Genomic DNA, 57,671 nt, shown 5'->3' on the forward strand with positions numbered 1-57,671 from the left:
AGATGGAATTGCCAAAGGAAATACTGAAATGTCATGGCGAGCTTCAGCTGTTGCTTCTGTTGAGCCTTGCGAAAAAATCATCTGCAAGCCGAACAGAAAAAGGATAACCCCGCCAGCAATTTGAAAAGAAAGCAGACTAATCCCCATAGCAGCAAGCAAAACCTGACCAATTACAATAGCCCCAATTAGAATTAACGCTGCATAAACAATAGTTTTATATGCGGTTTTCCTTCTATCTTTTATAGAAAGGTTTGCCGTTAAGCCAACGAACAGAGCCATTGTTCCGATAGGATCAATAGTGGCCCAAATAATTAAGAAATCGTGCAGAGCTTTATCTATCATCTAAATTCTACTTTTAGTTCGTTTGAATGCATTGTTATCTGGTTTTAACTGGAATTGAATTTTCTTTGCACCATTCAATAACAGCGTCTTTCATTGCTTTATTTTCATATTGATACCATTTATCAGTACATTCTAAACTATGTAGAAGCGATTTAAACCTAGAGTAAGCACCACGCTGACTAAAAATAGAATACACTTTATTAAATTCATCGGGAATTTCTTCAGCAGCAAATTCTAAAGCGACTCTTTTTCCTAAATCTAAATCTCGCTTTGATGGGATTGATATATATTTATTATCATCGATATCTTCAGGTAACTCTTCATCTACCACATCACCTGCATAATAGATTACACCTGTTTCTGAATTAATATAGGCGTGATTATCAAACGAATAATCTGAGGAAACAAACTCTATTGCAAATTCAATATCATTTAAATCAACATGCATATCAATACCTAAAGCCACTTAAACATAAAGCCCTAGAGGCTAGCCTCATATCGTGGATTAACGTAAAAAACCGACCCCTAATTAGTTTGTTAAGTAACTAATGTTGTAGCAATCTTCATTAACCATAGCACAATTTTTATGGGTTCATATACACAAAAAATGGTTACACAACTTACTGTTTTAAATGACGAACGTGTAACTAAACTGGAGCTATTAGGTAAAAAGACACAAGCAAAATGAATATAAAAAAATAGCTTAATAATCCATGCATATCAGCGTGATAACCGAAAAAATTATTTGCTTTATTAACTGAATTTACTCATTTATGAAATAAATAAAAATAATGATGCAGAAAACAGCAACTTTTATTGCGTTACGTGAAGTGATATATCAAAACAACGCTTTGCTCACTGGATAAATGCGAGCGCAGCGGATAGTTTTGAACACGTTGCCATGTAAATGTTAGTATTGTAACTTAATGGTAGGAGTCTCAAGGAAACATCTTTAAGACAATTTTTGTAAGGCTTCTATAATATCGTCAGGCTCTGAACGTGTTCTATAATCAACATCAACATAGCGCCATATAACCTCACCATCACGGCTTAATACAAATGTGGCAGGAATAGGTAAGATACTACCGTTGCCATTATTGATTGTTTCAAGATTAAGCTTGCGATCTACCCGCATGTGCTCGACAAGAAATTCAGGTACTTCCCATGCAATTCCATATTGCGAAGCTATTTTTGCATCTTGATCGGACAAAATAACAAACTCCATGTCGCTAATTTCATCTCGGGTCATTGAACCGTCAGGCACCTGAGGGCTGATAGCAACTAATGTAGCACCCAATGCCTGTATATCTTTTAAGCGAGCTTGCAAGGCTCTAAGTTGTAAGTTGCAGTACGGACACCAACTACCACGATAAAATGTCAGCACAACTGGCCCTTTGGTTAGTAAGGCATCCAACGATATCGATTTACCTTCTGGATCAGATAGCTCGAAACTAGGCGCTTTCTGGCCAACTTTAATGGCATCACCGCCTTGCTGAAAAGCTTTTGCCTGCTTAATAATATCATCGACCCCACTCATAAAATCAGGATTAGCCTGTCGTCCCGCTGCAATTTTAGCATCGGTTTGTTCTTTTAAACTTTTCATATTTACTCTCTAATGTATTAAGGAATTAAGTATTCTGAAGTCGTAAACATAATGACTTATATCACTTTAACCCCACTCTATGCCAAGTAGAGTATGTAAATGATAACGATATAGCAAGCATGATAATTACAGGTAAAGCATTAGATGAATCTACTGAATATTTACCTGAAAAATAAGTAACAAAACCAAGAATAAAGTATGCAAATATATACTTCTTCTTAATTTTATTAGGGTGTTTGCACGATGGGCATACCACATGAAACAAATGACAATGTTTAATGTTTTTAACTGAATCCCAATAGCTGATGCCTTCACAACATTCTGAGCATTTAATACTTTTCATCATACTTCATTATCCCTTTTATTGACTTATAGTTCGACCAAATCACTTGCAAACAATTTCTAACATTGGATCATTAATTCAATTCTTTAATAAAAATGGATACGTTGAAAAACTAGCGCTTTCATTATCACGCCGTAATACATTAGTTGATGGCGCTGTCTTTAACAATGTAGAGCAAGCCTTTATTAAGCTGACTTCTGCACTAACAAGTAACGTACATAAAACATTAAGCCATGAAGATTATCTTGCCAAGTTATTTAATCATTCTTAGTAAATAACCTCTAGCTATTAAAAAACATATCCACTTAACGTAAATATATTGTAAAGGCCGTTGATAGCTATTCCTTAAGAATATACCATAATATGTAATCATTCATATGATGTTTACATCAAGGTGACAAGATGCGCAATAAACCAGCTAAATACAACAAGCTTTTATCGTTAATATCCACGGCAACTACTGCAGTAGTGTTAACGGGCTGCCAAGTCTCGCCGTCTCAGCAAGAAAATCCAGCAAGTATAATTAAGCAAACACCTAGTTCATTATTTACTGAATCAAGGGGGGGATTACCCACTGAAAACAGAGGTAGAAGAAAATGGGATGGTGCCATTGTTGGTGATTTAGATGGGAATGGCTTTCAAGATTTAATTTTAACCGAACACGCCTACAAAGTACGTATTTTTTGGAATGAAGGCAGCCACTTCAGTGGCCCTCAAGATCTGATATCAGGTGATATGCACGGCATTTCTATTGCAGATTTAGATCAAAATGGGTTAATTGATATTTTAATTGCCCAAGGTGGTGGTAATGGCGCTAACCCTAAAAAACCACTTCATTACGAAGTCACTAAAGACAGAAAATTCATTGGCGGCGAAGAGCTTAAGCATTTTGAAAAAGGTCGCGGTCGCTCAGTTAAAGTCTTAGATGCAAATAACGATGGTACTTTGGAATTATTCTTAACCGGTTTTCCAACGCCAGAGCAATTTAAAAAAGGTGCTAATCATTTTTATTTAAACGATGGTAAAGGTGATTTTACCTTTAATCGTCATCTTCCATTTGGCAGTAGACTCAGTTACCGCTCAACAATAACCGATTTTAATAACGACGGTGATCCTGACATTATTGTTTTTGGTGGTGACAATATGGTGGCGATTCAAGGCGGTAAAGAGTATCAATTTAGTGATCAAACACCAGCGGTATTTGGTCAACTTAAAAATACTCATGATGTCAGTTCGATTTCTCAAGTTGACTTTGATCGCGATGGCGACCTCGACTTAATTTTAAGTCGCGCAGAGCATCAATTTGAACATGAAACTTATTTTGATGAAGAAAATAAACGCTTTGCTTTTTTTGCGAGATTTCAGCCACTGCAAGTTGAAGACTTAACAGTAGAAGGTGACTTTTACTTAGAAAACTTACAAATGGCATTTCCTAATTTTGACGTTTTCGTTGGCAAAAACAAACGTAAACTAGAAATCGACCTGAAAGGTAAAAAGTCCTCGTTTGATTGGGATCAAGAAAGTGACAATAACTTGACCTTAACTAAAGTTGACGCTGACGGTTTCCCTACTGGTGTTTGCCCTGACGGGTTAAAAATGAAGGACTTACCTAAACAGTCTAAATTAGGTTTATACATAGGCCATATAGGTAATAATGTCTGGCGTATTTGCAGCCAAACTAAATCACCAACGGCTGGGGTTATTCACCATGTTCAATCTAAACACCAAAGTGTTAAAGATGAACCACTTCCCGCGATGTTACTTGAAAATCAAAACGGAACCTTCGTCGATGTAACCGCTAAAATGGGCTTAAATATCAACGAACAAACTACCAGTGCTGTTGCAGCTGACTTTGACAAAGATGGTTGGGATGATTTGTTATTAGTACGTTATGGCAATATGGCCAAAGAAAACGAACAAATTTTATACCTTAACAATCAAGGTAAATCGTTTGTTCGCCAAGATACACACGGCGTATTTTCGAAAGATTTAGGTGCAACAGGCAGTGGCGCAGAGATTATTGATTATGACCGCGATGGCGACTTTGATCTTGTCATGGCCAATGAACGTGGCAGATGGCATTTATATACCAATAACAGTGAAGCGTTAAACTCAAATAATTTTATTGGCGTACAAGTGAGCAATTCACCATCAGGTAAAGCAACAGCATTTGGGGCGAGTGTTACAGTGTCAGCCTGTTCGATGACAACCACGAAATCCGTAGGTGATACTTCATCATCATTTGCTGTTACTCATAATAACGATTTATTGGTGGGTTTAGGTCAATGCGACAAAGTTGATAAAATTACCGTAAAATGGACAAACGGTGAAACACTTAACCTAACTGCTAAAGCCGTTAATCAATACCTTTCAACCAAATAGTATAACTATAGTTAAGTTATAATTTTTTTGTTCTACAAGTAGATTTTGACAAGGTAAAATTGTTTTAACCACTTCAATTAGAATTTATAAAATAATTGAAGTGGTTGAAAATGAAAATAGGCTAAAGTTTTCTTAATCATCTATAGTAAAAATTAACATTCCCTATACTATAATGTATTACTACTGATAATTTAAAGGATACTATCTAGGTGTATTATAAAGGCGGTATTACGAATTTTATCAACCTATTATTTTTGCTGTTACCTGTAAAAATAATAGCTGCAGTTCCTGTCAATAATCCCGCTAATACTTCGGCTCCAGCCATTACTAATGAAATATCAACTGTGCTTTCTGCACCCCGAAACCTAGAAAAAGTTGAAGTTATTATTTCTTCACCAACAAATATAGCAAGTGCTTACAAAAGAATGGTTGATAATAAAAGATGTGATCAAGTAACTCATGAAGATTTAAACCAACAATATAGAGGTGCAATTGAAATTTTGATCGTTTGCAAAGCTCTTTATACTGCTGGTGTAGAACCCGTTATAACCATTATCCCTGCTCCGAATTATACTAGAGCACTTAAAATGGCAGAAAGTGGCATGTCACACCTTTGCGCCGAAACTGTCTGGTTAGAAGATATCAATCAAGAAAAATTTTATTATACCGATGCTATTATCCGTGAAGGTGAATTTGAAAAAGGTTTATATGCTCCCATCATCCATCGTTTATTTAGCCAAGCAGATGCCTCCGAACATATAGAAGAATATATTGGTACAACTGTCAAAAATTGGCACAAAGACAGTGACGTATTACAACAAATAACCAATAAAATTTTTTACTCATACCGCTATTCTTCAATATACCAACTGCTTAAGGCGGGCAGAGTAGATTTTACCCTATTAGCTTTTCCGAGCTCTGATAACTTAGAAATAATTGCTAGAAACGGCATAAAGCTCCGGCCTATCGATAATGTAAAAGTACAATTACCCGGCACAAGGCATTTCATCATTGCTAAAGTAAGACCCGGCGCTGAAAAAATATATCAACTATTGAATATTGGTATCAAAAAATTAAGGGAAAAAGATGAAATAAAACGTCTTTTCTACGCTACCGGTGTTTTCAATGAAAAAACAAAAAGCTGGAAAGTTATTAACAAGTTAGTTGATGATAATTAAATTTAACGCAGCAATAAGGAAAAGCAGTAGCTAGAAAGCAAGTTGTTATCCAGAGTTCAGGTTATATAAGACTTTATTATTTGAGCTCTTTATTATTGAAGGTTGAGTTTTTAAAAACAAGATATCTGGACAATATTCTCAATATAAATCAAAACACTATATAAAAATAAAATCGAAATGTTCTCTATGATATTTTCTAATAAAAAAAGGGTTATGCTAATAATCAATATCTTGATTATTAGCATAACCCCTCAGCACTAGAAATTAACTAAAACCGTACTAACACATATTGGTTGTTAGTCTGTCCTAATTAATCAATTTTAAAGTCTTGATGAAAACGTGGCATTGAATGTTCACGCCAATCAAAACCTTCTTTATGAATGTGGAACCATAGTGGCTCTGTGTGCCCCCAAGCCCAAATATCCATAGCGGCAACCATTTCTCTTACAACATTAGGATGCTTGCTGCTAATGTCATTTTTTTCACCAATATCTTTTTCAATATCGTAAAGCTTCCAACCATTTTTAGTATCGTGCACTATTTTAAAGTTATCTCTACGAGCAGAAGCTTGTGAAAAGCCTAAACGATGGCGCATGGTGTATAACATTTCACCTTGACGTGGGTTAGAACCAGCAATAATGTTTGGCCAGATGTTTTTACCATCTAATACCTTGTTAGTTGGCACTTTAGCGCCAGCTAAACTCACTAACGTTGGGTAAAAATCAAGTGCCGACACAGGATATTCAAAGGTTTTACCCGCGGCAATTTTAGCTGGCCAATGTAAGAACATCGGTGAACGATATCCACCTTCGTAAACATCACCTTTGTGGCCTTTTAACGGCGCATTGCTAGCACCTAAGCTAGGCTTACCACCATTATCACTTAAGAAAACAATTAGGGTATTTTCATATTGACCAGTACGTTTTAAAGTTTCAACGACACGCTTTACGCCACGATCAAGTGCATAGACCATACCTGCATAAACTTTACGTTTTTTGTCTTTTATGTTTGGAAACATTGCCATATCTTCTTCTTTTGCTTCCATTGGTGAATGCGGAGCATTGTAAGCAAGATATAAGAAAAAAGGTTGTTGTTTGTTTTCGCCTGCTTTTTCAATAAAGTTCGACGCTTCACGTGATAAACCGTCGGTTATATATTCTTTTTCATCAACTTCTTTACCGTTATGCTCTAATGGACGTAAGTAATGAAAAATAGCATGGTTTAAACCTTTTTTACGTTGTGCTTCATAAGCAGGTTTAAACTGCTCAGGAAAATAATTATGACCGCCATTTAAAAAACCATAAAACTCATCAAACCCACGATTATTTGGGTGAAATTGTTGCTCTTCCCCTAAATGCCACTTGCCAATAGCACCAGTGTAATAACCTGACTCTTGTAATACTTTACTAAAGTAAGTTTCTGAGGTTGGAATACCTAAACCACCAGAGCGATCACTGGTTGGTAAATTAAATTGCGAACCAATATTATGTGGGTAGCGGCCCGTTAATAAACCAGCACGACTTGGACCACAAAATGGGTGAGCAGCATAAGCTGAAGTAAATACAGTACCATTTTTGGCTAAGTCATCTAAAGCGGGTGTCACTATATCTTTAGCGCCGTTAAAGCCAACATCACCGTGACCTAAGTCATCCGCTAAAATGAATAAAATATTCGGTCGTGCTGATGTGTTTTGCTTATTTTCTTCAGCTACTGTTGCCGTTGTACAACCACTAAACGCCAATAATGACACCAGTGGTAACAGGTTAATACGTTTTAAAAGCTTCATTATTATTCTCTTTAATTACCAATATTAAATTCAAGGTTGCTAAAGGTATCAGTGCCCTTAACAACCAATTAATTTATGGATTTACCAAAATAGAAACACGTTTTAAGGTGAGGTATTCTTCAATACTGTATTGTGAACAATCTTTACCAACACCACTTTGTTTTAAGCCGCCATGAGGCAAATGCACACCATAATGTACTTCGTTGATACAAACACTACCGGCTTGAATTTTATCAGCCGCTTGTAAACCACGGTTTAAATTGGTGGTATAAACGTAAGCAGATAAGCCATATTCATGATCATTAGCTAAGGCAATAATATCGTCTTTATCTGAAAACGGTATTACCGCTAAAACTGGACCAAAGATTTCATTTTTCACTAAATCCATGGTTAAGTTAGCATTAGCCACAATTGTTGGCTCAAGGAAATATCCGACAGGTTTGTCACTTGGGATTTTTCCACCTAGAATAACTTCCGCCCCCTCAGCTACAGCTTTATCAACTGCCGCCATCACACGCGTACGTTCTTTTAAATTGATTAATGGTCCCATTAAGCGACCTTCAGCATGACCAACCCCTAACACTAAACCTTCAGCATGAGCTTTCGCTTCTGCTAAGAACTCAGCATAAACCGATTCATGAACAAAACAACGGTTTGGTGAAACACAAACTTGGCCACTATTAGCAAACTTAAGGTTAATAATATCGTGTGCTGCTTTTTTCACTTCAGCGTCGTCATAAACAATAACCGGTGCATTACCACCAAGTTCAACAGAAAAATGCTTAACGTTTGTACAAGCGGTTCGCATTGCACCAACACCAGCTTGTGTTGAACCTATCATGGTAAATAACGAGGTTTTATCACTGGTTAATAATGGATCGGTAACATCATAATTATCACTGGTGATAACATTAATAACGCCCGCAGGAATACCGGCTTCAATCGCCAGTGCGGCACAACGTAAGCTGGCTAATGGTGTTACTTGAGCAGGCTTTAAAATAACAGTACAGCCGGCCGCTAAACTTGGTCCTAATTTATAACCTAAATTTAATAATGGGAAGTTCCATGCTAAATATCCTACCACTACACCTAATGGCTGACGTGAAATATAGTTAAGGAAACGACCATCAGGATCTGAAATCACCGGTTGGTCTAAACGTTTCGCTTCTTCAATAAAAAAGCGTAAACAGTTAGTTAACATATCAAAGTCGTATTCAGCGTTATCTGCTGGTTTACCTGTTTCAGCAATTAAAATGTCAATAATTTCAGCTTTATGCTGCTCTAATAGATCTGCATAGGCATAAATTAATGTTGAACGCTCGTTTAACGACATTGACGACCAAGTGGTGAATGCTTCTTTAGCACCGTTTAGCACGTTTTCAATATGGTACGGTTCAGCATCAGGTACTTGAGCAATCACTTCTTCTGTTGCAGGGTTAACAACATCAAAGCTGGTTTTAGCGCTAACTAATTCACCATTAATTAGCATTTTATATGGGTTGTTGTTCATTTTGTTTCTGTTCCGTGTATATCAAACGTTTTTAAGATGGTTTTATCAATCTTAACCCCTAAGCCTGGTGTTGTAGGTACCACGGCACCACCACCATCAACTTTTACCATGACTTCATATAACTCATCACGTAATGGGTTTTCAGTACGATCATACTCTAATAAAAGCTTTTGCTCTTCAGCACGACCAGGTTCAGTATAACCTGTAGCTAAAAAGTGAGTCGCTGCCGCTAAATTTAACTGCGTGCCCCAAACATGTGGGATCATATTAATGCCGTTTGCTGATGCTAAAGTACGAATTTTTAACGCTTCACTTGGGCCACCACAATATGCTAGATCCGCCTGTAACATTTGAATGCCACCGGCTTCGATCAATTTTTGATAACCCCAGCGGGTTTGTTCACATTCACCCGTTGCAATCGCTAAGTTAACTTTTTCATGTAGCTGTCTAAACAGTTTAGGATGTTCTGGAGATAATGGTTCTTCAAACCAAGTATAACCATTGTCGTCTAAAACTTTGCCAATGCGGATTGCCTCTGGTAAATCAAAAGCATGGTTAGAATCAGCCATTAATTGGGTATTAGGTAAAGCTTCGCGCAAGGCAACAATGAACTTTTCATCAAAGTCGATGTTTTTACCGACTTTGATTTTCATTGCTTTGTAGCCTTCTTTCGCAAAACCAACACCTTCTTCAACTAATAAAGGTAATAATTCCTCTTCAGGTAAGTCTTGGTAATACATTCCTGTTGCATAACAAGGTACGATATCTCGTAAACGACCGCCCATTAAATCACTAACACTTAAACCAAGGGCATGTCCTTTAAGATCCCATAACGCCATATCAATACCCGACATAGCTGCCATCATCACACCACCACGAGCAAAATCTAATGATGAACGCCACATTTTATGCCAAATAGCATCAGTGGATAGCGCCGGCTCTCCAAGAATACGCGGTGCATAGAACTTTTCTACGGCCCCTTGAATAACATCTGCCGGGCCATAACATTCACCCCAGCCAGAAACACCAGTATCAGTAATTATTTCAATCACTAAAACATTGCGTTGATCATAAGACCATTGAGAGAAGCCAAAAGGTTTATCTAAATGGCAGCGTAAATGATGAGTACGAATACATGCTATTTTCATGTTAAATTCACTTTAGGTTGTCTAATACTAGGCTTTTACGTGAGCAATATGCTCTAACTGTAAAAGCGCCTTGTTAACTAATACAGCTTAGAGGTATGCTTTCATATGGTGTCTAAAAACCTTCAACGATGGGTCTTCAACACGAATCAATTCTTCCTCTAATAGTTTGACTAGTTTGGTTAATTCTTTTTTGTATGCTTTATTATTAATTTGATTGGTAATTTCAACCGGATCATTTTTTAGATCATAAAGCTCATCCCGTGAATCCCCAGGATTCCAAACAAATTTCATTTCAGGGGTACGAATAGCACGAATACCAAACCACGAACCGTTGTACCATTCATAAGCATATAAAGCTTTGTCGACTTTACCGGCATCGGCTTTATCGCCCTGCTCCATTAAAGGAATTAACGAACGTCCATCAACATCGCCGTCTGGCGCTAAGTCCATAATTTCAGCAATAGTTGGTGTAATATCTAACATCGACACTTGGCGAGTTATGGTTTTAGGAGATTGATCAGGTGAACGAATGATTAATGGCATACGCATTAATTCGTCATAGGCATAAGGACCTTTATCATAAAGACCGTGTTCGCCTAACATGCTGCCTTGATCACCTAACAATACAATGGTTAAGTCATCGTAGATGCCTTCGTCTTTAGCCGTTTGAATGATATCACCAACAATATGATCAACCATGGCAATAGCACCATAATAATAGGCACGCGCTTTACGCCAATCTGAATCAGACATATGACCGACATCGTGCCACGGCCACCAAATGCCATCTTGTGCTAAAGGTTTGTTAACACGTTTAGATAAATGATTGGCTGGTAACGTTAAGGTATCAGGATCAAACATGCTGGCATAAGGCTCAGGCACGCGGTAAGCAGGATGTGGTTGGTTAAAGCTGATCACACCAAAAAATGGACGTTCATCTTTAGCCGCTTGTTTAAGCATTTGCTTACCATAAACTAATTTTTTATAAGCTTCGGTATCTTCATAAGTGCCAGGTAAAGTTTGAAAGTACTCATGTTTTTCATTATTTTTGTCTAACTTACCTTCGTAATAACCTTTAACTTGTGAAACCTTTGCATAAGGTGTCCATTGGCGAGAAAAACGTTCACGGGCCTCATGACCTTGCCCCAAATCAATTTCAGCACCACGCAATTTAGTACCCTGAGCACCTAAATGCCATTTACCAACATGGCCTACTAAATAACCGGCTTCTGAGGCACGTCTTAATAACCCACCTTCAGAAAGGTCAAGTTCTGAATAACGTGAATGATATAATTCTACGTTATCATCTAAACCATTTTTATGACCCCAACGACCGGTATATAAAGCAGCACGCGAAGGTGAACACAGCCCTGTTGTAGTCATAGCATTATCAAAACGCGTACCTTCTTTCGCTAAAGCATCAATAGCTGGCGTGTTAACTGGCCCGCCACGATAAGAGAAGGTATCAAAACGCATGTCATCAAAAAATATCACTAACACATTAGACTTTTTATCTTTTGCTATAGCTGTTTTTTGTTCAATTTTTTCATTTGCGTCACAGCTAGCTAAAGTTAAAAGACTTGCTGCGGTAAACAAATAGGTTGCTACGCGGTTAAACATAGTTGAGCTCCAAAAATACGGTGAGATAAGTAAACACCGTTTAATTCACAGATAAATAAAAGCACCATTGCCTGCTTTATTAACGTTTATCACTGACTTGGTAAATTTTATAGTCGAAATAAAATTCACCAAACTCGAATCTAGTACCTATATAAACATATGATGTTTATATTTTCAATACTTTTATTCATTAGAGCCCTATAAATTACAAGAACAGGGCTTGCTTTATTCAAAAAAAGAAAACATCATACTTATATAAACATATTATAGTTGTAGCTGAATTAATATCGAATTTCGTTAAACAGAATGTTGATAAGCTACGTTTAAAAAACACCATAGCTAAGCCGATATAAGTAGAAATAATAGCCGCTTTGCTTTAATTGCGAGTGAATACAAACAAATGAAAAAAAATTTAATCTTATTGTTAAGAAAGCCTTACTTAGCCTTAATAGTGTTACTTGCTATGCAATCAGGAAAAACATTTGCGGCACAAATAAGCACAGAAAAAATTAACACGTTAGTCACGTTAGTTAATCAAGCGAAAATAAAAAATATTGATGTTACCCGTGAAGAAATGACCTTAACCATGGCTGAGTTATTTTCAGCCTGGGCAGAGTGGGATGAAAATAACCAAACCATCAATAGCGAGTTTTATTTAAAACATCCAGTATATAAAACCAGTGCCGCAGAACATGCTGCTAACCTACCTGACTATCAGCGTAGCTCGGTTAATACAATTTTAGATCAAGCGATAGAAGAACTCATACAAGTAAACAACGGCACCATCATCAGAAAGCCTGTTCCTAATGTGGCTTTTGATAAAGTTGTTGTTGGTGACAGAAGCTTTTTGTTAAATAATTCTCCGGTATTCTTAAATACCTACACTTGGAAACCAGATGATCCACAAACTAATCCCTACTTTGGTAATTTAAACAGTCAGTTCATCAGCCCAAATTTTATTAAAAATGCCTCGGGAGATGTTAACCAAAGTCAATATAACAATATTAATAACGATCACGATGAACGCATTGGCCAAGTATTTGTTTCTCATTCTGGCATACCTGATTGGACAAACACTGCCTATAGTAATTTTACCGATGGCAGTAGATTATTCAGTAAATATGATATTGATCACCCAAACGCCCGTACTTTATTCGCAAACTTGTTTGAAAAATTCATTCCTATTCTCAAAGACAAAAGATCGTCCGAGTTAGGTTACATGTTATTTAACGAACCAAGCTTTTTTACTCAAGCAGGGGTCTGGAATACAGGTGAAGTATCAAACTATACCAAAGAAAAGTTCAAAGTTTGGTTAACAAAAAAACATAGTAGCATTAGTCAATTAAACCTCTTATGGCGTAGCAACTATAATACTTTTGATGATATTGATATATCCATTCCTATGTCAGGAGATTTACAAGGCTCAGCCATTTGGTTCGATTGGATGCGCTTCAATCAATTACGCGTTACTGATTGGTTTAGTTTTTTAACTTCAGAAATTAAAAAACATGACCCAGAAGGGAAAACACATATCAAATTAATGCCTTGGCTATGGAATGGCAACAAACGTGATCACGGTATCGATTTTGAAGCACTATTAAGCTTAACCGACATCATAGGTTTTGATGCAAATTCTGAATACCGCAATTTAAGAAAAACAGAAAGTTACCAAGCCGAATATAGTTTTGATTGGCAAAGCCCAATTATTTCATTTGATTTTTTTTCGTCAGTTCAGCCACAACAATTGTTGTGGGATTCAGAAAATCACTTTTTTACTAAAGTAGCATTTCAAGAAAAAGACATTGACCCGGCCTACGTAAACGCAATTTATTGGTTAGCTGCAACCCATGGTTTATCAGGTACATCAACTTGGGTTTGGGGCAGAAATACTGACGGTTCAATAATTAGTAGTCGGGGCACTAATTCTGAATATATCACTGATATAACCCATCAACCGATAGGTTTTCATACCTTAACCAGAACCATTATGGATATTAATGCCAACATGGCTGATACCGTAAAGTTACAACAACTTAAAAAACCGATTCGACTTTTTTATTCAGAAGTAAGTGCTATTAACCAAAATAATTATATGGAGAGTATTCGACAAGCACATAAAAAATTATTTTTTGAAGGACTACCTTTAGGTTTTGCAACTGAAAATATCATCAACAAACAAGCTAATAGCTGGCCCGTTGTCGTTATTAAAAACACACCTCAAGTTACCAGCAATGAATTACTCGCTATTCAGCAATATATAGATAACAAAGGCACGGTATTAATTGATAATACCAGTTTACTATTTGACGAATACAACAACCCACACCCAAGCTCACAGATCCCAGCTGGAGAGCAAGTTATTTATTATCAATCAGATGACGAACTAAAAGAAAAAATACTCGCGTTAACTTCAATTAAAGCATTATTACCCGAAGTTAACGTTATTGAAGCCAATAACGACAAAAAAGTGGCATGGCGCATTGCACAAAAAACTGACAACACTTATGTATTATCAATGATAAATACAGGTAAGCAGCCGATTGAATTAAAAATAGCCGCCAAACAAAACAACAAACGTTTATTTTTAACTAATTTACTCAATGGGCAAAATATTGATACTGATTTAAGCTTAGCAGCTAAGCAGCACTTACTTGTTGAAGTAGAAGTTATCAGTGAAGACATTGAAGAAGAGACCGTTACAACTATACCGCCGTTAACTCCACCGGTTAACACGCCTGACAAGGACAATAATACAAACGAGACAAGTAACGAAGCCAGCACGCCACAGTCAACTGAAAAGCAAACTGGTAATATTAGCGGTGGTTCAATTAGCTTTATACATTTATTCATATTAGGCTTAGCAATAAGCTTAATTCAATTATCACGTGCTTTAAAAAAGGGTGTTTAATCTATGGTAAATTATCAAATAAACCCTAAAAATAAACCTTCAATGATTTACGTAGGTCAGGAACGTTCTCCTGTTTTGATCATTGACGATTTTTTATTAAACACCCAACCAGTTGTTGATTTTGCTTGCCAACAAGCGTTTGTCGTAGGTCAAGAACATAACAACTCATATCCTGGCATAAGAAGCGCCATTGGTGACGATTATGGAATGACCGTACTAAAAGCGATTGCCCCTTATTTTTATAACACCCTAAAAATACCACCGAATTTAACCTTAACACCCTATAACGGCTGCTATTCTTTAATAACACAAGCAGAAAGCACCTTAGAGTTAAGGCAATGTATTCCTCATTTTGACAACGACAATATCTATAGCTTTGCTGCACTGCATTATTTAAATAAAGGCGATTTTGGTGGCACCGCATTTTACCGTCATAAACCCACCGGCTTTGAAAATATAACAAATAGTAGAAAAGAAGAATTTTTTAATTCAGCGCAGCAATATATTGAAAAAAATGGTCATACAGAACATAAATATTTTACTGAATCAACGGGACATTTTGAATTACTTGAGGTGATCGATTACAAACCAAATCGCTTTATTATTTATCCGTCAACCTTGTTGCACTCAGCTTATTTAAAACAACCGGACAATAATATTGACGATAATCCAGCAACAGGTCGATTAACCGCTAACTTTTTCATTGAATTTAAATAGCTGAGTTTAATTAAATTTAAAAATTAAATAAGTAAATTTTGGGTGAAATAAGGGGGTAATTAAGATACAACAAAGTCGCTTGGTGTTAACAATATTATATGAATTAGTTAGTATTCGATCTTACAAACCCCAAGACCCTGTAACACATTTTGTGTAACTGCTCTTATGCAATGACTAACGGTTTACCGACAAAATGGTTCACTTAATCAAGCAAAAACACTTCTTGATATTTATTTTCTATTTCTTTGACTTCAACATCAGTTAGTGCAGAGAACTCTCTAGTTGTAGCCCTTTTCGATAACCTACCATTACTCTGACGCAAAAAGTTAAGTAGTAAACTTAAGCTTTTTTGTGGCATATCAAACCGATTATTTACATAGTTCCAAATTTCATCGTACCTTTCAAGATAAAGAACTTCCTCAGGAAGAACAGTGTCTACCGTATCTTTTACGCACTCAAATAAAAACTCCACTTGGCGTGTCATATCTCCAAATCGATACAAGTCAGCCGTTTCATTTGTTACATGAACATTGTTATCTTCAGTCGGTTGCCATTCAACATACTTCAAACGTGGTTGTGTAAACTGCTCTAACACGGCTTTGTACTCTTCTATTTTTTCTAGAATGACTGCTGATACGGGGAAAATAACTCCTTTAGGCGTGAAGCCACTCTCAGCTAATACGTGATGAATTAAGTAGCGATGAATTCGTCCATTACCATCTTCTAACGGATGAATAATCACAAACGAAAAGGCAATGATTGCAGCAGCTAAAACAGGATGAAATCCTGAGTCTTTCATTAATTCATACCCATTTAGATAAGCAGCGAGTAGCTCATCAAGATCTTCTGGCTTGGCTGATATATGTTCAGGTATTGGTATATTGGTCACACGATCATGCTCACCAACAAAACCGCCAACACAACGAATTCCCGGCAGGATAAATCGACCATCAGGAATGACTACTTCTTGTAAACGTTCTATCTCCTTTACGGTTAATGGCTGCATGCCTGCTTGACCGATAATTTTCCCCCATCGCTCTATACGATTATGAGGAGGCGCTTCTCCTTCAATAGTATATGAAGCCTTGGAGTCTGAAAGCAGTAAAAAAGCAGCAGCTCTTGCAAGTAAGTCACTGTGAACAGCCCCTATATTTTGAGCCGCTTTTTCGTCTAAGTTTTCTCCAATATATTGAACAAGCTTCTCTGTTTTCTTAATTAAAGGACAGAACCCATTAACACCCGGTAAGTTGTTATTTATTCGTTGGCGTGAAACCTTGGTTTTGGCGCAGCCAAATTGTAGTTTTTCATTTAGCGCGTCAACATAATTACCAGTAGTAGCATCCACAATGGGTAGTACTTGCGCAGTGAGCCATTCATAGAAAAACCAAATTCTGCGGCTATACGCGCCTGTTATTTCATTTTCAACAGAAGCAGTAATATCTTCGATTGCCAAAGCGCCAAATAAACTTTTCATAATAGCTAAATCAACACCTTCGTATTTCAACGCAAATGTTAATTGTGCAAACCAATGGGATTCAGGCTGATAACGGCTTCCCCATATTAACCACCTTCCTTTGCTTCGTTTAGCGTTTATAGCTGGAACTATGGCGCATATCGCATTAGGAGCAGGAACGCTTAGTTGGAATTCATTGATAAGCCAAGCATATCCAACCAGCTCAGCTTCAGGCTCTGGATAGATTTCTTCATCAAAGAACTTTGCGCGTTTAGCTAATACCATATTACCCACCTAAAAATGATGATTTACCATGAAAAACGATTATCGACCATGAAAAATGATTATATAGCTCACTACTTCATGAATTATAATTAAAAACTATATTATGACTGAAAATTTAAATCAACTGCGTGAAAAACAATTAGGAAGTGTGAAATATAATTATATTTGATGGCCTGGTATGAATTATGGTTATTTATTGGTAAATACCATAGTAATCTATTACTAATTAAAGTTTCACCATTGGCTTGAAAAAGCCAATGTACCGCCAAAAACAGCCTTAGGAGCAGCCTAGCAGGTAACAAGCGGACGTTATTCTTAACCAGTTATGCCAAAAGTCAAAATAACAGAGCTTTAAACAACCTGAGAAAAGGCAGCACTAACTGTACAAGTAATGTTCAAATATATTATTTCTTTGGATATCAAAAAATTACTCGCTATTTAACAGATCGAATTAGGTAAATTATTTGCTGAATAATTTACCTTTTTATTCAAGAGGATTGATTACTTAATTATCTCAAAATGCTTACCAAACTTTTTCGGTAAAATAGATTCTGTGCCGTCAACTTCGGTTAAATATACCACCCAAGCGTATTTTCCTGCTTCAAAGTTATCAAGCATATCGTTAAAAGGAATATTAATATCCTGTGGTTTGCTGATGGTGTATTTTATGGCACCAAACTCTTCCCAATTAACACTGCTTAATAATTTAATGTGTAAATCACGTGGCTCTGTTACATCAAATTTAATCGCTAAAAGCTGTTCTTTATTGTCCGTGATTTGTTTAGGCCAATTAACTGATTTAATGCGGTCTTGTTTACCAAACTTTACTTTTTTAACATATTTAGGCTCGGCAATAATGGTCACATCTTGAGATACCGTTTGACCAATACGATCATTCCAGTTTTTACCTCTAGGCGCTAAATAAGCATTCCAACGATATTTACCCGGCTTGATATTTTCTAACGGAAAGTCAAAATGATACTTGCCTGACTTTCTTATACGCTTCATGGTGTTCTTAACCGGTTGTCTGGTTTCTAAATTTTGTAACGCCACGTATAAGTCACGGGTTTTATCAACGTTAAGCTCAATATGAATAACTGGCATTTCTTCCAAGCCAATAATTTCTTGGCTGGAGAGTGAAAGAATTTCATCACTTTCAGCTTTAACCAACGTTGACGTTACAACCGTAAAAAATAATACAAGTTTAACTAAACTTAATAATTGTAGTTGTTTGAATGACATAATTTATCCCCTCAGTAGTTATTGTTTATATTAATGATGTTTTATCTTTAGCTTTCACTAATAATCTAGAACGTAAACCTGCAATTAACAGTAATAATGTAAATGAAACACTGCCACCTGAACTTGAACTATTACCTGCTTCTGGCTCTGGATTAGGCTTAGGTGTTGGTTCTGGTTCCGGCGTTGGCTCAGGTGTTGGCACTGGCTCAGGCGTTGGCACTGGTTCAGGTGCTTGGCTGACACTGTCACCAATACCCAATAAAACAACATCATAAGGTTGTAAGCGCATTTGTGCGGTTTCAGTTACTGAACTTATTAAATTAACAATATCGTTTGGTACACCATCAGCAAGCGCTAGGTTAATAATTCGCTCATCTTTACTAATATTCATCAAGCTGACAACATTTCGCATTTGTTCGTTATCAAAATACTGGTTCACTAAAACGCCATAAGCTTCATTGTTATTGGTATCTTTAATTTCAACCGATACGGCACTATTAACCAAGGTATTAGGGTGTTTACTAGTTAACGCCGTTTTAAAATGATTGGCCATATCAATAACAGCATCATCCCCAGTTCCTAAAGCAATGGTTGCAAACGGTGTAAAGGGTAAACGCTGATTTTGTGCACGAGTAGCTCCCAATTCGGTTTTGCCAAAACTTGCCGACGGCTCAACTAAAACTACACGCCCGCCTTGAGCAACAAAATCGGCTAAATCACTTAAGTCAGCTTGTGACACAAACGCCGTTGGTGACAAAATTACCGTTTGTGTGCTTTTATCAACATTGGTTAATTCGGTTGGTGTTGTAAAACCTACAGACACATTGAGCAATTTTAAAGCTTCATATACATCAGCCATGTCAGCGGTGTATGTATTGTCTTGAATCGCTGAATCTTTACTGTAATAGATTAAAAAATTACGGTGCTGTGGTACTAACGAAGTTACCGCTTTGCCATGAGCATTAATTTCTTTAATTACACGACCATAAGCATCTAACTGAATTGGCTGGGTAACCGTAGTACCAACAAAATCAGCACGGGTATCAATATGACCATTTTCATCACGGTTCCATACCCAAGCAGTGATTGCATCAACCCCATGCAGTGTCGCTAGCCACAAAGCGGCCCGAACATAGTCAGGTGACATATGAAAATCACGCCACCTAGCACCTGACAAACCATGCCATTCAGAGTCGTAAATTGGCTTGTCGGGGGCAATAGATTTCATAAAATCGAGCATGATCGATTGCGCTCGCCATTCTATGGTGTAATGTTTGCGCCATTCTTGCTCTAACCTAAAATCCCATTCAGCATCTTTTGAGGTGGTTTGTGCATCCGATCCCGGGACATCAACCAATTTTGTAATAAACTCAAAATCAATCCCTTCGTCTTGGTATTGGGCATGAATAGAGCGCTCGCCTAGAACTTTAATGTGAGTTTTAGCATTAGGATCTTTAGCATGTACCCCATCATGCAAAAACTTAAACCAGCTATTAACCCGTTCCATATTAAATATATGCCAGTCATACCAAACCGGCCCACCTTGGTAGCTCATAGCTAACGGTATCGTATAAGTGTATTTAACCGCTTCAAAATTATCAAAGCTGGTGCCGTAAGTGCTATTTAATGAAGCTATTGAGCCGTACTTTTCTGCTAACCAAATACCATATTTGTCCATGGTATAAGAAGAAACGCCTTCCGTGGCTCTTGGATCGTTAGCAACACCACCTTCTCGTATAGCAAAGGTCGGTTCATTGGCTATCATATGAATACGTGCGGTTTCAGGTGCCGAAGTTGCACTAACTGGCACAAATTCATCAAATACACTGGTTAGCCATGGGCGGACACTGGGGTTATCAATATCATAATTCGTGAATACTCGATAACCGGTTTCATAAGCAGCAGGTACATCGGTTCTAGACCAATGATTATTAGGCACAATATGACCTAAGAAAAAATAAAACGGTGTTCTACCGGCTGAAATTTGCTCTTTAGTTTCGCGTTCAAAACGATTTAATTGGCCACTAATAGCGCTGGTAGGTGAGCTTAAAAATTGTGCTGAATAATATTGTTCACCACTGTAGCCAAATGCTTCCATCACATCGGCGTCCATCGGCTGCCAAAAAAATTTATTCGAGATAAATGGCTGACCATCTATTTCAAAGTTTTCACCATTAAGGCTAACTTGCCCTGTTTTAAAATTAGGTGGCGTTTGCAAAACAATGTCACCATTCATCTGAGCTTCTAGCTCTGCTATTGCAGCATCGGCAACTTCTAAACAATCAGCTAATTCATCAAACGGTAAACCCTCTGCGCCAACGGGGTCAAAACGGGTAAAATATTTAGCATCGTACATTGCCTGCACCGCAGTAGGGTTCGCTCTATCCCACGGTGCAAAAGTATCTTTAAACAATTTAATGGTTACTTGTGATACTTGCGCGTAATCAGTTGTGATGCCAGCAAGTTTAGCGGCGGCGACTTTTTCATCGAGTTGTTGGCTTTTCGCACTCACTTCAACCAGTAGCTGGGCAAAGGTGTCATCATCAAGAGCACCGTTATAAACCCCGGCTAAACTTGGCATATTTAGCGATGTCATTAATGAGAGGCTGAGCAGTTTTTTTATATTTTTATTCATCGGTTAACCCTTTGTCTTAACGCCACTTTTATATTACTAGCGCCACGAACTACCCTTTCTATTTAAGTAATTTTGCAAATATGTATTGCGACCACCGACAAAAAAGATAATACTTAACTAAACATATCATGTTTACATGTTAACCAGAATAAAATGAAAAATCTATACTTTTTGATTACGAAGTAATATCAACATTTTTTGATAAGTTAACCGTTAAAAGCATTTGCAATTGTTGGTTAATTATTCATTTTCAAAACATAAAGATAGATGTCTGCTTTATTCAATTGAAAGAAATATGAGGTGAAGTAACCGTGAATATATTGAATAATCTCAAAATCAGAACCCGTATATTAATGCTTGTTTTACTACCAACCATTGTTGTAGTCGGCTTCTCAGTAGTAAAATTACAAGCGCTATCCGCACACGAGCAAAGATTAAAAGCATTAACTGTTGCTATGAACTTAGCTAAAGAGGCCGGCGACTTATTAAAAAATATTCAATCAGAACGCGATTACACCTACGGATTTTTGCGCGGCATGCCAACCGGCAGCGAAGGTAAAAAATATCAACCTCGGTTACTTAAACAAAGAAAAATAGTTGATCAAGCTATTGTAGACTTCACCCAACATATTAATGAACATAAAACCGCCATATATGCCATTGAAGGTATTGACGATAACATTGACGGTATTATTAAAAGCTTCCCTAAAATTGAATACACCCGAGGTTATGTTGATAAATATCAACTCCAAGACGACAGTAAAAAATGGGTAGTGAATAACTATGGCGGCCTTAATCGCCAAGCATTATCAATTATTAATGGCGTTATTCGTGCGGCTGCAAGTGATGAAGAACTGAGCATGCTGATGGGTTCTTATGCCGCTTTAATGTTATTAGACTCTATTTATTCATTCGAATTGAGTACAAAGTTAAGAACATTTAGCCAAAAGGAAATTGATTATACTTCTCATGGTAATAACAAAGCTGATTTTCGTCAGGTGCAAGATGCTCTATCACGGTTCCAGTCTTATGCTAGCCCCGCCCTAGCAAATAAATTAAATACTGAGCACTTGAATACCGAAACACAACAACAAATCGCAAAAATGCGCCATAAATTATTAAACTTAGGCGGAAAAAGCTATAACCTATCAGCCGAAGATTGGTTTGAACTTGCCAATAATAACATCGCTTCTTTACGTGGTGTGATTAGTTATGTTGAAAACGAAATTGAAGAAAAGAATCAAGCCGCTCTCTCAAGTGCGAAAATTGCTGTTTATAACAATATATTATTACTTGTTATTTTGGCATTAATCATTTGTTGCGTGTCATATTTAATTATTCGTTCAATTAATAGCCCGTTAAAAGTTTTGGTTAATGAGCTAAAACTAGTGGCGCAAAGTAAAGACCTTAGTCATAAACTAAAAGTTACAGGTAAAGATGAGTTAGCCGAGGTCACTGCGGCTTTTAATACCCTACAAGATAGCTTCAACCTAACCCTAGTGGGGGTTCAAAATGAAGTACATGCAATGAACGATTTAACCTCGTCGGTAGCAAAGGCAATGCAAGAAAACCAAGGGTTAGCAAATAACCAGCATGAATCCACAGATTCGGTATCGGTTGCTATTAACCAAATGACATCAACCATACAAGAAGTAGCTAAGCTTTCACAAAACACTGCTGATGCTATTTCACAAGCTCATACTAGTTCCGTTGAAAGTGCGACTAACGCAAATGCCAGTAAAGGCATTATGGAAGAATTAATAGCTGAGCTGGCTAAAACACAAGAACAAGTGCTACAACTTAACAATGAAACAGAAGTTATTGGTAATGTCTTGAACGTTATACAGGGTATTGCTGAACAAACCAACTTGCTCGCATTAAATGCCGCAATTGAAGCGGCTCGAGCCGGTGAACAAGGTAGAGGTTTCGCTGTAGTTGCCGATGAAGTTAGAAGTTTAGCCAGCCGCACGCAAGACTCCACTAAACAAATTCAGCAACAAATTGAAACCTTACAAACAGGTGCTCGCAATACCGCCACAGGTACTGAACTCTTGCGTGCTCAAGGCTTAAAAGCCGTTGACGTGGTAATGGAAAGTGTCAACGCATTTAATGACATTAAAGAAGAGTTTGAGCATATTCTTGCTATGTCCACTCAAATAGCTACTGCTGCAGAAGAGCAAACCTGTGTCGCGGAGGAAATTAATCAACGAATCCATGTCATAAAAGATGATACAACTGAAATGACTAATCAAACCCATGCCACTGTGAATGCATGTGAGCAACTAAAATCATCAGCTGGCCGATTAGATGATTTTGTTGGCGAATTTAAAGTACAACTTAACAAGCAAAGTTAAGCTAAGTATATGAATTTGGCAAGGTAAGCAACGCAGGGTTATCGGAGCAACTTATATGATGAAGCTAATCAGTATTTTTATAATAGTCATTTCTTTTAGCTTTCCCAGTCATTCTAGAGAGATCATTTATCCTGGAAAAAATAATAACGGCTACATTGCTAATTTAATCAGGTTAGCATTATCGTATTCAAAAAATACCGAATATACCGTTTCCCCTTTAGGTTATTATCTTCCCAGAGATCGCGAATATAAATTTCTAGAAAGAAAAACGACCATTGATATCATTGCTGATGGGGCAACCATCGAGCGTGAAAATTCATATTTACCCATACGTTTTCCAATATTAAAAGGCTTGAACGGTTGGCGTGTTCCTTTAGTCCATATAGATAATAAGAATTTATTTGCCAATTTAACTTCCGAAAAAGAGCTAAAAAATTTACTCGCGGTACAATTTCACAGTTGGTCAGACAGCGAGATCTTGAGAAGCAATGGTTTTAATGTTTACCTGAGCGGTGACCAAAAAGGTTTATACCGTATGCTAGCTCGAAAACGTGTTGATTATTTCCCTCGCTCGTTACTGGAAGTAAAGAAAGAATTAAAATTTATCAATAATAAAAACATTGTGGCTGATCCAAACATCTTTATCCATTATCCGACGGCTTTTTATTTTTATGTCAATAAAACCGATTATCAACTCGCTAAAGATATTAACTATGGACTAGAAATGGCATTATTAGACGGTAGTTTTGACAAACTATTTGAAAAATATTTTGGAGAAGCGGTCAAAGAAATTGAAAACAGCTCAAGGCGGATATTTGAATTATCCAACCCCTTGCTTTCAGATAAGGTTCCACTCCAGCGTAAAGAGTTATGGTTGGACGTATATCATAACAAAGAAAACTGCCAAGGTTTATGCAGGTAACTTTGAGATTTCCTGCGATTACTCAATTATATATTTTCTAGGGTGTTCGCAGCTCTTTTGGTGTAATTCTTTTTACGCTGTAATAACGCCAAATTAACTTTTAAGTAAGGTTGAAGATTCAGGTTTAGATTTAATAAATAACCTAACATTATTTTAGCCAACATATTATTTGTTTCTTGACAAGCCACTATGCATCTCTAGTTTGTTCGTTTTATTGGAAATTTGTAGACTGAACCGATTTAATTGAGCAAGCATTAAAAAATAGATGATGCAAATAAGGAATTTGAAAACGGCCTGAATCGATTTATGATTGAGTTCGAAGACCGTTTGAAAATGTTATTTAAACTGGCCAGTTACACAAAATGTGCTACAGAGGCCAAAAAAAACAGACATACAAATAACCAAAATTAGTCCTTTATTATTATCGGACTGATATCTTTAGTTAAATAAATTTCTTTACCGTTCGATGAATTAAAAGACGCAGACAAAGCATAATAATGCCCTTTGGCTAACTCATCAGAAGGTTTAATATTATCAAGCTCAAGCGCTACCGCTAATTCACCACCATACCTTTTATTTTCCGCCAGTACGGCAGCATCGTTAGTTTTAGTTACTAAACGTACAAAACCGTCAGCATTTTTTTCAACTAACGCTATTGTAATACCTTGGCTTTTACCTTCTACAAGATGATAATCACTACCAGCATGGTATTTAATATTAACCATTAATGATTGTTGATTATGATGAGCCGTTGATAGCAACTTATCAGCATTATCTAACCAAATAGCAGGTAACGCTTGCCATGTTTTAACATAATCAATTTGCATGGTAGCATCTTCCGGAAAGCCCACTTTAGTAACATTATCAGGATTAGGATCGGCACGCTGACATTTTGCATTATATTTTATGAATTGACGGCGCAATCCCATTGATAATATAAGGTGCATAGGGCGATGCCAAAACAAATTAGCCTTTTCACCAACTAATTTTCCGTCAACATACCAAGATATTTTGTCTTTACGATTTTCTACCGCATAAGTATGAAAGTCTTCTGATGGGTCAAACGGCGCTTCATACCGCAATAATTGTTCAGCTGGGAATGGTTTAGGACGACGCCAAATTTTCTTGCCATTTTTACCAATTAAACGTGCATGTAAGTTATGATCCATTACATTAATTGGATCGGCATCATCGGCCTTAGGCCCATGCCAGTCAGCTTGTTGTAATTCAACAATGTCAATTTCACTATAATCTACCGAACCTTCAACCTTACTGTCTGAATACGGGTGGCCATCACTATATAACCAAAACGCAGGGCTTAAACCAGGAAATACTTTAACACCTTTAATGCGCGCTTCATAAAAACCGTAAACACTTTCGGCGTGTGTTCTGACCGCACCAGATTTATAAAATAATTCACGGTCTACTCTTTTACCGCCTTGGCAAACATCTGGGAATTTACGAGTGTGAGTTTCTTGGGTTACTTGAATATTTAACTTACCGTCTTTAACAAAGCTATTATCTTGCTCGAATGTCCAAGCACCAACAATTAAACTTTTTGGCGCATTTTGCCAAATAGCCGTATTTAACTTATCACCACTAAAGTCATCAGAACGATTGCCCTTAAGCTGCCAGCGTTCATTGCCGGCCTCAAAGCCTGTTGGCCTAACCACCTCAGCAATACTGTAAGTTGATAAAATCAAAGGGAATAGTGTGATTAATTTTAAGGCACGCATAGTTTTTCCTTTATTGGTATTACATATTTAGCAATAGCTACTATAAATAAAAAAGCCACCTTATTGGTGGCTTTTAATACAATAACTACGGGTTATTTTTCAATAATTGAATATTCATCAATTAAAATTTCATCGCCTGCAGAGAGTCCATCAAAGATCCACTCAGGAACCATAGAAGAGTCAGCTTCAGCGTTGCCATTTTTATGTACCCAAGTATCAGGTATTGTAAATGAATCATTTGGTATAGCGCCGTCTGTCCATTGTACATCCATAAACTCAATGTAAACCCATTCGCCGTTTGCATCACCAGGAATAGTACCTTTAAAGTTTGGTCCAATAGCGCGTTTAGGTCCTCTATCCGGGCCGTCAACAACTACCCAAGGTAAAAGATGATGGGTAACCGTTACATCATCGGTATTAGTAGGGTCAGCTTTAATCACTTTAGCCCACATAGATACCTTAATAGTTTTATTATGACTTTCAGGGAATTGAGCATAGTTTACTGCAAACCAACTAGTCGCAGTAGGACCTGCTTGCCAATCAAAGAAATTAACCCCTGCTACGCCACTGCTGTTTGCTGTATTATCCGGTACAGGAAGTGGGGTCGAATTACGAACAAACGATATAGCACCACTACCATTAATACCTGCTGTCGCTTTACGGCTAGATGAACCATAGTCTGTACCAATTGGAGCATAAGGTTTTTGATCGGAATCAAAGGTATTATCAAATGACGATGTTGCAACTGAATTACAAGCAGCATTTGGTTGAACAGTTAATTCAATTGATTTATCAGCTGTGTCAGCAGAGTCATTTGAACCCGTATCACCCGTTAAATAGCCAACCGTTACTGTAGTTGTTGGTAAGTTATCAAGATCCGCTGGGTTTTCTGTACCAGTACTAAACATACCTGTCGCACCAAAACCACGCATGTGCTCTGAGGCATAAGCAACATCTGGGTTAGATGACATCCAATCATAGGTATAACTACCTGTTAAATCACCAGCTGCGTTTGACGGTTCAACAACAACACCAGTCATAGTACACGCAGGTACTTCTTTCATACCTACTGGTGAACCAAGTTCATCATTAGGCTGATTAGTAATGGCTAAGGTAAAACCAGAAGTAACAGTAATGTTAGCCGTTGTAGACATACCAGTACCGGTATGAGTAATAGTAACCTCTGTGGTGCCTTGACTAACACCTGTCACTTCACCAGTATTGGCATTTACTGTCGCAATATTGGTATCAGCAACGCTGTAAGTTAATGATAAATCACTGCATGCATAACTAGGGTTAGTTTGTGCAACTAACTGAGCAGTACCGCCCGCAGGAAGTTCAATATCAGCTGCAACAACCTCAGTTACCACATCAGGCGCTGCATTAATCGTTAACGATAATGTTCTACGTGCAGGTTCTTCACCTGGCGCTAAAACAAAACCAGCGTCAACAACATAAGAAATGTTATACGTTACTGATGATGGGTTATCCACTAAACCATCAGGTCCAGGAATAATGCCTGCATTTTGTCCAGTAGTGCGGCCACTGTTTTCATCAGACATATCACATTCATGCAAACTACTACGCCATGCGTTGTTATGTACAGATGGTGCTGGATAATCAAAAGCGTCTGTGTTTACCACTAATTTTTTACTATCAGCAGTTAATGAAAACGGTGAAATCGTTTGATTAACAACACCAACCGACGGCGATTCATAAGTGTAGAACTTAGCAGGTACAGTTTCCTCTGGCGATGGAAATACCATTTCAGATACAAACACAGTTAGATCAGAGCCTGATAAGGCAACATCACCGACCATAGCACCAGCTAATAAATCTACTTCAACTGAACCATTACCTTCTGTTAATGATACTTGCAGATTTTCAGTAGCGAAGCTGACTTGCTCTTCGCTTGAAAAATTATAATCTTTACCTTTGTCTGCCGTATCACAAGCGGTTAATACACTTGATAAAGTTGCAGCAATTAATGTCGTTTTTAGTAAGTGGGTTTTCATCTTACTTCTCCAAATTTTATTTTTATATTTTGGTTATCTTATTTAGATAACCAAAATTGATATGGGTTTAGGTTATGTATTCAATCGTTACTAAAAGTTAACGCGAACACCAAAACGGAACTGGCGACCTGTACGATACAATGCTGTAGTTCTCTCACGACTGATTGAATCATCATCAAGCACATTACCTTCATCAATTAAGATGTCTGTACAATCGCTACACCCTCGAGTTTCTTTTGCAGTAAAAAACAAACGACGTGTTTCATCTGTTAAGTTAGTTGCTTGGAAAGTAAACATGACGTTTTTATTATATTGATAACTAGAGCTGATATCGAAACGGCCCGAGGCATCTTGCCAAGTAGTACCACCAATTAAACCATCATCAACCAATTGCTCATCAGTCCAACGGTGTGCTAAACGCACCATAAAGCCGTCTTTTTCCCAGAACAACGTACTGTTAGCTGAATGCATTGGTGTAAACGGTTGTGGTAAAGGTTGCGTAAATAACCCTGACGTACCAATTGCTTCAGCATCAGATTCAGACTTTTGATACGTGTAGTTAATGCTTGCACCTAAACCTGACCAATTACCAGGCAAGAAGTCGTAGTTTTGCGTATAAGCAAGCTCTAAACCTTTAATCGATGAACCTGCACCATTTTTAATAACTTCAATATTCACCGTGTCACAGGCAATCACAAATTCGCGGAAGAATCCCGCTGATTGACGATGAGGCATACAACCATCAGCATCACCTACTTGACGATCAGCATCATAATCTAACAATAAATCGGCTGAATCTAAGTCATACTCTGTGCGCACATCTTTGTAGTGATATGGCGTGGTAACGGTACGCTCAAAGTTTTTCATGTCTTTAAAGAATAACGCTGCAGAAAGCAAACCTGATTCACTAAAGTACCATTCATATGAAAGATCAATATTATTCGATTCAAGCGGCTGTAAGTTTGTATTACCGGCAGAACCAACAGAAGGACCCCATTGAATTTCGCGAATTTGCGTACGTGGATTTAATGAATCAAACTGAGGACGCGTCATGGTTTTTGATACAGCAAAACGGCCAATCATTTCATCATTAATAGCATAATTAAGGTTTAAACTAGGTAACCAAACCTCTGCACCACCCGTGTTTGTAACAACAGCCTCACGAACGCTAGATCTGAAATCATCACGCGCTAGTACACCATTAGCAAATGAAGTTGAACGGTCAATAAATGGCCAGAATTCACCACTTGTTGAGAAATCACGGTTCTGGCGTTGCGACGTTGAGTATAAAACACCATCAGCACCTAATACCTCAGATGGTAATGGTACTTGTGTAATGCCATCAGCTGTTGGAGCGCCCCAAACTAAACGGTTAACATGTGGGCCGAATGTGCCATCAGGACCTTCAATGATCCAGTTGCCATCAGCATCTACAGGAATTGTTGCATCTTCAGTATAGTTATAAGCATGCGAAACCTGCCACGCATAACAACCTCTTAAGTCAGCATCATTTGCAGGAACGTTTTGACGATTCTGCGTATCAGTGCCAAAATCATTACCAGCAATCGCTTGTGGACAAGGATCTTGTCCTTCTATCGTAGCAAGGCCACGGGTAACTAATAAATCGTAAGGGTCAACTACTTGTGGGAAGCGAATAAAGTTAATACCACCGACACCAGTAGCAACTGATTCATCTTTAACATAGCGAGTACCGATATTACCGGTTAAGCGGCCATCCATAAATTCAAAATTAACTTTAAAATAAGCAGCTTTTGTTTCAGTTTCCATTTCACGGCTACCAGTTGCTGCTTCGCGGAAACCAACAGTACCTGGGGCACGGTTAGTGATCGCTTGTAACGTTTTTTCACCGTCTAGCATTGGCCAGCCTTGGAAAAATTCATTACTTCTATCGTCAACAACACCATCGCCAAAATCATCAAATGGGAATGCATTGCCCGACATCATGTCGTTTAGATTGATAGAGCCAAAACCGGCTAATTGGAAATCTTGATTACCATTATTTTCATCAACTAATGAAGCAGCCGTAGTAGCAATGTGGTTTTGTATATTAACTTCTTTGGTACGTTTATAATATTTAGCACCAAACTCCAAGCCAGTAATATTATAAAACTCAACAGCCCAATTAAAATCTAAAAATAACGATTTGTTTGTATCTGATTGCTTGTTATCTCGAAGGGTTAACGAACCTAAATGGTTACCGTTTAAATCAAGCGGATTGAAGCGGCTAGTCGCGTTATTAATTGTACCATCAAGCGCATCAATTTCGGCAAAAGTAGTGCCAGAAAATAGCGAACATTGTGATGAATCACCCTGTGAGCAATCAAAACCAACCGGTTCAATAGTTACATTAGGATTAGTTTCGTCTAAACCTTCAATAATTTCTCTTGTCGTTCCACCCCATGTATTGGTAGATAACGCAATAAAACGACCTGCTTCATTAGCATCTGGGGTCTCATCAGTAGTTTTAGAATAACCCACTAATAAATTAGCCGTTAAATCATCAGTAATATTATGTTCAATAGTTATCGTTGCAACGTTAGTTTCAACTTCACGATCACCAGCATAACGTTGTAAAGAACCGGTATGTGAGCGACTTAGTGATTTTTGTAACGTATTGGTTGTTAAATCAACTGCATTCCATTCTGTCGGATCAGTTTCATGAAGAAGTGGGACATCAGGGCCATAGTTAAAGGCGATTGTATGGCTGTCTTGACTGACTTTTTGGCTACTGTGAGTTAAATCTAATTGAATGTCTAAATCATCAGTTGGTTGAAATTGAATACCAGTTGAAACTGACACACGCTCTCTGTGTGTTAAATTACTACCTAGTTGATGCCCTTCACGAACCAATACATTTAAATCACCATCATGAGCAATTTGTGTATCTGGATCCCAATCGGCTAAATCAGCGGTTGTTTGACCTTCTCCTAAAATCCGAATAGCTTTACCAGTCGCAGCATCAATTGCGCGACGACCACTTGGATCATCTGTCATAGCATCAGCAATAGGCTGAGCAAACTCATAAAAACTTGAGTTCATTCGGTCACTACGGTTAACAGATGTATCTTTAGAGGCAGTAAAGATAAAACCTAGGCTGTCATCTAGAAATTTTTCAGAAATGCTACCCGATAAACGATAAGAATCTTTACCGGCATAGTCATCAAAACGCTGTTCTAGAGAAAATACACGTCGATTGTCATTTAGATTAAGTGGTCTAACCGTACGTAATACAATATTTGCACCTAATGAGCCTTCATCTTGATCGGCAGCTGCCGTTTTTAATACATCAATTGAAGATAAAATGTCAGATGAAAAGGTACTTAAATCAACACTGTTATCAGCCGTAGTGCCATCTGTTGATCCGTCACCATTTAAACCACCAGTTAAGGCAACACCGTTCATTGAGATTTGGTTCATGCTTGAGTTAGTACCACGTACGGATATACGAGCACCTTCGCCATTACCTTCTTGAACAGTTACACCCGTTACACGAGATAATGCATCTGCGATGTTTTGGTCGGTTGATTTACCAACATCTTCTGCATGAATTGAATCTGATACACCATCGGCAAAACGCTTAGCGTTCATCGCTTTACGTAAGCTACCTTTAAAGCCTGTTACTTCGATGACTTCAATAGCTGGTTCATCCGCTTTTTTTTCTTCTTCAGCTATGGCAATGTTACCTGACATAGATGCCAGTATTGCTGCTGATACTGCTGTTAATTTAAAGTTGTATCTCATGTGTTCCCCACTTTCTTTGTTTTAAAGGCTGGCAGTAAAACTTAACCTGATAACCTTCGTACTAGCTTATTAATACGTTGAGTGAATTGTGCTTACATCTTCTGTTATCTGGGTAACTTACCCTTCCCCTTTAAGCATTAACCATAATAACTTTGGTCAAATACCCCAGATAACTTCGAACCTTTTATTTTTCTAAATTTTGCCAGTGGTAACGATCTTGACGTTCAATATCGTAATTTTCGAACTTACGTTGTAGTAACCATCTTGGTCTTTCTAACGTTGATTCCCAGGCAAATAATTTTTTAAACATGCTTTTAACTTTTTCAGGATGCTGCGCAGCTAAATCGTTTAACTCTTTAACATCGTCAGGCACGTAATAAAGCTGTGCTGGTCTGTCTGGATAACGAATAAGTTTCCAGTCGCCTTGACGAATAGTGGCGCGTGTATCTTTTTTCCAATATAAGAACTCATGTGGGCGGCCTTCATTGGTTCCATTTAAATAAGGTAATAAATCAACACCATCAATATCTGTTAATTTTTCAGCGTTCCCACCTGCTGCTGCATAAAAAGTTGGTAATAAATCTAATAAACTGATCGGGTAGGTATACTTTGCGTTGGCTTGTACTTTATTAGGCCACTTCATTAAAAATGGAACACGAATACCACCTTCTAAATGATTTGATTTAGTACCACTTAATGGTGAGTTGCTTGACGCATTTTTATCTGAAGGACCGCCGTTGTCATTGGTATAAACAACGATGGTATTGTCATCAATACCTAATTCGGCAAGCTTATCCATGATTTTCCCTGACGCTCGATCTAATGCTAACGTCATTGCAGCTAAGGTTTTTAACTTACCTTCTAAATTTGGAAACTGAGCAAGATCTTCTGGACGTGCTTCCATTGGTGTGTGTACAGCATTAAATGAAACAAAGGTAAAAAACGGTTTGTTTTGCTTAGCTTTTTTCTCAATAAACTGTATGGCTTCATCAGCAAGCAAATCAGTATAATAAGATTGTGGCTCTTCCATATTGCCAAAACCACGTTCATTTAAATCAAGTTTGCTGGCTGGAATATCAGAGTATTGAAAGTAGCTTCTAGCACCGCCTCTAAAACCATAGAATTCATCAAAGCCACGCTTAGTTGGATGAAATTTATCAGCCCCACCTAAATGCCACTTGCCATAAAAAGCCGTCGCATAACCTTGATCTTGTAAATATTGCCCCATGGTTTTTTCTTCAACCGGCACACCCATATCATTGCCATCGTTAGCTGAGTTTGCGCTCATATAGCCTGGAACATTGTTTTCTTCAAAACCAAAACGTTGTTGGTATTTGCCGGTAATTAAACCCGCGCGTGATGGGCCACATGTAGGGTCTGAAACATAGGCTTGGGTAAATAACGTTGCTTCTTTGGCTAACTTATCTAAGTTAGGGGTTTTCATTATTTTGCTACCATGAAAACCAAAGTCGGCATAACCAGCATCATCTGAAAATAAAAACACAATGTTAGGTTTAACTTGTTGGGCTGATGCAGATTGTTCTTCAGAATGAACTGAAAAACTAATCAATGTAGATAAACAAACTAACTTAATATAAGTGCGAAAATTCATATTTTACTTCTCTATATAGCCATGGCTAAGCCAGTGGTTCATTCAAATTTATAAAGCTTGGAGCGATCTCATTTTGCTGAATATAACTTTAGTAGAAATTGATAAAACATCTACAACCTTAATTAAGATTCTAACAATATGAACATCATATGTTTGTATTCATAATTTAAACATGTGATGTTTTAATAATCAAGACTTTTTACAAACTTATTTAATTGAAATAAAAAAGACTAAAATTTAATAACTTAGGAGGGTTTATTGATAAATAGCCCGATAACTTTTAGCTGTTTTTGATATAAAATACAGGTAGGTAATTACTTAAAAGCATAAATGGAAGCATAGAACGATTAGTTAACTTAATAATTGATTTACCCAATTAAAGAAATTTTGATACTAATACCAATACGTATAAGAAAGTGATCGCTTAGCGATAATTTAAAAGCTTAGAGGCAAGGCATTGATTGAAGAAAATGGTTATTCTCGGTAACGGCTTCTGCGTTACCCTGATGTCCCCATCCATGCGGGAACCTTGTAAAAATCAATAACGCCGCATATAAATCAATGATGATTCTTTATGATGATTGCCCGGACCACGGATAAAAAGAGTTAAAAAAAAGGATAAATAGCTCAGCTATTTATCCTTTTTTATTATCATTTCTTTAACGATAGAAAGATGTATTAAATTTATTTAATCATTTATAAAGGCTTATAATTTTTCGCTTTTAATCGACGAGTTACATCACTTAATAATTTTTCTGTCATACTTTCAGCCAGATCACCATTTCTCGAAGCAATGGCTTCATAAAGCTCTCTATGAAAAGGTACAGAGGTGTCATTTTCTCTTGGGTCTTGATTAGTAATACGAATACTGACTAATAAAGCAGAATATATCACCCCTTCCATCGCCGTTAAAAATTCATTATTAGCGGCTCGTAATACCGACTTATGAAATAAAGCATCAGCAATAACAAACTTTTCAACATTGCCTTTTTCTTCTTCCATTGCAATGCAAGCAGCTTCAATGGCTTTTAGGTCTTCATCACTTGCACGTTCAGCTGCCCAGCGAGACGCTTTAGGCTCAAAACATAAACGAATATCCATTAATTTATGTAAAAACTCAGGGTTTGGCGGCGCAGTAATATGCCAAGCTAGAACATCATCATCTAATAATATCCAGCAACTGCGTGGTCTCACTTTAGTACCAATACCACGACGAACATCTAATAAACCTTTACTAACCAAAATTTTAACGGCATCACGAATAACAACACGGCTGACCTTGTAACGTTCAGCTAAGGCATTTTCATCATCAATTAAAGTGTCAGGCTCAAAAGCACCAGCAACAATTCTTCGCCCTAATTCACGCGCAATTTGCACAGACAGACTGTGTCCCATCGTCGATGAGGATTTTAAATCATAATAAACTAATTCGCTCATACTCTATTCTTTCTACTAATCAGGTCAAAAAAGGTTGTGAATATATAAACATAGGACGTTTATATATTCAATGTTTTTATACTTAAATACTAAAAATTATACCATTTAACTAAGCGATTAAGCTACTTTAATTTAAACCAAACAACTGATATATCTATAAAATCAAGCCAAGACAAATTGTAAACAATCATCAATATAAATAGTGAGTTAAACTACCTTTTATACTCTACTATTTTTTACTTTTTAAATAACTTTCTTAAAGTTATAAAACTAACCATTAAAACGGCAATTAAATTTAAAGACAAACTACCGCCACCGGAAGATGTACTAGTTTCAACTTCTTGTTTATTAACATCATTAACCGTTAATTGAGTCGTCGCCGTGTGATTATTATCCGTTGTTATTGCACTTATGGTAGTTGTACCTTTAGCCAGCGCGCTGATCGTTCCGTTATTAGTTACTGTGGCTACGGTTTCATTTAACGAAGACCAGGTAATTGCTTTATCCGATGCATTTTCAGGTAATATGACAGCATCTAGTTTGCGTGTTTCTCCCACCGTTAATACAACAGATGATGGTAAAGAAATCCCTAGGACAGAGATTTCTGATGACGCTGCGTTAACATTAATGTCAACAGTGTCTCTGAGCAACCCATCTGATGTTTCTACGGTAACAACGGCATTGCCTGCGCTAATCGCGGTGATCACACCTTCAGAATTAACTGTAACAATGGAAGGGTTAGATGACACCCAAGTCACTGATTTATCACTCGCGTCAAGTGGTAATATTTCAACATTTAGCGAGATCGAATCATTAATATTAAGGCTGATTGAAGTTTCTGGTAAATTAACACTGCTAACTGCCTTATTCGGTAATAAACTTCCAACCCGGTAAAGCTGCATTTCATCAATCAAAAAAGCTTCGTTCTGCGTTTTAGTAAAATATACTGTCGCGGTTGTGGTGTTACTTCCCGTTGTAAACTGTAAACTTTGCTCCTGCCAACTTGATTTAAAAAATCTAACATCTGTTGCCGAGCCGCCATAGTTTTTAACACCCAGCAGACCATTACGCCATATTCCTGCAGCTTGATTTGTTCCTGTCGAATTAGCAAATGTTGAAAGAATGTAGGTTGTATTAGGCTCAACCGTTACATTTTGCTCAATAGTGACCGAGCCAATTAACGATGCCGCAGAATCGCCATCATGTACCGAACTATTGGTATTAGTAGCACTGCCTGTGCCACTCGAATGCCAATCATTCATGCCATTTTCAAAACTAGGGTTTGATATCAAATTAGGTCGTTCAAGGCAGGTTCCACTTGAAGGCGTATTGCGCTGGTACACTCTGGCATAATCAATAACAAAATCGATACCTTTCGAGCCATTAAACTGAGCTGAGCTTAGATTACTCGCGGGTACTTCCCATGAAAAAATTTCCATATCAATCCACGGACGCTGTGCCCCCGTTGCCACCCATGCATCACCCATTTCAGCGCGAGTAACGCAATTAATTAAAGCGCCGTCAATATATATAGCAACATAATCTTTATCCCATTCAAAACCATAAGTATGAAAATCCTCGGCAACATTAAAATCTAAAATATGGGAATTATCCCAAATACGTTGACCATAAGTTGGCGATTTAACACCATCAGTTACCCGCCAATCATGAAATGAAGTATGAAATCGTTTAGCTGACCATTTGTTATTTGGGTTATAGCCAAAACTTTCAAAGGCATCGGTTTCGCCTTGATTACCGGTTGTCCAATATGAACTTGAGATAGGCCCTGGCGCCGCTTTAGAGCGCATTTCCATATAACCATATAAGAAATAATTTTTTCCTAAAAGCGCGGCAGTTGTTACTGGGGCAACTTCACCATACTTTAAGTTACCGGTAGGATTACCTCCCTGATATTCGTCAGCAAAAGGGTAATCAGGTTGCCAACGCGCCGTCATATATAAGTAACCATCTCTAACAGCAACGTTATCTGGGTTAAATTGCGAGGGGGCACGTCCTTTCCATTGGCCATTCCATTGACCATTTTCGCCTTGGTTCCACCATACGTTTCTATCGAAGTCGTTACCATTAAACTCATCTGAAACGTCAGTATTAATTGTCCAGCCAGCACGGTTTTCAGGATCAGATAATGGTGGTGGAATATCAGCGGCATGAGTTGCATTAAAAACAACAGCCATTAAACCGCTGAATATTAATTTGGGATTTATCATTTCAATTACTTCCCAAACATAACATCAGCATTGGTATTAATGGTTTTAACTTCTGTTTCACCATTACTCCAAGTAACCTTAACTGTTGCTTGTTTGTTGCAACGACCTAAACCAAAACTTAATTTATTATCAAAACTTTGAGAATAAGCAGCACCACTAGCACCGCCAACACGCTTAACTTGAGAAAGTTTACAAGCATCAACTTTTACCATAGCCCCAACAGCACTGGCATCACCTTTTACTGAATTATTAACAATAACCCGTAAAAAGCCGTTATTGTTACTTTCATTTTGAAATAAATGCCATTTACCGCGTTCGTTACCAATTACAATGTCAGCAAAGCCATCAAGATTGTAATCAACGGTTTCAACGCCCATACCAATAGCACCTAGCTCTGTTGAAACAACCCCATGTGTGCTAGCTTGAGTAAATGATTTACCGTCTTGATTCAGATAAATTACCGAGACATTTTCACTAACTAAATTTCCGCGTTTTACGATCACTAAATCTTGAAAACCGTCATTATTAAAATCAGCTACCGATACGCCCATAGAATGTTCCGTATTTTGTGGTATAAATTTATTTGTCACATCAACAAATTTACCATCACGATTTTCAAGTAATACGTTATCTAAACCAGGATCGTTAAAACTTTCTGGCGCTGATTTAATGCCATGTGCAACTCCCGTTGATGGTGAAAAAATATCACCCGCAATACGCCAATAATTATTGCCAACATAGCCCACATAGGTGCCTTTTTCTTTTGAATTTAATATTGAATCATCAGGAAAACCTAACGCATCACTACTAACAAAAGTAACATCTCGACCAGAATGTATTTCACCTTCATATTGATAAGGGTAACTTGACTCACCAACAAACAGCCCTTGATGCGGCCATTGAGATTGTAAGTTTTCAAGTTTTAACACTTCTCCCGCTGCTAACTTATCAAAGTTAAACTTGCCTCGTTTAGTGTAATAACCAAAGACTTGATCTTCAGCATTATAAAAGGTTTGTCCTGCTTTAAATTCAGTACCTCGGGTCAAGAAAATATCAAAATCACCATCGTTATCGAAATCAAACTCTACGGCTGAGGTAACTTCGTTAATTTTATTTTTAAGCAATTTATCTGTTACATCAGTAAAAGTTAACTTACCGTCACCTTGATACAGTTTTACACTGCCATGACCGTAAATAAGTAAGTCAGTAATATTATCGCCGTTAAAATCGGTGGTTAATGTTTTTTGGCCATCTTGACGAACTGCCGGTAACATACTTGCGATTTCAAGCTGTCCGTTACCCGTGTTGGCATAAATATAGTTTTCACTTTCTCCGTTTTTTTCGTTTGAAGGAAATGCAAAATTTACAAGGTCAAGATCGCCATCATTGTCTAAGTCATTCAGTTTTAAGGTACGACCACGCATTAGCGCTAAAGGTGTTTTAAACTCCTCATCAATCGCAGTAAAGCTACGTTTTTTTACCCGATAAGCCTTGGTATTACGCGCATTACCACCAGAACCACCGCCACGAGATAAAAACACTTCTAAATTACCGTCTTTATCAAAATCACCAACGGCAATACCATGAATATCTCCCATTAAAATATCATAAGGTTTGGCATATTTACCTTGGTTATTCCACATTACGCTGACGCTATAACCATGATCATTCAATAGTAAATCGGGGTAACCATCTTGATCTAGATCGGCAATGGTTGGTGCATCCCATTTACGACGATTTTTATTTTCTCGGGCAAAACCCGAGGCCACTTCACTAAAATTTACTTGAGCAGTAATTTCGCTACTTGTCTCTACCGCAGTTACACTTTGACAAGCGCTTAAATAAAATAAGGAGCAGATCACACCGCTAATATTTAGTGATACTTTCTTTTTATTTATAAACATAATTTTTCCTATTTTAACTGTTAGTGAGTGACTTGCTCTAATGACCTGCCAGTAAAATCACGATTACCAATTCGGCTATTTTTTAAGTTGAAATCACACAACAATAAACATATGATGTATCGTGACATCTTACATTAAGAATTTAGATTAATGCAATGTAATAATCTAAAACTCGGCTTTAATGTACCGTCAACTAAACAGTAACCTGTAGTCCAAGTGCATGTTTAATCATTAAATTATGTATAAATTTAATGATTCAATCAGGAAGATAAAATAGTAAAAGTTAGCTCAGGTTTAAGAATTACTCAGTAATGTATTATTAATAAGCGCGGTACTAAATGTACTGTTTAATACGTTTTTACTTTCGTAACTATAAAAGACAATAAACATATGAAAAATTTATTATCGAAAACATCCAATAAATCGCTTTCCAAGCTACTTTGCTTGGTAACCCTGATAACCGCTAGCCAAGTATCAGGTTGTAATGATCACGAAGCTATAAATACGACAGCAGTAGAACAACAAAAAACTAGCTTATCGGTTGCACCATTGAGCGACACAAGTAACCAAGCAGGTTGGATATTAAACACTGAAGTTAGTGACGAATTTGACGCAGCGGCACTAGATGAAGATAGGTGGTTTATCGTCGGTAAACTTGATGAAAATGGCCATCCTATTTACAAAGACCCCGATCACCCAGAACGTGAAGTTTGGATTGGCCGCGCACCAGCACAATTTTCAGGACGTAACGTTCGTTTAGAAGACGGTATGCTAAAAATTTCTACACGTTGGGAACCAGATTTTCCTTTCACAACAGAACAAGGCTTAGATAACGTCAACTACAAATACGAAAACTTCACTACTGCCGCTATTATTAATCGCCATTTATTCCGTTATGGCTATATTGAAGTACGCGCAAAAGCGGCTGACGCAGAAGTATCAAGTGCTTTATGGTTTACCCGTCACGAAGTAAAAAATGGCCAACGTAATGATACTGAGTTAGAACTTGATATTTTTGAGCACTTTGGTAGCCATCGTATGGAAGGCCAAGCACACCGCGATAGAGACCTATGGTGGACAGTTCATGACTGGGATCCAAAATATGGTCATGAAAATGGTAATAACGTAACCTACACAGAAACTAAAGATTTAGGTTTTAGAGTCGCTGCTGATTTTCATACCTACGGTTTTGAGTGGACTGAAACAGGCATGCGTTACTATGTTGATGGCAAATTAGTGTCCGATGTATCTGTTGCTGAAGTTGAAGCATTTGCTAAGAAAAAAGGCCGTGACAAAGGCTATGTTATTGATAAAGCCATGCACCTTTGGTTAGATTCAGAATCTTTTCCTTGGCGCGGTTATCCCGATTCAAAAGAAGATTTAGAAGCGAACAGCCCAGAAGGTGAAAAAGATGATGGTATTGTCGATTTTGAAGTTGAGTACTTAAGAGTCTGGCAAAAACCTGAACACATGAACTATGCAGTTGATCACTAAATTTTCAGTGTTATTTACGACTAATTTAAGTCAATTAGCTAGCGCTGTTTAACTTTGTTTGTATGTTGTTGAACTTTATACAAATTTTAACTGGCTAATGAACGCATTATTTTATTATCCCACGGTGCTTCTTTGGAAGCAGGCAAGCACCTTGATGACAAAGTATTTAAATTCACAGTTAGAAAATATGCTTACCATAGCATGCTTTCGTATTTTTCCGCCTATGCGAATATTAAACAGCGTCTATTGGAAAATAGCTGCCAAAATTAACTTTTTTGCCACAAATAAGTGCTTTACATATTTGTGTAAAAAACCATTATCATCGGAGATTTTTATGATTAAAAAATTATCTTATGCCGCGCTATTAGGTACATTACCTTTTGGCTTTAGTGCATGTACATCGCCAGAGGTTGAAGAGCCTACGATCCAAACCGAATTTACAACATCTTCTATTGTACCAGTTACCGGTGAAGTTGTTACGCCACTCGAAAAAGAAGCGCTAACAAAAATCTTCCAACTTGAAGCTAAAATGGCTGTAGCACGTGCAAAAGACTTAGATGTTACACGTGAAGAGACTGTTGTATGGTTTGCTAAAGAATTTTTAAAGTACGCCGATTGGGATGAAGCTAACCCAAAAGCAGTTAACTACATGTTTGAGCAATACGGCCCGTTTAAAGCAAAAAAAGATGAGCTAGCTGCTGGCCTTCCTGATTTTCAACGCACTAAAGTTATTCAAATACTTGATACTGGTTTAGCTGAATTAGACCAAGTACTTAGTGGTGAAATTGTTCGTCGCCCAGTGAATAAAGTTGATTGGCAAAATACTGTCGCTGGCGACAATATGTTTGTTAGTAACGGCAAGCCTATTTTCTTATACGACTATTTCTCAAAATCAGTGGGTACACCACTTTCTGAAAAAGAAGTCTACAACGACCACTTAGGCGCAATTTTCCACGGCGGTGAAGACTTATACGAAGTTGATCATGACCGTGCCATTAACTCTTTCCTACTGAACGAAGACGGTACTTGGAATGAGAAACTAATGGAGAAAATCACGCAAATTTCTGATGAAAACATCGGCTTTTTAATTTACTGGAACATGGGTATTCCAAAGTGGATTGAAGATAAAGAGCCAGAAGTGCGAAAAGGCCGTTCGTTATTTACCGGTTACGATATCGATAACCCATTAGTGCGTGAAACGTGGGGCAAAATCGCCAAGCATACCGGTGAAATGACCAAAGATAAAAAAGTCTCTCGTATGGGATACATTTTATCAAACGAACCACACTGGTACTCTGAAAAAAATGGCGACAAAATGCATTGGAGCCACCAATTCCAAGAAATGAACGGCATCTCTTCATATACCCTTAAAAATTTACAAACTTGGTTAGACAAACGCTACCAAGGTGATATTGCCGCCTTAAATAAAAACTGGGGTACTCAATTTACAAGCTTTGAGAAGGTAAGCATTGAGATCCCAATTGATATTGCAACACGTGGCACACCAATGTGGTATGACTGGAACCGTTACCACATGGATCGCACCATCAACTGGTTTACTTTCCTACAAGGTGAATTGCGTAAAGGTAACCCTGAAGCGCATACGTCATTAAAAATTATGCCTAACATGTTCAGTGAAAATAGCCGATCGCATGGTATTGATGTTGAATCATTAACTGAATTAACCTCAATGATTGGTGATGACGCACAAACGCGTGAAAAACGTAAACTCAACTTTACTCAAGATGAACCATGGCAATCTCATTACGGTTGGTACTGGGAAGAACTTGCAACATCTTATGATTTCATGGAATCGGTTGCACCAAACAAGATCCACTTTAACTCTGAGTCTCACTTTTTATCAGCGTCTTGGTGGCGTGACATGGACACGTCAGTTGACTACGTAAACAGTGTTTACTGGTTATCAACGCTTCAAGGTATGGATGCTAACTTAGCGTGGTTCTGGGCGCGTGATCCTGATGGCTCACCTGAAGATCGTTTAGAAGGTGAAATGAACTTCTTTGACCCAGCCTTAGCAGGTTCATTTGCGGGTTCTAACAACCAACAGCCACATATTTCAAATGCTTACACGCAAGTTATGTACAACATGAACAGCTTCTCTGAAGAAATTATTGCATTGCGTGAGCAACGTCGCCCTATCCGTTTATTTTATTCAGAAACATCGGCAATTAATAAGCCACGTCATCAAACTGAACAATTTGATATGTACGAGCAATTATTCTTTGATGGTTTCCCTATGGGTTACGCCACAGAAAAAATCATTAAAAAGCAAGATAACAACTCATGGGATGCTATTGTGGTATACAAAACTGAGTTTGTTACTGCTGCTGAGCTAGCGTCTTTACAAGCATACTTAGACCAAGGCGGTACGGTAATTGTTGATAGCGAAAAAAGCTTAAGCAAAAATGAATACGGCCAGGCACATGCTAAAGCGCTGACCGAAAGCAAAGGCAAATTAATTGCACTCAACGGCAAAGCTGATGTTAAAGAAATTCGTAAAGTTGCGCTAGAAGCGGCGAAAACAGGTTTACCCGACTTAGATCTTACAGAAGACAATGGTTCGGCACACAAAGGTGTTAACTGGCGTGTCGTCAAGCAAGAAAACGGCAAATACCTTGTCCACTTAAATAACCTTGGCAAGCATACCGCTAAATTGAACTTAGCATTAAAAGACGGTGGCAAAGTTAGCCTCGTTAATATGATGACAAGTCAGGCCCTAGCCAGTGACTTTGAGTTAATTTCAAAAGGCGTATTATTGTTAGAAGTTAGCGCGGATTAGTCAATTCGTAAATAATCAAGATAGCCCAGTAAACCTTTAAGGTACTGGGCTTTTTATTTTTTATAAAGTGTCTTACTTAGTTAAATACGTTAAATAAGCTTGGAACTTTATCTAAATATACCTGTATTTACCGCCATTAACTCCAAGTAATAAAACAATAAAAACAATGACTAAAGTAAAGTTTAGGTAAATAGTTTAAAATTTTTTCACTTTAAACTATACATAACATCAATTTAAACATATTATGTTTACTATAAGGTAGTGTAATGACTGTATTCATTTAACCTGAGTTTTAGCTCAGTAATGATTTTAATATCAACGAAAACAATAATTGATAATAAACAGCTAAATACATAAGCCTATACTATTTAAAGTTCTAGAATTAAATACACAAATTAATTTTGGCCTTTGCTTTGAAAAGCGTAATTAACGGCCTAAGAAGATAACAAAGAGGTAAAATCATGAGTACAAACCATGTACAAGATAAAGCAATTTTGGCTAATTCTGAAAGCCCACATGTAAAGTTACGCGCGATAAACTTTGGTGATTGTCAATGGACTACCGGTTTTTGGGCTGATAAAACCAAAAAAGCCATTGATGTAATGATCCCGTACATGGGTGACGTTTTATGTGGTGACGTTGGTCATGCCTTAAATAACTTTAAAATAGCCGCCGGCTTAAAAGAAGGTAAACACCAAGGGATGTATTGGCATGACGGTGACTTCTACAAGTTTATGGAAGCGAAAATATACGCTTACGGCTTATCAAAAAACGAATCACTATTAAAAGAGCTTGATGAATACATCGAGATCATTGGTAAAGCACAAGAGCCTGATGGTTATTTACAGACTCAAATTCAGTTAGATCCAGAAGCTGATCGCTACGAAAACCGTAAGTATCACGAAATGTACAACACAGGTCATTTATTAATTACTGCTTGTGCGCATTACCGTATGACCGGTCAACGTAATTTTCTAGATATTGCAATTAAACACGCTGAATTGCTATATACAATTTTCTTCCCTGATACTAAGCACTACCGTCGTTTTGGTTTTAACCAAACACAAATTATGGGCTTAGTTGAACTTTACCGTACAATTGGTGAAGCTAAATACTTAAAACTAGCGCAAAAGTTTATTGACCGCCGTGGTACTTATGACATCGTGCACGACTCAACCACTGTTGGTTACCCGATTGGTGATATGGTACAAGAACGTACCCCATTACGTGAAGCAACTGATCCTGTTGGCCATGCTGTACTTGCTTTATATTATTATGCTGGTGCTGCAGACGTGTATGCTGAAACCGGTGAAAAAGCATTAATAACCGCTTTAGAGCGTTTATGGGAAAGCGTAACGCAGAAGAAAATGTACGCAACTGGTGCTGTTGGTCAAACTCACTATGGTGCTTCAGCTAACCGCGATATGATCGAAGAAGGCTTTATCGACGATTACATGATGCCTAACCTAACCGCATACAATGAAACTTGCGCAAACTTATGTAACGCTATGTTTAGTTTTAGAATGTTAGGTATTAATGGTGAAGCTAAATATGCTGATATCATTGAATTGGTTATGCACAATAGTGGGTTATCAGGCATTAGTATTGAAGGTAAAGATTATTTTTATGCTAACCCATTAAGAATGCTTCACAATACACGTGACTATGACGCACATGCTGACGTAACTGAAACGCCTAATCGTGAAGGATATTTAGCGTGTTTTTGTTGTCCTCCTAACCTTGTTCGTACTATTTCTAACCTTTCAGGTTGGGCATACAGCTTAGCTGACAACGGCGTTCATGTTAATTTATATGGTAGTAATAACTTAGCCACCACAATGCGTGATGGCTCAGCAATTAAACTAAGCCAAGACACTGAATACCCATGGAAAGGTTTAGTAAAATTAACCGTTGAAGAATGTAAAGCTGATGCTTTTGATATTGCTTTACGTGTACCAGGTTGGGCAACAGGTGCCACCATCACGATTAATGGTGAAGATGCTGGTGTTGATGCAGAACCTGCAACATACGCTATTCTTAACCGCGAATGGAAAGCCGGTGATGTGATCATTATCGATATTCCAATGGAAGCGACCTTTATTGAAGGTAATCCACGTATTGAAGAAGTACGTAACCAAGTTGCTATTAAACGTGGTCCTGTTGTGTACTGTGTTGAAACACCTGACTTACCGCAAGGCTCAAGTGTTTTAGATGTGTACGTTAAAGGTGATTCAGCTTTAGAAGTAGACTACCGCCCTGAATTTTTAGGTGGCACTACCATTATTAAAGCGGATGCTTTATTACGCCCGGTTAAAACAGATAAAATGTATAACGCAGTTAAAAAACCAGATTGGCAAGAATATAAGGCTGATTTAGTTCCTTATTATGCTTGGAGTAACCGTGGTTTAGCTGAAATGACGGTATTTATGCCCGTTGTTTGGTAATTAACCCTTGTTATCTTGATAAAAAACCGCTTAACCGCGGTTTTTTTATACCCTTTATCTGGTTCATTAACGGAGTATAGGGTTTATACCAATAGAATAAATTGATACCCACAACAGGGTGGTAGTCAATGTTCAATAACAAGACAAAATTGTTTAGGTTTAGTGACTAAATTTAACGATATTAGTGAGCTTTGAGCAAGCTCCCAAGTGCTAGTATCAAATAAAAAGTACAGTGGACACAGTCTAATTCTTTTAACTACCTCAGTTAATTAATACCAAGTTTATACGGAATGGTATTAATATGTTAACTTTTACTTATAACTAGGGTCTGTTGATCTTTGTTTATATTTTCAGCAATAGGCTATTTTAAGTGATAGCAAAGCATAATGAACGTTGTTTGCTTATTCCAAATGCGTGAATTCCAAATGAGTGAAATTCTAATGCAGCTAGCGCAGAAAATAGCCATTGCCCTGTGGGCTGAGGCTAAAATCGCTTTACTCGGCGTTAAAAATTATTGGTTTAGATGACTAAACGACATAATTTCAGCCTTGATTAAAGCGATTTTATCTCTCAGCTGAATTATTAAACAAAGATAAACAGACCCTAGGAAAAACGGCCAAAAAAAGCGGTGATCATAAAATATGACCACCACTTAAGGGGAAAAATGATCTTTCAGATCACTGAAAATTCATTAACAAGCCGCTAACGCTTTGACAAACGCTTTTGCGTTACTGCGAACGTCGTCGTCTGACATGTTGGCTTTATACAAAGAAGAACCTAAACCAAAGCCTTGTGCTCCGGCATCAGTATATGGCTTCATACTTTCAACTGTTGGGTTAATGCCGCCAACAGGGAAACACAAAGTTGCTGGTGGTAAAACTGACTTTAATGCTTTGAAGCCATCTAAACCTAACGCAGTTACTGGAAATATTTTAATGCCCGTTGCGCCTGCAGCTAATGCATTAAACGCTTCAGTTGGTGTTACTACGCCAGGAAAGGTAGCACAGCCCGCGGCAACCGATAATTTAATAACGTCTTGATTCATATTTGGAGTCACAACTAAATTAGCGCCCGTATCAATTACAGCTTGGGCTTCTTCAAGATTAGTTACTGTACCTGCACCAATGTAATAATTTTCACCAAAGCGCTCCACTAAGCGCTTGATGCTAACTAAAGCATCAGGACTATTTAAAGGCACTTCAATCATAGTGAAGCCTTCTTCAATTAAAATCTCGGCAATGCGAATTACATCATCAGGTAAGACACCACGAATAATTGCAATTAAAGGAAATTGCTCAGCTAAATTAAATGTTTTATTGTTCATTGCTTAAACCTGTAATTAAATTTTCCATTCCAGCGAGAAAACATTCATCGCCATTAAGATAGTTTGCTTTAATGCCTAAACTTTCACAGGCAACCTGATAACGTGCACACAATTTTTGACCACCTATTAAGGTAACTTCATCTGCTTTTGCCGCTGATTTAAGTTCATTACCAATTAATAGCCCAGACAAATAATCAAAAACCTCTGATTCAGCAATGTTGTTAAATAAACGGTGGGTGCGAGCACTAAACAGTGTACTGGTTAACTTATCGGTTTGACCCGCTTTAACCCCTTTTATAAAACCGGTATTGCTGTTAATTTGCTCAGGTAAACCTCGCCCTAAAATGGTATGTTGTGAAATAACCGAAAAAAGTTCGCCAGTCATAAATGATGAAAACTCAGTTAATTGCCCATTTTTAATCACGGCGTGTTTACTATGGGTACCAGGTAAAATGGCATGAAGATTATTATTTTCAATTTTTTGCAGCGCACCAAAAATTTGTACTTCTTCACCACGCATAACGTCGTAACAATCAAATTCTGCTTTATGACTTACGCCAGGTATAATAGTCGCTTTAGCTCCCCATGGCAGTTCAAAACAATGCACATGTTTAGCTAACGTTTTGCTGGTGACCTTGTCAGCAATATTGGTTGCAACATAATCAACATTCACCCAACCTTGTTGCGAACCAACCATGCCAGCCATATAAATGGGTAAACTTTCATATCCTTCTGCCCAACCACTAAGCACTTGTTGTAACTCTTTGGCAAACTCACCTTCTTTCACTTGTAACAAGCCTAACGCTAAGGTTTTTTCTTTTACCACTTGGCCGTGTTCATTCATAGCAAAAGCACGAAAGTTAGAGGTGCCCCAATCAATAATCAGGTGGCTTAAACTTGTATTTTCTGTCTTCATAATACTCTCTTGTGAAACAATCGTGTGATTAAGCTTTTACTAAGTCTTTTTCAATGTCTTCAATGGTTTTACCTTTGGTTTCAGGCAAAATAAAATACATGATGACTAAGCCGACTAAACCAATAAAGGCGTACATTAAAAAGACATTAGCCGCGCCAAAATTACTCAAACTCCAAGGGAATAATTCACTGATCGCCCAAGATGACAAAGTTTGTACTAAGGCAGCAAAAGGTAAAGCAACACTGCGAACGTTATTTGGGAATATTTCCGAGAATACCACCCATAAAATAGGGCCTATCGACATGTTAAAAGCAGCTAACATGGCAAATATACCAAATAGGATCAGTAACGGTTTAATACCTTGAATGGTTTGGTTAATAATAGCGCCTGTAACAAGGGGTAAATCTTTTTTATTAAATAAATTGGCGAGTTCAGCTTTTAAAGCAACATCATTGTCAAAAGTTTGCCCTACTAAGCCACCAAGTTGTGTTAGGTCAACCTGTTCGTTACTTAATTGTGCTTGAATTTTCTCAATAGCAACTTGGTCAAAAACATAAGTTGTATCTTTAAAGCCTAACCAACTTGCGCTGTGTGCTGCTACCACTAAGATCAAACCCGCAATAGTTAAAAAACGTCTTCCAAGTTTTTCCACGGTAAAAATAGCAATAAATACCGCCGATAAATTAACAATCCCCATGATCACGGTTTGCATAAATGAATCTTGTGTACTCATGCCCACTTGTTCAAACACCATCGGAGCGAACGACAATATAGCGTTCATTCCCGTACCACCTTGAACAATGGCATAAACAATGGCGACCCAAAGAACAAAGCGCATTCTTTTATGAAATAAGTTTTTTAACTGAGTTAAAGTGTCCGTTTTGGTTTCATGATGAAAACTTTCTTTTACGTCAGTAATAAAGCTTTCAATTTCAGCAACCGGCATAATTTTTTCAAGAATTTTTTTGGCTTCAATATCACGACCTTTTTTAAGTAACCAACGCGGTGACTCAGGTACTGAAAGCAATAACACTCCCCAAACAAAGTTAGCAATCAGTTCGGCACCTAGCATATACCGCCAAACATTTTCACTGTTTAAAAAGGTGATATCATCAAGATACTTGATTAAGAAGTAGTTAACTACCGACGCGAGTAAAATGCCTAAGGCAATCATCAGTTGATTAACTGAAACAAATTTACCCCGTAGTTTGGCAGGGGCAATTTCACCTATATACATAGCTGAAACTGTAATTGAAGCAAATGCTGCTCCGCCAATAAAGCGCCCTACAACTAACATTTCATAGTTAACGGCAAAAGCGGATAATAAAGAAGAGGCAGAGTAAGCCAATGCAATTGCAATTAGAATACGCTTACGACCAAAACGCTCACATAAGGTACCAATAAAAAATAAGGCACAAACAACACCTAAAAAGCCAATACCAACTACACGGCCAATTTGGCCATCAGTCAGCTCAAATAACGAACTAATATAGCGAATTGCGCCTGAAATATTCATTAAATCTAAACCAAACACAAAACCACCAAAGGCGGCGATCAGTGAAAATTTAGTGACATTTGAATTATTCGTTGCCATGGTTTTTCCCTATTTTCTAATGCTGTTATTAAAAACAGTCATAGGATTAATTAAAAAAATTGCAGTGCTAAAAACTTTCATTCTTTCACTGCAAAAAGGAGATTCTTATTGTACCTTTAGGCTAGTTGCCATGATTAATGTTTACTTTTAGCTTTACTTCGTTTGTCTTAATCAACTAATTCTTTTGTCTTACGAAAAAAGCAAAATATTAATAACAACAATATAAACATATGATGTTTATAAATCAATAACTATTTATTAACCACATAGGTAAAATAGCGCATAACTAGGCTACAAGCCTGATATCACTTGAAAATAAACAGTAAATTGGGTTTGAAGGTAAATATAGTAACGAAAGATGTTCTCTAGCTAATAACGTTAGCTATCAGCTAGAGATTTTAAGCTTTAAACCGTTTGTGGTTTAAATGGCATATTACGATAACGCTTACCTGAAGCGGCGTAGATAGCATTACTCAACGCTGGAGCAAATGGTCCAACACCTGGTTCACCTAAGCCAGTCGCAGGCTCATCGGAATCAATAGCATGTACTCGAACATTTGGCATATCGTTAATCCTTAACACAGGGTAATCATGAAAATTTGAATTAACAACCGCCCCTTCTCTAAAGGTAATTTCAGTATATAGAGCTAAGCCCATCCCCATCACCACGGCTCCTTCCATTTGTGCTTTAGCGCCATCAAGGTTTAACACTTGGCCACAATCAATTGCCGCATCCACATTTAATACTTTAATTTCATCGCCAGTAACTTTTACGTGTACTGCCATTGCCACAAATGAATCAAAACTATAGTGTACCGCGATCCCTATTCCCTCGCCCTCGGGCAATGTTTTACCATAACCAGATTTTTCAGCTGCTATAGCAAGAACTGCTTTTGAACGTTGGCATATTTTTTTATGTTTAGGGTTTTTATTCGCATCATACAACTGATTAAGCATTTCAAACGTAGATTTACCTGCTTTAATCGCTAGTTCATCAGCAAAAACACCGTAAGAAAAACCTAAGAATACAGCATAAACCGCACGATACCAGCCAATACGAGTATGTGCTGGTGCTTCACCACTTTCACTTCTAAAGTTTTTAATAAAAAACGGGTGCGGATTAACATCTTTAAATGCCGATTTAGGTGCACTTGTTAAATTTGGATTAAATAAGGTATTGATTGATGGAAAAGCAAGCCGGTGCAACCAACCTGTAACATTACCTTTATCATCTAATGAGGCTTCGATATGCTGGGCACTAATCGAATGATAAAAGCCAGTACGCATGTCTTCTTCACGTGTCCAAATAAGCTGTACTGGTGCTTTGATAGTATTTGAGATCACCGCAGCTTCATGAACATAATCACATTTAAATTTGCGGCCAAAAGCACCACCAGAAATCATCACATGTACGGTAATGTCTTTTGGTTTTCGTCCTAAATAATTTGCTAAAACACGTTGAATATCGGCAGGGCTTTGTGTTGACGCCCACACTTCACAGCTGGTGTCTGTAACCGAAACAACACTCGCATTGGGTTCCATGGGTGCATGACACAAATGACCACCGGTATATGTAGCTTTTACTGTTTTTTCAGCTGTTTCAAAAGCTTTATTAAGATCGCCACGTTGGGCAATAACTTTAGCTGGTTTTTCAACATTAGCGATCAGCGTTTTAAGGTACTCTTTGGTATCGTAATCGCCATGTGGACCTTTATCCCACTCAACCTTTAATAGTTTTACCGCTTGTTGTGCTGTCCAGTTATTATCAGCAACAACCGCAACGCCACCATTCGAGCTAAAAGGCATTTTTATCGGCTTGATCTCAACAACATCAATAACTCCCTTCATCGCAAGTGCCGCTGATTTATCTAACGATTTTAATTTTCCACCATAAACAGGGCAATGAATAATAGTCGCATATTTCATACCCGGTATTTTAGTATCAACACCGTATTTCCTTTCACCTTTAACTACCATACTTAAATCATGGCGCGCTAACTCAGTACCAATATATTTAAATTGATCTTTTGTTTTAAGCTGGGGTTTTTCTGGCACCGGCATAGTTGCCGCTGTAGCAGCTAACTCACCATAAAGTAATTGTTTATTTGAGGGTTTATGATAAACAACATGGTTTTCGGCATAACATTCATTAATCGGCACTTGCCAAATTGAAGCCGCAGCAGCAACTAACATTTCTTTTGCAGCAGCGCCAGCTTCACGCATAGGCGTTAACATAACTTGCGCACTTTTTGAGCCACCAGTACCTTGCGGGCCATATTTATCAGCATCGCCATCGGCTTGTTTTACCGTAACTTTTGTCCAGTCAGCTTCCATTTCATCAGCAATTGCTGCAGTTAATGCGGTACTAATACCTTGCCCCATTTCACAGCGGCCACAATAAAGTAATAAATCACCATTAGCTGATAAATGTATAAAAGCATTAGGGTTGAATTTTTCTTTGTTAGCATCACCAGCAAAGCTCGGAATATTAACACCCAATGCTAAACCACCAGCGGCAGCTGCCATCACTTTAATAAAGCTACGACGAGAAAAACCTGAAAGGTCAGCTTCAGGTGTAGCCGTATCAGGGGACTTTGTTAAAGCATTTAAAACATGATGATCCATTTTATTTCACTTCCGTTGCTAATTCATAGGCTGCTGATTTAATGGCTTTTTTAATACGCTGATAAGTACCGCAGCGACAAATATTACCTGACATAGCGGTGTCAATTTCTTCTTCTGACGGCGTTTTATTGGTTGCTAAAAAACCAGCAGCATTCATAATTTGTCCTGCCTGACAATAGCCGCATTGAGGCACTTTATTCTCTACCCATGCTTTTTGTAATGGGTGATCACCATTCTCAGATAAGCCCTCAATTGTGGTAACCTTTTTATCAACTACGGCAGCCATTGGCATAATGCATGAGCGCATTGCGACACCATCAACCAAAACAGTACAAGCACCACACAAGCCACTACCACAACCAAATTTGGTACCGGTAAACGCTAAGTGGTCTCTTAAAAACCATAACAGGGGCATATTTTCGTCAACATCGATAGGATAATTAACATCGTTAATGGCGATCATTTTTTTCATAGTTCATCACATTGATTTATTGAGTTGTTGTTATTCTAAGCATTTTTAAAGTCAACTTTCAACATACTTCTTACCTACATAAACATATTACCTTTAATTGTTACTGTCATTAAAACATTTGTTGGTGGTTAATCATGGTAATACGCCGTTATAAATACAAAAGAGCCACTATTGTTCAAATAGTGGCTCTTTTATTTTGTTACATTAAAATTAAATAGACTAACAGCTAAATTGCATACCTATTTTTTCTGCCAAACTCTGACATATTCAATTTCAAAATCAACAACTCCATCATCTTTTTTACCTTCTGGGCTGTTTAATTCTAAATCTTCTTTACTATCTGGCACACCATGCCAAGGGAAGGTTTCTTGATCTAACCAAATACTAATAGGCTTAGTCGCAACATAACCATCATAATCAGCAGGCACATCGCGGTTTTCTCTTGCCCAAGCGGTAACTTGCTCTGCACTTACCTCAGAGAATAACTTACCATCAACATAATATTTTACGCCACTTTCATCCCATTCAAAGCCATAAACATGAAAGTCGTCTGCAACCCTAAAACCAAGATCTTTACGCTCAGTGTAGGTTGGCTTACCACGCAATACTTTATTCCAGTCACGAATAGACCACCATAATTCGCGATCTAACTTAGCTTTTCCTTCGGCTCTATGAGAACCAAACTGTTCATAGAAATCAATTTCTAACATCGGGCCCATCGCCCAAAAAGCACTTGAAACCTCAGCATCGGCTGCTTTACTTTTTATTTCTAAATAGCCGTATTTAAAGTCTCTACGTCCAATAATACAAGCCGTGGTAATGTTTTCATATTTTAAAGCATCACCAAATACGGGTTTATGGATTTTTTCTTCAAATGGGAAGTCTGGCTCCCAACGCGTTTCTAATTTCAGTTTACCATCTTCCAAACGATAGTTTCGTCCGGAGAACTGTGATGGTGCTCTGCCCTTCCATACTTTTTTATTTGGTTTATCTGGGTGTTTATAAACAGGTTTACCATTTTCAAATTTACCGACGATGTACCACTTATCTTCGTCCATCGTAGGCGCTTCAAACTCATCACTAACATCCTCATTTAATACCCAACCACTGGTATTATTAGGATCTGATAATGGTGCAACTTTCAATGGTTGTGGCACAGCAGTAACATTTTCTTCGTTGTTTGATGCTACTTGGCTATTTTCAGTAAGACCACAAGACGAAAGCCCTACAAGCAAAGCAATGGTACTTATCGTAGTAATAACTGAACCAGACTGAGCGAAAATCTGTTTTTTACTTAACATAAACATAAAACCTTATTAAACATAGTATGTATACACTATACAATAACCCTAGTATTTACAATTTAATTAGTCATTATTTGATGCCCCTTAAGGCAAGTGAACGGTTTGATATAAACTAACATATTGATGTTATTAACTTTTTAATAAATAAAGTTGAAATCAGCTTACTTGGCAATTAGCGATAAAGCCAAACTACAACTAAGGCAATGTCATCACAAATAGCATCTGCTAATGCTGCAATAAAACGATGTAGAGGTGTTTAATCAAATTACGTACTGTAAAAAGTTGTATTCAACATTAGAGGAATTCCAAAAAACTGAGCGAATAAATTACTCGAACAATGAACGAAGTTACAAGGCAAAATACGCTGTTTTCTCTGCTGGGAACATTTCTTGATGGAAAGCCTATACGGGCTAAAAATAATTTCGCTGAAGCCTTAACTGACAGTCACCAATCAAAAAAGGGTAACTGTCAGAGCAAACCTAGGCTTGTAAAGATTGCATAAAGTCGAGCAAGTAACATTAGATCAATCAACTTTTATTTTGATTAACTCTAACCGCATTTAGCTTATATTTAGATGCATTGAACCACATAGCCTGTTGTTATTTGGCTATTTTTTAGCGACTAAAAACATACCGACAATTAGAAATATTGCGCCCAAAACACGATTAAATGTAATTTCAATTTTAGGGTAACCTAACCAACCATTTTGATCTAATGCTAATGATGCAATAACTTGCCCGCACACTATTGAAATAGCCAAAACTAAAGCACCAAGTTTAGGCGCTAAAAATATAGACATAGCAATATTAAATGCACCCAAAAAACCGCCTAACCACGCCCACCAAGGTATTGTTGCTAATGCGTTAGGTTTAAACCAAGAATCTCCTTGAATTAAAGCAATAATACCAAGAACAATGGTGCCAATAAGAAATGAGATAAATGCCGCTTGTATAGGGTTACTTAATGCCAACCTAAGCTGAGAATTGACTCCTGCCTGTGAAGCCAACGAAAAACCAATTAAGATACTAATTGGTAAAAGAATATATATCCCTAAATTACTCAATTGATAAAAACTCCTCGTTTGCATTATGCTTAACACATAACACCACATTACGCGGCTAAATAACAGTTCGTTAAAATAAGTAACACCGGAGCAAAAGCCAAGCGTTTAACCTTCTTTTAAGTAACTTGTCGATGCTAGTTCTGCTCCTTGTCATCATTATCAAAGAATATATCAAATAACAGAGTGCTAAATTTCCTTGAATCTTTACGATTTTGTGCTGCTATTTTTCGATGCTGTTCAGCAACTTCAGACTGACCTATAGATTCATAATATTTGCCAGCCTTTACATTGTTATCAGCACTCCTTTCTAACGCTGATGAAGTTGCACAACCATTTAGTGCAATGAGGAAGATAAACACAGTGGTGTATTTAATTGGCATTTCATGCTCCATTGAGAAAATATTTGTAGCAGGGATCCCCCTGCTAAATAACGCTTTGCTAATCGGCAAAGTACCGTTTGCTTAAATTGGCGAGGTATTAGCCGACCAACGATATTTTGCCCTGTTGCAGTTCAAACTTGATACTAAGCTTATTTACCTCTGTAGAATAAATCTACGTAGATCTCGTTCTTGCCGAAAAACATGCAAAATAAAAACTTTGTCACTATCAACTTTATAGAAAATACGACAAGGATTAACATTAACTTCGAGGTAATTTAAGTTAAGTAACTCGTTCGGTCTATTACCTGATTCAAGGTGACTTACTAACCTTGATATTTTATCGTTAACTTTGTGAACCAACTTTCTAGCCGCAGGTATATTATTTAAAGCAATGTATTCAGCTATATCATTTAAATCATCAAGGGCTGGAGATGTCCATACTACTTCAGCCATTTGCTCATTTTCTCTTTCGCATCTTGATTTGAAAATGTATTACTATTTTTAATGGCTTGCTCACCGCGCGCTACCCCTTCAAGAATAGCCATTCGCTGTTGCATAAACTCATAATCATCGACATCAACTAAATAATCAGATGGTTGCCCATGTTCCGTAATTAACACTGGTTTTTTGGAAGTATGGAGATCTGCCAAAATTTTAGTCGCTTGACGTTTAAGTGTTGTCACGAGTTCAATTCTCATGATAAACCTATTTAGAACAAAACAAAGTGTCACTATAGTATCGCACGAACTCGAAGTTACAACTATAGGGCTCACGCATCGTTAAGAAGCAAAAGCCAAGCGTTTAACCTTCTTTTAAGTAACTTGTCGATGCTAGTTTTCTAGCGACTACTTAGTTGTAAAGGAGTGTTCACTTAAAAATTAAAGTTTAAATTCATGAATAAGTTCATTTAAACGATCTCCAGTGTCTCCAATTTCACGAGCTTTATTAACTGTATTTGAGGTTTGATGCGTTATATTATCGCTATCTCCTTTGATAGTTAAAATTCGCTGGTTGATTTCATTAGAGACACTACTTTGTTCCTCTGAAGCTGTAGCGATTTGAATTGTCATTTGGGTTACGTTATCTAGTTCGATTTTAATACTTTCAAATGCTTCAACACTCTTAATAACGCTTTCAACAGCATGCTTACCTTCATTTTGTAAGCTATTCATGCTCTGCACTGCTGATACAGCACCCTGCTGTAGAGTTTCTATTTGTTGGTGAATTTGTTCAGTTGATTCTCTAGTTCTTGAAGCAAGGCTTCTGACTTCATCCGCAACAACGGAGAACCCTCTTCCTTGCTCGCCAGCTCTTGCCGCTTCAATTGCTGCGTTCAAAGCCAAGAGGTTTGTTTGCTCAGCAATACCTTGAATAACATTTAATATACTACCAATTTGCTCTGTGTCTTCATTTAAACGCTCAATAAGTATTGCTGTGCTGCCAACTTCTTCGGTAAGTTGTTCCATCACTTTTTTACTGTCTTTCGCATTTTCAGCACTTGATATCGATAATTCAAACGTTTTTTGCACACTGTCAGAAGTCATGGTCGCCATATTAGCAACCTCTTCAATTGTGGTCGTCATTTGATTGATTGCTACAGATATACTGTCTGTTGAAGATTGCTGGCTAGTCAGCAAATCAGATGTATCAGCCATAGATTGGCTAACAATTTGACTTGCACTTTGTATATGGCCTGTTTCATCTTGAACGCCTAATAAAGTTTTTCTAAAGCTTAATATTAATGTGTTGAAAGCTTTGCTAAGTTCAGATAATTCATCATCACCCTGTTCATTAAGCTTAGTCGACATATCCTTTTGTGTGGCAAGTTCGGTAAAAAGCTGAACCATACGTTTTAAAGGTTTTACTATACTGTTTGCTACCAGATATGAAATCAGGCCAATAATGACTAAAACCACTGATAAAAGTATAATTGTATTAATTACTTGAAATTTCGCTTCACTAATAAGGTTATCTTTTGTTTCAATGATTTGAGAAAGCACTTGCTCCATCATCTTATCGTAGAGTTGGACGACGCTATTGTTTATTTGATTCCAATCAACAGCTTCTTGCAAAGGTATTTTTTTATTTACATTTTGATATATGTTTGCTCTGACTTGAAGCGCAATATCGTCC

At 37.5% G+C, this 57,671-nt stretch carries 39 protein-coding genes (2 of these 39 cut by a window edge); 11 read left to right on the top strand and 28 right to left on the bottom strand.

The annotated features are described in order from the left end of the window. From ACSLUO_RS10285 to ACSLUO_RS10295, 3 genes are all read right to left on the bottom strand, one after another. On the bottom strand, positions 1-342 hold the 5' portion of the coding sequence (locus ACSLUO_RS10285; protein ID WP_448248444.1) for a MarC family protein. Its footprint begins 282 nt before the window's first position; the window shows 342 of its 624 coding nt (coding positions 1-342); it begins with the start codon at positions 340-342; its stop codon lies beyond the left edge, outside the window. A 34-nt stretch (positions 343-376) separates the two neighbouring features. Beyond that, on the bottom strand, positions 377-808 hold the full coding sequence (locus tag ACSLUO_RS10290; protein ID WP_448248445.1) for a UPF0158 family protein: 432 nt from the start codon (positions 806-808) through the stop codon (positions 377-379). Between the two features lie 486 nt (positions 809-1,294). Next, entirely contained in the window at positions 1,295-1,945 is a 651-nt protein-coding gene (locus ACSLUO_RS10295; RefSeq protein ID WP_448248446.1) for a peroxiredoxin-like family protein, read from the bottom strand. A gap of 389 nt (positions 1,946-2,334) precedes the next feature. On the opposite strand from ACSLUO_RS10295, the gene ACSLUO_RS10300 reads away from it, so the two are divergent. From ACSLUO_RS10300 to ACSLUO_RS10310, 3 genes are all read left to right on the top strand, one after another. Next, positions 2,335-2,559 carry a hypothetical protein gene (locus ACSLUO_RS10300; RefSeq protein ID WP_448248447.1) on the top strand — a complete coding sequence of 75 codons (225 nt, stop codon included), beginning with the start codon at positions 2,335-2,337 and terminating at the stop codon, positions 2,557-2,559. Between the two features lie 131 nt (positions 2,560-2,690). After that, positions 2,691-4,670 carry a CRTAC1 family protein gene (locus ACSLUO_RS10305; RefSeq protein ID WP_448248448.1) on the top strand — a complete coding sequence of 660 codons (1,980 nt, stop codon included), beginning with the start codon at positions 2,691-2,693 and terminating at the stop codon, positions 4,668-4,670. Positions 4,671-4,879: 209 nt separating this feature from the next. Continuing rightward, positions 4,880-5,848 carry a hypothetical protein gene (locus tag ACSLUO_RS10310; protein ID WP_448248449.1) on the top strand — a complete coding sequence of 323 codons (969 nt, stop codon included), beginning with the start codon at positions 4,880-4,882 and terminating at the stop codon, positions 5,846-5,848. 310 nt (positions 5,849-6,158) lie between these two features. Here the strand turns inward: ACSLUO_RS10310 and ACSLUO_RS10315 are convergent, their stop codons facing one another. From ACSLUO_RS10315 to ACSLUO_RS10330, 4 genes are all read right to left on the bottom strand, one after another. Next, positions 6,159-7,634 (bottom strand): sulfatase-like hydrolase/transferase, encoded by a 1,476-nt coding sequence (locus ACSLUO_RS10315; protein ID WP_448248450.1) that lies wholly within the window; start codon positions 7,632-7,634, stop codon positions 6,159-6,161. A 73-nt stretch (positions 7,635-7,707) separates the two neighbouring features. Then, a complete protein-coding gene (locus ACSLUO_RS10320) occupies positions 7,708-9,144 on the bottom strand; it encodes an aldehyde dehydrogenase family protein (protein ID WP_448248451.1) in 1,437 nt (478 codons plus the stop codon). Continuing rightward, positions 9,141-10,292 carry a mandelate racemase/muconate lactonizing enzyme family protein gene (locus tag ACSLUO_RS10325; RefSeq protein ID WP_448248452.1) on the bottom strand — a complete coding sequence of 384 codons (1,152 nt, stop codon included), beginning with the start codon at positions 10,290-10,292 and terminating at the stop codon, positions 9,141-9,143. Before ACSLUO_RS10325 ends, ACSLUO_RS10320 begins: the two co-directional genes overlap by 4 nt. An 87-nt stretch (positions 10,293-10,379) precedes the next feature. Next, entirely contained in the window at positions 10,380-11,912 is a 1,533-nt protein-coding gene (locus ACSLUO_RS10330) for a sulfatase-like hydrolase/transferase (protein ID WP_448248453.1), read from the bottom strand. 400 nt (positions 11,913-12,312) lie between these two features. On the opposite strand from ACSLUO_RS10330, the gene ACSLUO_RS10335 reads away from it, so the two are divergent. Continuing rightward, positions 12,313-14,820: a beta-galactosidase gene (locus ACSLUO_RS10335; RefSeq protein ID WP_448248454.1), complete on the top strand. Its 2,508-nt coding sequence runs from the start codon at positions 12,313-12,315 to the stop codon at positions 14,818-14,820. A gap of 3 nt (positions 14,821-14,823) precedes the next feature. After that, positions 14,824-15,537, top strand: coding sequence for a DUF6445 family protein (locus tag ACSLUO_RS10340; RefSeq protein WP_448248455.1), 714 nt, complete (start codon positions 14,824-14,826; stop codon positions 15,535-15,537). Between the two features lie 202 nt (positions 15,538-15,739). Here the strand turns inward: ACSLUO_RS10340 and ACSLUO_RS10345 are convergent, their stop codons facing one another. From ACSLUO_RS10345 to ACSLUO_RS10355, 3 genes are all read right to left on the bottom strand, one after another. Continuing rightward, positions 15,740-17,275 (bottom strand): Fic family protein, encoded by a 1,536-nt coding sequence (locus tag ACSLUO_RS10345; protein ID WP_448248456.1) that lies wholly within the window; start codon positions 17,273-17,275, stop codon positions 15,740-15,742. 501 nt (positions 17,276-17,776) lie between these two features. Then, positions 17,777-18,517 carry a hypothetical protein gene (locus ACSLUO_RS10350; RefSeq protein ID WP_448248457.1) on the bottom strand — a complete coding sequence of 247 codons (741 nt, stop codon included), beginning with the start codon at positions 18,515-18,517 and terminating at the stop codon, positions 17,777-17,779. A 25-nt stretch (positions 18,518-18,542) separates the two neighbouring features. Further along, positions 18,543-21,152: a beta-galactosidase gene (locus ACSLUO_RS10355; RefSeq protein WP_448248458.1), complete on the bottom strand. Its 2,610-nt coding sequence runs from the start codon at positions 21,150-21,152 to the stop codon at positions 18,543-18,545. Between the two features lie 311 nt (positions 21,153-21,463). Here ACSLUO_RS10355 and ACSLUO_RS10360 point away from each other — a divergent pair, with 311 nt between their 5' ends. After that, a complete protein-coding gene (locus tag ACSLUO_RS10360; protein WP_448248459.1) occupies positions 21,464-23,506 on the top strand; it encodes a methyl-accepting chemotaxis protein in 2,043 nt (680 codons plus the stop codon). 55 nt (positions 23,507-23,561) lie between these two features. Then, positions 23,562-24,428 (top strand): substrate-binding periplasmic protein, encoded by an 867-nt coding sequence (locus ACSLUO_RS10365; RefSeq protein WP_448248460.1) that lies wholly within the window; start codon positions 23,562-23,564, stop codon positions 24,426-24,428. Positions 24,429-24,835: 407 nt separating this feature from the next. Here ACSLUO_RS10365 and ACSLUO_RS10370 read toward each other — a convergent pair whose 3' ends face one another. The 7 genes from ACSLUO_RS10370 to ACSLUO_RS10400 form a co-directional block, all read right to left on the bottom strand. Further along, the gene (locus tag ACSLUO_RS10370) at positions 24,836-26,164 is read right to left on the bottom strand and encodes a family 16 glycosylhydrolase (RefSeq protein ID WP_448248461.1); all 1,329 of its coding nucleotides are present in this window, start codon (positions 26,162-26,164) and stop codon (positions 24,836-24,838) included. A gap of 92 nt (positions 26,165-26,256) precedes the next feature. Continuing rightward, positions 26,257-28,179, bottom strand: coding sequence for an Ig-like domain-containing protein (locus ACSLUO_RS10375; RefSeq protein ID WP_448248462.1), 1,923 nt, complete (start codon positions 28,177-28,179; stop codon positions 26,257-26,259). Between the two features lie 90 nt (positions 28,180-28,269). Next, positions 28,270-31,941, bottom strand: coding sequence for a TonB-dependent receptor domain-containing protein (locus ACSLUO_RS10380; RefSeq protein WP_448248463.1), 3,672 nt, complete (start codon positions 31,939-31,941; stop codon positions 28,270-28,272). Between the two features lie 184 nt (positions 31,942-32,125). After that, the gene (locus ACSLUO_RS10385; RefSeq protein WP_448248464.1) at positions 32,126-33,553 is read right to left on the bottom strand and encodes a sulfatase-like hydrolase/transferase; all 1,428 of its coding nucleotides are present in this window, start codon (positions 33,551-33,553) and stop codon (positions 32,126-32,128) included. A 696-nt stretch (positions 33,554-34,249) separates the two neighbouring features. Continuing rightward, positions 34,250-34,990, bottom strand: a complete 741-nt coding sequence (locus ACSLUO_RS10390; RefSeq protein ID WP_448248465.1) for a FadR/GntR family transcriptional regulator — start codon at positions 34,988-34,990, stop codon at positions 34,250-34,252. Positions 34,991-35,226: 236 nt separating this feature from the next. Then, positions 35,227-37,218, bottom strand: coding sequence for an Ig-like domain-containing protein (locus ACSLUO_RS10395; protein WP_448248466.1), 1,992 nt, complete (start codon positions 37,216-37,218; stop codon positions 35,227-35,229). Between the two features lie 5 nt (positions 37,219-37,223). Next, positions 37,224-39,122: a CRTAC1 family protein gene (locus tag ACSLUO_RS10400; RefSeq protein ID WP_448248467.1), complete on the bottom strand. Its 1,899-nt coding sequence runs from the start codon at positions 39,120-39,122 to the stop codon at positions 37,224-37,226. A 390-nt stretch (positions 39,123-39,512) separates the two neighbouring features. Here ACSLUO_RS10400 and ACSLUO_RS10405 point away from each other — a divergent pair, with 390 nt between their 5' ends. From ACSLUO_RS10405 to ACSLUO_RS10420, 4 genes are all read left to right on the top strand, one after another. Then, positions 39,513-40,616 (top strand): family 16 glycosylhydrolase, encoded by a 1,104-nt coding sequence (locus tag ACSLUO_RS10405; RefSeq protein ID WP_448248468.1) that lies wholly within the window; start codon positions 39,513-39,515, stop codon positions 40,614-40,616. 334 nt (positions 40,617-40,950) lie between these two features. Then, entirely contained in the window at positions 40,951-43,416 is a 2,466-nt protein-coding gene (locus tag ACSLUO_RS10410; protein ID WP_448248469.1) for an alpha-amylase family protein, read from the top strand. Positions 43,417-43,877: 461 nt separating this feature from the next. Next, positions 43,878-45,860 (top strand): glycoside hydrolase family 127 protein, encoded by a 1,983-nt coding sequence (locus tag ACSLUO_RS10415; protein WP_448248470.1) that lies wholly within the window; start codon positions 43,878-43,880, stop codon positions 45,858-45,860. A gap of 386 nt (positions 45,861-46,246) precedes the next feature. Continuing rightward, a complete protein-coding gene (locus ACSLUO_RS10420) occupies positions 46,247-46,387 on the top strand; it encodes a hypothetical protein (protein ID WP_448248471.1) in 141 nt (46 codons plus the stop codon). Positions 46,388-46,551: 164 nt separating this feature from the next. Here the strand turns inward: ACSLUO_RS10420 and ACSLUO_RS10425 are convergent, their stop codons facing one another. From ACSLUO_RS10425 to ACSLUO_RS10475, 11 genes are all read right to left on the bottom strand, one after another. Further along, a complete protein-coding gene (locus ACSLUO_RS10425; protein WP_448248472.1) occupies positions 46,552-47,184 on the bottom strand; it encodes a 2-dehydro-3-deoxy-6-phosphogalactonate aldolase in 633 nt (210 codons plus the stop codon). Continuing rightward, on the bottom strand, positions 47,174-48,100 hold the full coding sequence (locus ACSLUO_RS10430; RefSeq protein WP_448248473.1) for a 2-dehydro-3-deoxygalactonokinase: 927 nt from the start codon (positions 48,098-48,100) through the stop codon (positions 47,174-47,176). The genes ACSLUO_RS10425 and ACSLUO_RS10430 overlap by 11 nt, the downstream gene beginning before the upstream one ends. Before the next feature lie 28 nt (positions 48,101-48,128). Further along, complete coding sequence (locus ACSLUO_RS10435; protein ID WP_448248474.1) at positions 48,129-49,694, bottom strand: MFS transporter; 1,566 nt, start codon at positions 49,692-49,694, stop codon at positions 48,129-48,131. Between the two features lie 405 nt (positions 49,695-50,099). Then, positions 50,100-52,319 (bottom strand): xanthine dehydrogenase family protein molybdopterin-binding subunit, encoded by a 2,220-nt coding sequence (locus ACSLUO_RS10440; protein ID WP_448248475.1) that lies wholly within the window; start codon positions 52,317-52,319, stop codon positions 50,100-50,102. 1 nt (position 52,320) lies between these two features. Continuing rightward, on the bottom strand, positions 52,321-52,782 hold the full coding sequence (locus ACSLUO_RS10445) for a (2Fe-2S)-binding protein (protein WP_448248516.1): 462 nt from the start codon (positions 52,780-52,782) through the stop codon (positions 52,321-52,323). A 248-nt stretch (positions 52,783-53,030) separates the two neighbouring features. Then, on the bottom strand, positions 53,031-54,092 hold the full coding sequence (locus tag ACSLUO_RS10450; protein WP_448248476.1) for a family 16 glycosylhydrolase: 1,062 nt from the start codon (positions 54,090-54,092) through the stop codon (positions 53,031-53,033). A 610-nt stretch (positions 54,093-54,702) separates the two neighbouring features. Next, positions 54,703-55,158, bottom strand: a complete 456-nt coding sequence (locus tag ACSLUO_RS10455; protein ID WP_448248477.1) for a DMT family transporter — start codon at positions 55,156-55,158, stop codon at positions 54,703-54,705. 134 nt (positions 55,159-55,292) lie between these two features. Then, the gene (locus ACSLUO_RS10460) at positions 55,293-55,538 is read right to left on the bottom strand and encodes a hypothetical protein (protein WP_448248478.1); all 246 of its coding nucleotides are present in this window, start codon (positions 55,536-55,538) and stop codon (positions 55,293-55,295) included. A gap of 153 nt (positions 55,539-55,691) precedes the next feature. After that, complete coding sequence (locus ACSLUO_RS10465) at positions 55,692-55,991, bottom strand: type II toxin-antitoxin system RelE/ParE family toxin (protein ID WP_448248479.1); 300 nt, start codon at positions 55,989-55,991, stop codon at positions 55,692-55,694. Continuing rightward, the gene (locus tag ACSLUO_RS10470; RefSeq protein ID WP_448248480.1) at positions 55,979-56,236 is read right to left on the bottom strand and encodes a type II toxin-antitoxin system Phd/YefM family antitoxin; all 258 of its coding nucleotides are present in this window, start codon (positions 56,234-56,236) and stop codon (positions 55,979-55,981) included. The genes ACSLUO_RS10465 and ACSLUO_RS10470 overlap by 13 nt, the downstream gene beginning before the upstream one ends. A 180-nt stretch (positions 56,237-56,416) precedes the next feature. Next, positions 56,417-57,671, bottom strand: the 3' portion of a protein-coding gene (locus ACSLUO_RS10475; protein ID WP_448248481.1) for a methyl-accepting chemotaxis protein. 782 nt of this gene lie beyond the right edge of the window; only the last 1,255 of its 2,037 coding nucleotides appear in the window; its start codon lies beyond the right edge, outside the window; it ends in the stop codon at positions 56,417-56,419.

It is taken from the genome of Thalassotalea agariperforans, assembly GCF_053470345.1.

Coding starts and splice junctions, on each gene's coding strand:
- ACSLUO_RS10295 (WP_448248446.1), bottom strand. CDS start 1,945: ATGAAAAGTTTAAAAGAACAAACCGATGCTAAAATTGCAGCGGGACGA.
- ACSLUO_RS10305 (WP_448248448.1), top strand. CDS start 2,691: ATGCGCAATAAACCAGCTAAATACAACAAGCTTTTATCGTTAATATCC.
- ACSLUO_RS10315 (WP_448248450.1), bottom strand. CDS start 7,634: ATGAAGCTTTTAAAACGTATTAACCTGTTACCACTGGTGTCATTATTG.
- ACSLUO_RS10320 (WP_448248451.1), bottom strand. CDS start 9,144: ATGAACAACAACCCATATAAAATGCTAATTAATGGTGAATTAGTTAGC.
- ACSLUO_RS10325 (WP_448248452.1), bottom strand. CDS start 10,292: ATGAAAATAGCATGTATTCGTACTCATCATTTACGCTGCCATTTAGAT.
- ACSLUO_RS10330 (WP_448248453.1), bottom strand. CDS start 11,912: ATGTTTAACCGCGTAGCAACCTATTTGTTTACCGCAGCAAGTCTTTTA.
- ACSLUO_RS10335 (WP_448248454.1), top strand. CDS start 12,313: ATGAAAAAAAATTTAATCTTATTGTTAAGAAAGCCTTACTTAGCCTTA.
- ACSLUO_RS10340 (WP_448248455.1), top strand. CDS start 14,824: ATGGTAAATTATCAAATAAACCCTAAAAATAAACCTTCAATGATTTAC.
- ACSLUO_RS10345 (WP_448248456.1), bottom strand. CDS start 17,275: ATGGTATTAGCTAAACGCGCAAAGTTCTTTGATGAAGAAATCTATCCA.
- ACSLUO_RS10350 (WP_448248457.1), bottom strand. CDS start 18,517: ATGTCATTCAAACAACTACAATTATTAAGTTTAGTTAAACTTGTATTA.
- ACSLUO_RS10355 (WP_448248458.1), bottom strand. CDS start 21,152: ATGAATAAAAATATAAAAAAACTGCTCAGCCTCTCATTAATGACATCG.
- ACSLUO_RS10365 (WP_448248460.1), top strand. CDS start 23,562: ATGATGAAGCTAATCAGTATTTTTATAATAGTCATTTCTTTTAGCTTT.
- ACSLUO_RS10370 (WP_448248461.1), bottom strand. CDS start 26,164: ATGCGTGCCTTAAAATTAATCACACTATTCCCTTTGATTTTATCAACT.
- ACSLUO_RS10375 (WP_448248462.1), bottom strand. CDS start 28,179: ATGAAAACCCACTTACTAAAAACGACATTAATTGCTGCAACTTTATCA.
- ACSLUO_RS10380 (WP_448248463.1), bottom strand. CDS start 31,941: ATGAGATACAACTTTAAATTAACAGCAGTATCAGCAGCAATACTGGCA.
- ACSLUO_RS10385 (WP_448248464.1), bottom strand. CDS start 33,553: ATGAATTTTCGCACTTATATTAAGTTAGTTTGTTTATCTACATTGATT.
- ACSLUO_RS10390 (WP_448248465.1), bottom strand. CDS start 34,990: ATGAGCGAATTAGTTTATTATGATTTAAAATCCTCATCGACGATGGGA.
- ACSLUO_RS10395 (WP_448248466.1), bottom strand. CDS start 37,218: ATGATAAATCCCAAATTAATATTCAGCGGTTTAATGGCTGTTGTTTTT.
- ACSLUO_RS10400 (WP_448248467.1), bottom strand. CDS start 39,122: ATGTTTATAAATAAAAAGAAAGTATCACTAAATATTAGCGGTGTGATC.
- ACSLUO_RS10405 (WP_448248468.1), top strand. CDS start 39,513: ATGAAAAATTTATTATCGAAAACATCCAATAAATCGCTTTCCAAGCTA.
- ACSLUO_RS10410 (WP_448248469.1), top strand. CDS start 40,951: ATGATTAAAAAATTATCTTATGCCGCGCTATTAGGTACATTACCTTTT.
- ACSLUO_RS10415 (WP_448248470.1), top strand. CDS start 43,878: ATGAGTACAAACCATGTACAAGATAAAGCAATTTTGGCTAATTCTGAA.
- ACSLUO_RS10420 (WP_448248471.1), top strand. CDS start 46,247: ATGAACGTTGTTTGCTTATTCCAAATGCGTGAATTCCAAATGAGTGAA.
- ACSLUO_RS10425 (WP_448248472.1), bottom strand. CDS start 47,184: ATGAACAATAAAACATTTAATTTAGCTGAGCAATTTCCTTTAATTGCA.
- ACSLUO_RS10430 (WP_448248473.1), bottom strand. CDS start 48,100: ATGAAGACAGAAAATACAAGTTTAAGCCACCTGATTATTGATTGGGGC.
- ACSLUO_RS10435 (WP_448248474.1), bottom strand. CDS start 49,694: ATGGCAACGAATAATTCAAATGTCACTAAATTTTCACTGATCGCCGCC.
- ACSLUO_RS10440 (WP_448248475.1), bottom strand. CDS start 52,319: ATGGATCATCATGTTTTAAATGCTTTAACAAAGTCCCCTGATACGGCT.
- ACSLUO_RS10445 (WP_448248516.1), bottom strand. CDS start 52,782: ATGATCGCCATTAACGATGTTAATTATCCTATCGATGTTGACGAAAAT.
- ACSLUO_RS10450 (WP_448248476.1), bottom strand. CDS start 54,092: ATGTTAAGTAAAAAACAGATTTTCGCTCAGTCTGGTTCAGTTATTACT.
- ACSLUO_RS10460 (WP_448248478.1), bottom strand. CDS start 55,538: ATGCCAATTAAATACACCACTGTGTTTATCTTCCTCATTGCACTAAAT.
- ACSLUO_RS10465 (WP_448248479.1), bottom strand. CDS start 55,991: ATGGCTGAAGTAGTATGGACATCTCCAGCCCTTGATGATTTAAATGAT.
- ACSLUO_RS10470 (WP_448248480.1), bottom strand. CDS start 56,236: ATGAGAATTGAACTCGTGACAACACTTAAACGTCAAGCGACTAAAATT.